Raw genomic sequence first — 57,671 nt, 5'->3', positions numbered from 1 at the left:
GGACGGCTGGCGCTGTCTTTTAACCATATGATGGATAAGGTCAGCGCCTCGTTTGAACGGCAGAAACGTTTTTCGGCCAGCGCGGCCCATGAGCTGAAGACGCCGCTTGCAACGATTCTGGTGAATCTGGAGGTAATGGAGATGGACGGGCAGACGCCTCCGGCACGGACGGAGAAGGTTCTGTCCGTGGTCAGGACGAATACGGAGCGGATGATACGGCTGACGGATGATCTGTTCCGGCTGACATCCGATAAGGACAGTGAGATGGGGGAGGAAGTGCTTTTGGAAGAAGCGGTTGCGATTGCGGTGGATGAACTGTCGCCTCTGCTGAAGGAAAAGCATCTCACGGTAACGGTCCAGGACCTGTCAGGGATTAAAATGACAGGAAACCGCGTAATGATTTACCGGGCGATGAGCAATCTGATAGAAAATGCGGCGAAGTATAACCGTGATGGCGGCATGATCCGTGTCACGGCGGAGGCTGCGGAACACGATATTAAGATAAAAATAAAAGATACGGGGATCGGAATTCCCGCGGAGGATCTGCCCCATATTTTTGAGCCGTTTTACCGCGTTGACCGTTCGCGTTCCCGTGTGGTGGGCGGGGCCGGCCTGGGACTTTCCCTGGTGCGGGACATTGTTGAAAAACATGGAGGAAAGATAGAGATAAAAAGCATACCCGGCGAATGGACGGAGATTACGGTTGTATTTCCGGTTTGATTTCCGGTTTTCATTCCGGAGGAGAGAGTCCAGGGGGAACCGGATGGGAAAGATTTCCCATTTTCTGAAGCAATATCCATGACCAGCTCGTTTTAAAAGCAGGAATAACACAATTCAGAAAGACAGATTCGGTTTGATTCAGGAGGGATTATGAAAAACAGAAAGATGAATAAGGCCTTATACAGTGCCGTTGTGTTCTATATTTTTATGGTGGGGGACATCCTGCTCAATTCTTACGTGGCAAACAAATGGTTTCAGGGGGTTCCGCAGATATGGCCTTCCATCCGGCTTGGGTTCCTTGTTGTCAATCCATTTTCCGTTCCGGCTGCTTTTATGCTGGGAACTATTTTCCTGCTGACCGGGCTGAAAATCAACAAAAGAAAGAAAGCAAACGTCACGGCAAAACGGTAATCAGCGCGCCAGGGAACGCAGAGACTCCATATCCAGGATGAGATATCCCTGTTTTGTTTTTTGCAGGATTCCTTTTTTGACAAAACCGGCCAGTACATAGAGCAGATGGCGGTAGGTTACGCCGAGAAATTCGGAAACTTCCGTGTGCCGCTCCCGGTACAGGCCGTTATGGGCCGTCATCAGAATAAAATCAGCCAGTCTGTTTTCCAGGGGAAAAGACTGGTTTTTTGAATAATTGCCTGTATTGTCCAGTGCCTTCCGGCTCAGGTAAAGACAGAGATGGCGGAGAAACTTCCTGTCGTTTAAAAGCAGATCCCTGCATTCGCATATCCGTATCGCATAGCAGGTGCAGGGGGTGATGGCCGACACGCCGTTTGAAAAGGTCTGGGCTCCGAACAGTTCCATTTCTCCGATAAAACAGGGGGCATTGATAAAATTAATCAGGGAAATCCTGCCGTTTTCCTGGGTCAGATAAAGTTTGGCCCTGCCGTCTATCAGATAATAAAGGCAGGAAGGGATGGAGCCTTCCTCAAGGAGCATTTCCCCGCTTTTAAAGGTTTTGACCGTGGTAAAGGGCCGCACGTCAAATTCAAAAAAGCCGGTTAAAGGGAAATGGTTATAATACGCTTCGGTCTGTCCGCCGTCTGCTTTTAAATTCATCTGAAACTTCCTCCCGTATACAGTGTGAGATTTCTCATATCACTGTACCATTTTTGCTGATATAATGCAAAGAAAAAAGCGGAGGAGAGCAGGGGCATGGAACAGGAAGCTTACTGGAATGAGGTATCGGAGACAAAGACATTTACCACACCGTTCCACGCGGAGGAATTTATACGGTATGTGGATAAGGAGAAAACTATTCTGGATGTGGGGTGCGGGTATGGACGCACCCTGGAGGAAATGTACCGGCTGGGTTACCGCCGTCTGATTGGGATGGATTTTTCGGAGGGAATGATAAACCGCGGGCGGGCACAGTACCCCTGGCTTGACTTGAGAGTAATGCAGACGGAGGAGATTGGGCTGCCGGACGGAAGCGTGGACGCGGTGATTCTGTTTGCCGTATTGACCTGCATCCGGGAGGATGAAAAACAGAGGAAACTGATCGGGGAAATACGGAGGGTTTTAAGGCCCGGCGGTATTTTGTATGTCAATGATTTTCTGTTGAATACGGATGAGAGAAATACGGCCAGATACGAAAAATACAGGGAACGCTATCACACATACGGGGTATTTGAACTGCCGGAAGGCGCGGTGTGCAGGCATCATGAGGAGAGCTGGATTCAACGTCTTTTATCCGGGTTTACCGGCTTACGGTATGAACCTCTTGTATTTACGACAATGAACGGGAACCGGTCGAACGGATTTTATTATATCGGGAGGAAATAATGAAGAATTGGTTACTGTTCGCGGAACTGCGTTTTTTAGCTGGGCCGTGAATAGTAACAAGACCTGTTACGTTCACCATCCCTTCCTGCCTTTTTTTTCTTGTATATTTGGGCGGTCTGGGGTATGATAGTTTTATAAGACAAATAGTGGAAAAATCCGGGTAAACTGCGAAGAGAGGGGTTCGCCCGGCTTTTATACGTGAGAGGAGAGGTCTATGAGAGCAGGGAAAAAGTGGTATGCAGCGGCGATGACACTGATGCTGGCTGCCGGGGTATTTACGGTAACATCCTTTGGCGCCAGTAAAAACAAAATCACTTCGATCAAGCTGGAGCTGAAGGATAACCTGCAGCTTGGGAGCGCGCTGGATGAGGATGAAGAATTGGAGATCGATACGACGGCGGATAATTACAGCGTTACGGAGTGGGAGATTGACAACGAGGGATTTACCTGGGGACCTGAGCATAAGCCGCGGGTGAATGTGACGATTTCTGCGGAGGATGACTATTATTTTTCAGTATCCAAAGACAAGGTGAAGATTAAGGGCGATGAGGCAACCGTATATAAAACGAAGAAGGAAAATTCCCAGACTTTAATCGTTACGCTGGATCTGAAGCCGATGTCCGAGAGGGTCGGTCCCATCGAATACGCGTATTTAAACGGCACGGTTGCAACATGGGCTCCGGCACAGGGGGCAGTGGCATACGAAGTTTACCTTTACCGCGACAGCAGGGCGGTGGGCAGCAAGAAAATTACAACGGAAACGACATATGATTTTGGCACGGCTATACGAAAAGACGGCGAGTACTATTACAAAGTCCGCGCCACAGGCGGTGAGGGGATGAAGGAAGGGAAGTTTACGGAGTCCGAGAGCAAATACGTCAGCCCTTCCGATGCGGCGGCCCTGGCCGGTTCGGGTAACGGCGCGGCGCAGAATAATTCGGAAGTTACGCCGGGCCAGTGGGTACAGGATCAGAACGGCTGGCGTTTCGTCAATCCGGACGGATCCCAGACCACCAATAACTGGGCATTTATCAACAACAAATGGTATTTCTTCGGAGAGAACAGCTATATGGTTACCGGCTGGGTTCAATGGAAGGAACTGTGGTATTACATGGGGCCGGACGGCGATATGCAGACGAATTACCAGACCCCGGACGGCCATATGGTGAACGGTGACGGAGTCAGAATCTGGTAACCGGATGGAAAATCATAGGATATGAAACAGAATCAATGCGGCAAAATGGAGGACAGAGAGATGGCGAAAATAGGATTTATCGGAATGGGAAATATGGGATATGCCATTCTGAAGGGACTTTTAAAGGGATACGGTAAAGAGGAGATCATTTTTACGGATGTCAACCGGGATAGATGCAGGCAGGTCTCGGAGGAGACGGGGGTTACTTCGGCGGCGGATAACGCGCAGTGCGCCGCTTCGGCCAAATACATTGTGCTGGCGGTCAAACCCCAGTTCTTTGCACCGGTTCTCTCCGATATTGCGGGAATCCTGACAACGGATCACATAATTATTTCCATCGCTCCGGGCATCACGGTGGACAGTCTGAAGGAAAAGCTCGGGGAGGATAAGAGAATCGTCCGCGCAATGCCGAATACACCGGCTCTTCTCGGAGAGGGGATGACGGGAGTCTGCTATGAGCCGTCTCTTTTCAATGCGGAGGAGCAGGACACAATTAAAGCCTTCTTTGAGTCCTTCGGCAAGATGCAGATCGTGGAGGAGCGTTTAATGAACGCCGTGGTCTGTGTGAGCGGAAGTTCACCTGCCTACGTTTACATGTTCATCGAGGCCCTGGCCGACAGCGCCGTTAAATACGGCCTTCCGAGGGATGCAGCATATAAGATGGCCGCCCAGGCCGTAGCAGGAAGCGCCAGGATGGTGCTGGAGACGGGAGAACATCCAGGAGCGCTGAAGGATAAGGTATGTTCTCCGGGCGGTACGACGATTGCCGCCGTATCCGCTCTGGAAGAGTGCGGGTTCAGAAATGCCGTTATCAAGGCATCGGATGCCTGCTATGACAAATGTACAAATTTAAAATAAGAATTACCAGGCTAAAATAAGAATTACCAAGCCCGCCATGGAACCGCAAATACGGCCTCATGGCGGGCTTTTTCTTGATTCATAGGAAATTACGTCCTATGAATCAAAAACGCTCCGCGAGGATGCACATGCCGCGCAGAGGTAAATGGTTGCAGAAGCAACCGCGCGGCAGCGCAAGAGTTCCGCTCGCGGAACTCTTTGTTCAGTGGCAATGAAAAGTTCGCGAATCGTGCTTTTCGTTGTCTGCCGGCGGACTTCGGAGGAATACTAGCCGTTCCAGTGTTTTTTGATGCTGATGGGCAGGTTCTACACGTCCATCCCCGGCATCTGAATTTGGTAGAAGCGTAGGTAATCCGGCAATAAACGGAAAAGCTGACAAAAGGTGCGCCGGAGTATCCTGTGCCATTGTTCATTGGTAGCTATCCTGCTGCGCTCTATTGTAAAAAAGCCAACGTACTTGAAAAACAGCGGGGACTGGGGTATTATTGTTTAAGACCCTCAGATCCCGGCAGCAGCCATGTATCAACAAACAGAGTAAAGGTAAGGCTGTTTACGGAGCAGAGTTTTGGGTAAGCCACCAATAGAATCCAGTGCAGAGAGCGTCTACATTAGTCCGCCCGGTATAGAGCAGGGACGGATATATTGGCCACCGGATGGCTCAAATAGGAAGATAACCAGTACTTTGATAATATAAATGGATGAAAAGGAGCAGCAGAAGAAAATGGTTGAAAAAGCAGATAAGAATTTCATTGGAGAAACAAAAAACGGAAAGCATGAAACCGTTCCGGTCGAGAGACTGAAAAGAGAGCTTAAATACGAGGGCACTGTCCTTAAAATGTATGAAGATACGGTCAAAGTGAACGGTCATGAAGCAAAATGGGATTTTATCCATCACGACGGGGCAGCGGCCGTGGTAGCCGTGAATAAGGAGGGAAAACTTCTTATGGTACGCCAGTACCGCAATGCCCTTGACCGCTATACGCTTGAAATCCCTGCGGGCAAACTGGATTTTCCCGGAGAACCCAAAATAGAATGTGCTTTCCGGGAACTGGAAGAGGAGACTGGGTTTAAGACGGATCATCTGGAATTTCTGCTGAGCGTCAACACCACCATTGCATTCTGCGATGAGGCCATCGACATTTTCCTGGCAAGAAATCTGATCCCATCGAGCCAGCATCTCGATCCGGACGAGGAAATTGATGTGGAGGAGTGGGAGCTGAAGGATCTGCTGGAACTGATTTACTCCGGTAAGATGACGGATGGGAAGACAATTGCCGCCATTCTGGCTTACGCATGTAAATTTGGCGGCGGAAGCCAAAAGTAAGGGATGTATAGAATAGAGAGACAGAACGCAGCATAGATTGGAAGAAATGGGGTAACTACGGAGCCGTTCCGTGGTTACGAAGCGGGAAAGGGGAGCGTGTATGGGAAAAAATCATGCACCATTTCGTTTTCAACCGTCTATGCTGACGGCGTTCTGTTTTTTTGTGGGGATATTAGCCGGAACGGTGTGGGTTAACCGGATGGGGGACGGTTTAAAGGAGCAGCTCGGCGTATTCGGACAGGCATTTTTGTCGGGCAGCGCGCCTCCTCCCTCCATGGAACAGCTGGTGGAGCTGATATTAAAACGGGGACTCCTGATGGGGATTCTGTGGCTTCTCGGAATGTCCTTATTTGCCATTCCCGGGTTCTGCCTGGCTGCTGTCTATGCCGGATTTTCTCTGTCATTCCTGATATCCTCCATGACGGTCCAGGCAGGGGTGATGGGAGTCTTCCTTTTTCTTCTCTCAGTGTTTCCGCAGATGGTATTTTACCTGCCGGTATTTGCCGTGCTCTACATATGGGGGATGGCTCCGGGCAGCAAAATCCACGGCGGAGGCTTTGCCGTGCTTCTTCTCCTGACAGCGGCCGGCGCGGTGTCGGAACTGTGGCTGAACCCCTGGTTTATGCATTTCACGTCCGTATTCTGAAAAAAACTTAAAAAATATTTAAAATATTTTTAACAACATGTAGGGGAGGCCAAACCTGCCTTCCAACATGTTGTATTTTTTATGTTAATCAGTTGGAAAATACCATAAAAGTGGGAAAAATGTGTTTGATTTTATCAAAAAATGTATATATAATGTTACGTACAGGCTGTTTTTTGCCTTGTTTTGGAGGAAAGATGGATAGGGGAAACAGTAGTATGGTAGCAGAAATAGAAATTTTTATAAAATACCTGCAGGAGGTCAAAAAGATGTCCCGGAACACCGTTTTATCATATCACCGGGATCTTTTACAGATGGCAGCCTATATGGCGGAGAGAGGAATTACCGAGGCTGGGAAAGTTACAAAGACCAGTCTTACGTCCTACATCCTTTTTATGGAAAAGGAAGGAAAGGCGACCACCACCATATCCCGTATGCTGGCATCCATGAAAGCATTTTTCCACTATGAATTTTCGGAGGGAAAGATAAGGCGCAATCCGGCCGAACTGGTACATGCCCCGAAGATCGAAAAGAAGGCGCCGGTCATCCTCACGGTAGAGGAAGTCACGGCCTTACTCAGACAGCCGTCCGGCCGTTCCCCGAAAGAAATCAGGGACAAGGCCATGCTGGAGCTTCTCTATGCAACCGGGATCCGTGTATCGGAACTGATGAACCTGACGCTGTCGAATATCAACATGAGCATCGGATTCATCACCTGCCACGACGGCGGGAAAGACAGAACCATCCCGTTCAGCAGAGTAGCCAAGAGCGCAATGGAAGATTACATACAGAACGCCCGCCCGGAGCTGACAAAGAAGAAAGAATCGGACTGGCTTTTCGTAAACTGCAACGGCGGCCAGATGAGCCGTCAGGGTTTCTGGAAGATCATCAAATACTATGGTGACAAAGCCGGAATTGATTCCGACATCACCCCCCATACCCTGCGCCACTCATTCGCAGCCCACCTGATAGGCGGCGGCGCCGACATGAAAGCCGTCCAGGTCATCCTTGGCCACTCGGATGTTGCAACCACGCAGATGTATGCCGCATATGTCGGCAAACGTTAAGGAGAGCAAATAACAATATAAAATATCTAAAATGAACATGCATAATAAAATATGTATTAGAAAATATATATCAAAAAATGCCCTGACTTCCGTATTCTCTTAAATATGAGACTATACAGAACGCAGGGCATTTTTATCATTCCAGATTCTTAAAGGTGGGGATTTAGTTGAGTTGCGAGGACGCCTCTGTAAGACGGCGGACGGGGGAGTGGGAGGGTGTGTATGAGTCTTCAGTCCCGGTTTATAGGGTGTGGTGAGGGGGAATCCAGGAGAAAAGATTCCTACGGGGACCCGCTCTCGCTTGTGGAATGCGCAACGGGTGCTAGATTCGAAAAAACCTCATCAAGCACCGGCGGATTCCAATGTCCCCTTCGGAATCTTTTCTCCTTCCTTCCCCGGACAGGTTGTCGACGGGACTGAAGACTCAGCGAAGTGTATTGCCCCGTCCGCCGGCTTCAGGGGCTGACTGTCTCTTTCGTCAAGTGTGGAGGGAGGTATTGTTGCGTCCACTATGTCGTCGTGAATCTATTACTTTAAGAAGGTATTTCGGGATGGATTCAGAGAAAAATCCAAAGCTAAATTTAATGATGAATTGAAAAATTCAATAGTTATTTAAGGATAGGTCAGGCGCCAAAGCTCAGATTCATCAATTGAATACCATACAGAAAATCACTTGACAATATTGGGAGGCATTCGCCTGAAATACGAGGAAATGTAGTGGCAGCGACAATACCTCCCCCTTTGAAGGAATAAGAACAATTCAGCGGCCGCAGGCCGGGGTATGGGATGGCGACAACCTTCGCGTCTTCAGTCCCGGTGGTTATAAAGGGCAGAGGAAAGAGTCTGTTACCCTGAGCAGGTTGTATTCCGCGAGGTGTTTTGTGTGAGTGCAGTGCAGCGTAAGTCACACAAAACCCGAGGGCTGCGGCGCGAAACGGTGTTTTTTACCGTTTCTGTGCATCGCGAAGCGTGTTGCTGGGCACGGAGTGGACAGTAACCAAAAAGATTCCGGAGGGAACCTGGAAGTCCATCAGTACTTAGGTGGCGTATTTTGGCACCTTAGTACTGTTATGCACTTCGAAGAGCGCAAGCGTTTCCCGAAGGAACTTTTTCTGCCCGTATTCCCCACCCGCGACAACCTCCAAACCGGGACTGATGACTCACAACCTCCCCCTCACCATCCCGCCCCCCCGACCGTCCGGCGGCGTTCTCATTCCTCAATTCAACACCCGCGGCAGAATCACCTTAAAACAGCTCCCTTCATCCACCCTGCTCTCCACCGAGATTGTCCCGCCGGACAGCTCCACAATCCGCTTCGTAATCGACAGTCCCAGCCCGTTTCCGCTGCGTCCCAGCTCCTTATTGGCGCTGTAGAATTTCTCAAATACGCGCCGCATGGTATTTTCGTCCATTCCAATCCCGGTATCTGAAATCGTGATCTCCACAGATTCCGGCAGAACCTGCATGGAAGCGGCGATGCTGCCGCCCGCGGGCGTGAATTTGACTGCGTTTTGGAACAGGTTCAGCCATACCTGCATCAGAAGATCTGCATTGCCGAAATAGCGGACGGGAGGCAGGTCAATGTCCAGATCCAGATGCTTTTTTTCCCAGAGAGGTTCCAGCATAAGCAGGGCTTGGCGTATCTGCTCGTCCAGCTTAAAGTTTGACTGTCCGGTTATAATTTCCTGCTTTTCCAGACGGGAGAGCATGAGGATATTGCCGGCCATGGAGGAGAGCTGCTTCGTGCTGTCCATTATAATGCGGATATATTCGTTTTTATCCTCCTCCGAGAGGGAAGGTTCCTGAAGCAGGGTGGCATAGCCCTCAATAGCCGCAAGGGGAGTTTTAAATTCATGGGAAATATTCGTCACAAAGTCGTTCCGGAAAGACTCGATGCTTCCCAGCTCCTGTACCATCCGGTTGAAATTGTCGGTCAGTTCCCGCAGTTCCCCGAGCGATTTCCCGGCCTCCACCTGTATCGTGAAATCGCCTTTCGCAACCTGCTTTGCGGCCTGGCTGATATTGCCCAGAGGAACCAGCACCTTGAACCATAACCACAGAGAGATGCCGAAACTGATAAAGACGCTGCTCAGTAAGAAAATCAGGCTGGGGAAAAAGGGGTTGAACTGCAGGAAACGGATTTTCCGTTCCTCCCCATTTGCTATGATATTAACCAGAAAACCTGCCATCAGCGGCATTACAGACAAAGTGATAAATATCAGAATCAGCATAAAAAACCAATACTGTGGAAGATGAAAGCGTTTCTTTTTCATAGTTCGGATTTCACCACCTTATATCCCAGACCTCTCACGGTCATGATCAGAAAATCGTCGCAGTCACGGAAACGTTCCCGCAGCCGGTTAACGTGGACATCCACGGTTCTTTCATCCGAGGTGGAGTCCATTCCCCAAATTTCATCCATAAGCTGCTGTCTGGTAAAAATCTTGTTGGGGTAGGACAACAGTTTATAGAGCAGATAGAACTCCTTTTGCGGGAGCAGTGTCTCTTCCCCGTTTATGGTCACGGTCAGGGCATCGTAATTGAGCGTGGTATCGCCGCATGTGATCCGGCGGTCCGTGGCGATTCTGGCGCGCTTTAACAGGGCGCCGACCCTTAGGACCATCTCGTTTACATCAATGGGTTTTACCATGTAATCATCGGTTCCGGCGAGGAACCCTTCCTGTTTGTCTTCAAACCGTTCTTTGGCTGTAATAATAAGAATCGGGAGCGTGTACCCGTTTCCCCTCAGCGTCCGGATTAACTCATAGCCATCCATCCCCGGCATCATGACATCGGAAATAATCAAATCAATATATTCGGTGTCCAAAAGTTCAAGTGCCTCTTTTCCGTCCGCCGCCGGAACGGCCAGATACCCGCTGCGGTTTAAGACGGTGCAGAACAGGGAACGCAGTTTAACGTCGTCTTCTACGACCAGAACATGAAACATATATTTATCCTCCGTTCAATCAAACATATCATGTAACGATTCAGTCGTACCTCCCTCATAGTCACGAAGATGCACAGAGCCTGCCCCGCCTTATCGGGTATACATCCGACTGAATCGTTACCATATCATTTCTAAAATTCATATCACATCTTTATGAACTAATTATAAACCGGAAGCCCAATTACAGGAATATTTTTAAAAAACGGAAGAGAACACAAAAAAATCACGGTTAGTTTATATTCAGTTCATGTTCAGTTGATTTTCCATTTAAACAGGAGTGATATACTACGCTCAATTTAAAACCTGAGGTGGGGAATGCCATTGTGTGCAGAATCGCTTTTTTACAGGGGTTGCAGTACTGCGGGCAGTAGGCCGGGATTCCCACACCGGTCAGTGAGGAGGACCAGATAATGATAAAGGAGAAAGTAAACTCGTTTATAAAAGCAGCTAAGAAGAGGAAGAAACTAACAGCGGCAGCCGTTATTCTGATTGTTCTGGTTGCGGCGGCAGCGGCCAGGGGCGGAAAAGAAAAATCCATGCCGGCCGGGATGATGGGCGGCCAGGAGATGAACAATGTCGCAACGGTAAAAGCGGAGGTTCCGGGGATCGGCAGTCTTGAGAAGACGACCAGCCTGGTGGGGACGGTGGAACCGGCGGATGTGGTTTATGTTTACGCAAAAGCGGGAGGAGATGTAACTTCCGTTCTCGTCAAAGCAGGAGATACGGTGGAAGCGGGGCAGCTTTTGTGCACCATTGACACGGAACAGGTGGACACCGCCAAAAATTCCATGGATTCGGCGGCGATTTCCCTGTCGGAGGCCCAGAGCACCCTGAACAGGATGCAGCTTCTATATCAGGGAGGCGACATATCCGACCAGGAATGGGAACAGTACCAGAACAATGTAAAGAGCGCCAGACTGCAGTATGAATCGGCAAAGCTGGCCTACGAAAAGCAGGTGGAATACAGTTCCATAACAGCCCCCATCGGAGGAAAGATAGAGAGCTGCGATCTTGAGGTGTATGACCGCGTAAACCAGTCTGCCCAGCTCTGTGTCATTTCAGGCCAGGGCAACAAGAGAGTTTCCTTTTATGTAACGGAAAATGTGGTCCAGAATCTGAGCCAGGGCGATAAGATGACAATCGAGAGAGATGGAAATTCCTATGAGGGTGTAATCAGCGATATCAGCACCATGGTGGATGATTCAAACGGCCTTTTCAAGATAAAAGCAGATCTGACGGAAGTCAATTCCGTGGCCACGGGCAGCGTGGTCAAGGTGAAGGTGGTTTCCGAAAGGGCCGACAACGTGATGACAGTGCCCGTGGATGCCATTTATTATGACGGAGGCGTAGGAAATGTTTACGTATATGAAGATGGGGTTATCCATAAAAAAGAGGTGGAAGTCGGCCTTTACGATTCGGAGAAAGCGGAGATACGCTCCGGCCTGACGGCGGAAGAAATGGTGGTCAGCACATGGAGTTCCCAGCTCTACGAGGGTTCTACGGTCAATTTAAAGACGGAGGAAGATACCACGCAGGCGCTTGCAGATGCAGGCGATCCAGCGGGAGAAAAACCGGCGGGAGGGGATAATTAATGGGAAGAGGAATTACAAAGTACGTCCTGAAACATCCGGTTACTACGGTTATGGCGCTTCTCTGCCTCATCGTTTTCGGCATCTCATCTATTTTCTCGGCAAAGCTGGAACAGATGCCGGATATGGAGACGCCGATGCTGATCGTCAGGGCCAGTTATTCCGGCGCAGGCCCGGAAGATATCTGCGAGCTGGTGACGGAGCCGATCGAGGATGCCATCAGCACGCTGGAAGGCGTAAAGAGCATGAGTTCCTCATCAAACGACGGCAGCGCCACGGTAATGCTGGAATACGATTACGGAACCGATATGGATGAAGCTTACGACAATCTGAAAAAACAGCTTGAGAATGCGGAGAGGAATCTTCCCGACGATGTGGACACCTCCATCATGGAGATGAGCATGAATGCGGGAACGACGATGATGCTCTCCATCAGCCATTCACAACAGGATAATCTCTACGATTACGTCGATCAGAATGTTGTGCCGGAGTTTGAACGTATTTCTTCGGTAGCGGAAGTGAGCGCCATGGGCGGTTCCTCCGAATATGTAAAGATTGAGCTTCTTTCTGAAAAACTTACACAATATGGCCTGACCATGAACGACGTCACTTCGGCCATCAGCTCGGCAAACCTGGCCTATCCTTCCGGCGAGGCCGTGGCCGGAAACCTGGAACTGTCGGTGACGACATCCCTGGAGACGGAAAAGGTGGATGAACTGAAAGATATCCCGATTGCCACCGCCACAGGCGATCTGGTTATGCTCTCCGATGTGGCTAATATCTACGAAGCCAAAGAGGAGAGGGGAGGGGTTTCCCGCTACAACGGAGAGGAGACGATTTCCCTTTCTATTACAAAGCAGCAAAGCAGTACGGCTATGGAAGTTTCCAGTGCGGTAAAAAATGCCATAACGGCGCTTGAGGCAGCCGATGAGAACCTGCATATCAATGTGGCAAACGACACTTCGGAGAGCATTATGGATTCGCTGATGGATGTGGCGGAGACCATGGTGCTGGCCGTTATTATTTCCATGATTGTCATTTTCCTGTTTTTCGGAGATTATAAGGCATCCCTGATTGTAGGAAGTTCCATCCCCACGTCGATTCTGATGGCGTTAATTGCAATCACGGCAGCCGGTTTCTCTCTGAACGTCATCACGATGAGCGCCCTGGTGCTCGGCGTCGGAATGATGGTGGATAACTCCATCGTTGTGCTGGAAAGCTGTTTCAGGGCGACGGCGGAGGGAGATGATAAGGGAATTCTCGGATACGGTAAGGCGGCTCTGGAAGGAACATCGATTGTCGGAAACTCCATTATCGGATCCACCATCACAACCTGTGTTGTGTTTATTCCTCTGGCGGCAATCCAGGGAATGACGGGCCAGATGTTTAAGCCGCTGGGCTTCACCGTTGTATTCTGTATGCTGGCTTCTCTTTTGTCGGCCATGACGATTGTTCCGCTCTGCTATCTCTTCTATAAACCGATTGAGACACAGAAGGCCCTGATGTCACGTCCGATAGACCGGTTCCAGCAGTTTTACCGCAGAGTAATGGAAAAACTGCTGAGAAGGAAGGGAATTGTAATGCTGGCCTCCATCGCCATTATGGCCGCCACCATTTACATGGCGACCGGGATGGAGGCGGAACTTATGACCTCCGACGATACCGGAACGGTCAGCGTCAGCATTGAGACGAGGCCGGGGCTTTTACAGGAGAAAGTAAGCGATGCCCTGGAACAGGCCGAGGCTGTCGTAGCGGCTGATGATAACGTAGATTCCTATATGCTGCGTTACAACGGGGACAGCGGCAGCATTACCGCCTACCTGAAAGATAAAAGGAGTATGGACACGGTGGATGTTGCCGATCTGTGGCAGAAGGAGATGGATCACATTGAAAACTGCACCATCGACGTCTCGGCGTCCACGTCCATGAGCTTTATGGGAGGCCAGAGAGGCTACGAGGTACTCCTGCACGGCACCCAGTATGATGAACTAAAGGAAGTCAGTGACAAGATAGTAAAGGAGCTGACGGCGAGGGATGACATCATCAATGTCCATTCCAGTATTGAAAATAATGCCCCTGTCGTTACGCTGAAGGTAGACCCGGTAATGGCAAAAGCCCACGGCCTGACCGCTTCCTCCATTGGTTCCACGGTCAACCAGATGCTCAGCGGCGTCGAGGCCACGACACTGAAAGTGGACGGCGAGGAGATTTCCGTCCAGGTGGAATACCCGGAGGAGGAATACAGAACCGTGGATCAGGTGAAAGACATTATTCTCACCGACTCAAAAGGCGGCAAAGTGGCCCTGACCCAGGTTGCAGACGTCATTTTCAGAGACAGCCCGTCCTCTATTTCAAAGACCGATAAAGCATATGAAATTACGATCAGCGGAGATTACACGGGTGGAAACACCAAAGCAGCCATCGACAGTGAAGTGATTTCACCAAATCTGGCGGGAACCATTACGCTGGGTACCAACAGCAGGGACAGGATGATGCAGGAGGAGTTCAGTTCTCTCTACTCAGCCATTGCCATTGCCGTATTCCTGGTATTCGTCGTAATGTCGAGCCAGTTTGAGTCGGTGAAATTCTCCATCATGGTTATGACAACAATTCCGTTCAGCCTGGTGGGTTCCTTCGGATTCCTGAAAATGACCGGAGTCACCATCAGTATGACGACGCTGCTTGGTTTTCTGATCCTCATCGGAACCGTTGTAAATAACGGTATCCTGTACGTGGATACGGTGAACCAGTACAGGCAGGAGATGGATTTACATACGGCCCTGATTGAGGCGGGGGCAACCCGAATCCGCCCAATCCTGATGACAAGTTTAACAACGATTCTTTCCATGATCCCGATGGCTATGGCAATCGGAAGCAGCGGTTCCACGACACAGGGGATTGCGATTGTAGATATTGGCGGACTGGCGGTCGGCGTCGTTGTAGCGTTGTTTATGCTGCCTGTTTATTACGGACTGCTGAGCAGGAGGCCGAAAGAAAATTATCAGGATATCGATTAGAAGAGACGGATTTTTTCAGGATAATTTTGCAGGAAAAAAGCTGCGGAGACAGAAAAGGGATTTCAGAAACAGAAGAAAATAGTTACCCCGGAAGAATTTGCAGTAAGCGGATAAAAGAGTTACAGGAAATCAGGAAGGAAGAGAGGAATGCAAAAAAATAACAGAAAAAGGGCGCGGTTCTGCGCCCTGGCAGCCGGAACCGCCATATTTTCTTTCACGGTTCCCCAGGCAGCCCTGGCGGCCAGCCCGCCGTTTGCCTATACCGAGGAAAAATGGGCGTCCCTGAGGGATAATAAGCTGGAATTTGATGAGATAGGAGATTTGATTCACGAGTACAACAGCACGGTTCTGAGCAATCAGATTGCCTATGAGGATTATAAAGGAAAAGACAGCGATGAGGTGGCCCAGACTTACTACGATACGGCCGACGAGATATATGGAAGTATCGAATACCCGGATTCGGATGACGTGAGTTACGGTTCCAGCCTGGCGGCGGCCCAGAGCAGTGAACTTCAGGCCGACCAGATGATGGAACGGGGGGATGAAAACGTGTCGGACGGCGACGTGGTGAAGTGGGGATATGACAAGACGGAAAAATCCCTTGTCCAGTCCGCCCAGAACCTGATGATTACGTACTGGAACTCCGTCCTGTCCCTGGAAAACAGCAAAAACACCAGGGAGACGGCCGAAAAGGCGTGTCAGACGGCCGAACTTCAGGCCGCGGTGGGCACGGCAACCCAGACGGCCGTCCTGAACGCGAAAGATACGCTGCTTCAGGCGGAAGCCGCCATCACATCGGCGGAGAGCACGATAACGTCTACAAAAGAAAACCTGTGCCTGATGATGGGATGGAAATACGGGGATGAGGTGGAAATCGGCGCCCTACCGGAGCCGGATCCGTCAAAGAGTAGCACAATCAATCTGGAAGAAGATCTGGTTAAAGCGGTGGAAAATAACTATGAACTTAAAATTCTGTCCAGACAGGTTAAAAACGCCAAGGTGGGCGCTACACAGAGGCAGTACGAGGAGACGCTGAAAAGCAGCGGGGAGGCGGTGAAAGCCAATGTCAAATCGGCATGGCAGAGTCTTCTGCTGGCGGAGAACCAGTATGCCCAGACCCTGAAGAGCTTTGAGCTGGAAGAAAAAACCATGCAGTCGGCCGAGCGCAGGAAGGCGGCCGGAACCATGAGCCAGAACGCATATGAGAGCCAGCAGACCGCCTATACAAAGGCAAAGACGGAAAAAGAAACGGCCGCACTGTCGCTTTTAAAGGCTCAGTACGCCTATCAGTGGGCGGTGGACGGCCTGGCATCCACGACGTAAAGAATCTGCGGCGGATGCGCCAAAAGGAGAGTCATCCGCCGCGTAATGCGTCCGTAACGTAATGCACAGCATAAAGGAGGAAGCAGATTGAATAGAAGAATAGCGGGATGGGCGGCAGCAGCCGGAACGGCCATAAGCCTGCTGTACCAGCTTCCGGTGCAGGCCGCGTCCGGTCCCCTGATATCAGGCCTGGAGGAGGCGGGGGAAGCGGAGGGGCCGGCCCTTTCCGAGAATTGGGAAGAAGCGGAGGATTCCAAAGAAACGGCGGCAGTCAGCGACGAGGCCCTGAACGACAACCTGATCGAGTACATAGAACTGGAACAGCTCATCCGCACCGGGAACAGCAGCGCAGTCAACACACAGAAGAGCTATGAGAACAGCCTGGAAATCTATCAGGCAGCCTATGATTCCCTGATAAGCGCAAAACGTGATATGATCAACAAGGCGGATGAACTGGAGGACGAAGGGGCAGCCGAGGAACTGATTGCAAACTATGATCAGAATGCAAAGATTCTCTCCTCTTCGGCCGGCCAGATGAAGAGAAGCATCAATTCCCTGAACTCCGCCACCAGCCAGGCTTCTATCAACAGGACCATTAACAGCCTTGTCAAATCGGCCCAGACCCTGATGTATTCCTGTAAGCAGATGGAATATCAGGCCGGCGCAGCCGAAAAGAGAGTGGAAGCCCAGAACGCAGCATACGAACTGGCATCATCCAGGAGGCAGGCCGGATTGATAACAGAGACAGAGCTTCTGGAGGCGGAAAAGAGCCTTTTAAACGCCCAGGCCTCATTACAGTCCACGAAAGACAGCGCGGATAAGCTGAAACGCCAGCTGGCCGTTATGATAGGGAAAAACGCAGATGAAATACAGATAGGCGAAATCCCGGCCGTCACACAGGAAGAACTTGCCGGGATGAATCTCCCGGAGGATAAACAAAAAGCGGTAATCGCCGACTCAAACGTCAAATCGGTCAAGAAAAGCACCGCAACCGGCGACACGGCCCGGAAACTGCGAAGACAGCAGCTTTCAGAGGCCGAGGGAACCGCCAGTCTGACCATGGATGAACTCTATCAGGCCGTGACAGAGGCAAAACAGCTTTATGAAGGGGCGGCAGCATCCTATGCGGCCGCAGAAAAAGATTACGGCGCCCTACAGACAAAATACAGGGCAGGCATGATTAACAAAAGCACCTATCTGTCCGGGGAGGCAACATGGTATACGGCCATCGCTTCCTACAGGAGTGCGGAAATTACGTTTAAGCAGGCAGTGGAGTCTTATCAGTGGGCCATTAAAGGGATTAGTTGATAAGATAAATCAGCCACCGCAGACCGGGGCGGAATGGAGAAAACCTTCGCGTCTTCAGTCCCGGGCCATAACCTTCCTGTGGGGAAGAAGGGAGAAAAAGATTCCGGAGGGAACCTGGGAGTTCATCGGCACTTACCGAGGTATTTTCGAGGTTAGTGTCCGTTATGTACTCCAAAGAGCGGGGGCGTTTCCCGCAGGAACTTTTTCTGCCCGGATTCCCCACCCGCGACAACCTGCAAACCGGGACTGAAGACTCATAATCCCCCTCTCACCATCCCGCCCCCCGGCCGTCCCGGCGGCGTTCTCATTTCTCAAACCACAACATAAAAAAGAACCGGCGGATTACTCCGTCGGTTCTTTCACGATCGCAACAAAACTTTTCTTTAAAACCTTTGTAGCTTCCTGACATGACTTATATTCTTTGGAAGTCGTATCTTCCAGATAATCTTTGTATTCCGGTTCCAGTATGTAGGTCTTGTTGTCATAAAAACCGAGGATGGAACATCCCTGCAGATCTTTATAATCGACGTCCTCATAGCAGATAATAGAGAAGAGCAGACCTGACCCGTCCTCCTCGTATGCAGCTTTATTGTAAATTTCATAGATGGATTCACCGGGAACTATGACACAGTTGCCGGACCATCCGCTTGGCATTTTAAAAGAAAAATCGTCTGTAATGACCTTTGAACCTGTAAGTTCAATGGCAGCATCGGAATCAACGTTCTGACCGAAGCTTACAACCTGGGCAGTATGTTCAGCACCAAAAGCAGTGACGGAAAATGTCAACGCCATCAGTGCAGTACAGATTAAAGTTCTGAACCGCATCCTTAAACCCTCCGTATTAGTCTCGGGCGAAAAAGAGACTTATTTTTATATAGTACACTATGAGTACCTGAATTGAAAAACCTCATCAAGTATTCATAGTACGCCGTAAATGCTAAGCTCGGAAAAACCTCGCTAAGTATTTAGGTGTGACTCATACTAGATTCGAAAAAACCTCATCAAGTATTCATAGTACACCGTAAATGTTAAGCTCGGAAAAACCTCGCTAAGTATTTAGGTGTGACTCATACTAGATTCGGAAAAACCTCATCAAGTATTCATAGTATACCATGTTGGAAGAAAATTGTCAGCAAAAAATTGGAAGAAACTCAGTAAAAAATTTCCAGTTTAGGGAAACTAGGAAACTTCTCCCGGTTTGCCGATGTTTTTCTGTGCTGTTGCCAGCATGAGTTTGATACGGTTTAACTGGTTGACTTCACTTGCGCCCGGGTCGTAATCGATGGCGATGATGTTGGCCTCCGGATGGCTGCGGCGCAGTTCCTTGATGACTCCCTTGCCTACGATATGGTTCGGCAGACAGCCAAACGGCTGGGTGCAGATAATATTTTTCGTTCCGCTCTTGATCAGCTCCAGCATCTCTCCAGTGAGGAACCAGCCTTCTCCGGTCTGGTTGCCGATAGAGACATAGTGTTCAGCCATGGAGGCCAGATCGTCAATCCTGGCCGGAGGAATGAAGTGTACGCTCCGTTCCAGCGCCTTTCTGGACGTCCGGCGGAAATACTCAAGCAGTGAGATTCCCATATTGCAGAGATAAGCGCTGGAGCGTTTGCCGCCCAGGTTATCCGCCTTAAAGTTACTGTTGTAGAAACAATACAGCAGGAAGTCCATAAGATCCGGCATAACGGCTTCCGCCCCTTCGGCTTCCAGCAGCTCCACCACATGGTTATTGGCGAGAGGAGAGAACTTTACAAGGATCTCCCCAACAATGCCTACCTTCGGCTTCACGACGTTTCTGCGGGGAAGGTCATCAAAGTCCTTAATGATACCGCGGAGGTTTTTGTTAAACTCCATCATGTTCGGAGCGCGTTTGGAGAGAGACTTCTGGCAGATATCCCGCCATTTTTCATGGAGTGCGTTGGCCGAACCGGGCTTTGCTTCGTAAGGCCTGGTGGCATAGAGCACACGCATGAACAAATCTCCATATACAACCGCCTGCATTGCCTTTGTAATCAGGGGCAGTGTGATCTTGAATCCCGGGTTGGTCTCCATGCCGTTGGCATTTAAGGAGATAACGGGAATCTGCGGCATACCGGCACGCTCTAAGGCGCGCCTGATAAAACCGATATAGTTGGATGCACGGCAGCCGCCGCCTGTCTGGCTCATAATCACGGCCGTGCGGTTTAAATCATATTTGCCGGATAGCAGGGCGTCCATAATCTGGCCCACTACAATCAGGGAAGGATAGCAGGCGTCGTTATTGACATATTTCAGTCCCGTGTCGACGGCTCTGCGGTCCGCATTCTGCAGAACCTCCAGCTTATAACCAAAGCTCCTGACCGCTTTCTCGATCAGTTCAAAGTGGATCGGGGACATCTGCGGGCAGAGGATGGTGTAATTCTTCTTCATCTCTTTGGTGAAGAAGACACGGCTGTATGCGCTTGATACGGCCGCTTTGTGGTAATGCTTCATCTCCCTGACACGGATTGCGGAGATCAGGGAACGCACGCGGATTCTGGCCGCTCCCAGGTTGTTGACCTCGTCAATTTTGAGCAGGGTGTAAATTTTGCCGGAACGCGTCAGGATATCATTCACCTGGTCGGTGGTGACGGCGTCCAGGCCGCATCCGAATGAGTTGAGCTGAATTAAATCCAGGTTCGGCTGAGTCTTGACAAAGCACGCTGCTTCGTAGAGGCGGGAGTGGTACATCCACTGGTCTGTGACGATCAGCGGCCGGTCCACACGGCCCATATGGGAAACGGCATCCTCCGTCAATACAGCAAAACCGTAGGAGGTGATAAGCTCCGGGATTCCGTGGTTGATTTCCGGATCCACATGGTAAGGCCGGCCGGCCAGGACAATACCGTGATGGCCCGTTTCCTTCATCCACTTAAGAACTTCCTCACCCTTTTTCTCCATGTCTTTTCTGGAATCAATCAGTTCTTTCCAGCCCTTCTTAGCCGCATCGCGGATTTCCTGTTCCGGAATGGAGAAATCTTCACGGAAGACTTCAACCAGGCGCTTGGTCAGAATCTCTTCATCGGTAAAAGCCATGAACGGATTGGAGAATTTCACCCTGTGTTCGGTCAGCTCCTCGACGTTATTCTTGATGTTCTCCGCATAGGAGGTGACCATCGGGCAGTTAAAATGGTTGCCTGCATCGGGAGTCTCGTTGCGCTCGTAAGGGATGCAGGGGTAGAATATGTACTCAATTCCCTGTTTAATCAGCCACTGTATGTGACCGTGCACCAGCTTGGCGGGATAACATTCCGACTCGCTCGGTATCGTCTCGATTCCCAGCTCGTAGATTTTTCTCGTGGACTGGGGGGAGAGGACGGTGCGGAACCCCAATGCTTTAAAGAAGACGGCCCAGAACGGGTAATTCTCGTACATGTTAAGGACTCTCGGGATTCCTACGGTGCCGCGGGGCGCCATATCGGCGGTCAGAGGCTCGAAGTCAAACATTCTGTGATATTTATAGTCAAAAAGGTTGGGGACGTCACGTTTGGCCCTTGTTCCGCCAAGACCGCGTTCACAGCGGTTTCCGCTTACGAACTGGCGGCCGCCGTCGAAACGGTTGATCGTCAGGACGCAGTGGTTGGTGCAGCCCTGGCATCTGGCCATCTTGGTCTCATAGGAAAGATTTAGTATCTTATCTATCGGGAGCATCGTGGTGCTCTTTGATTCATCGTAGCGTTCCCTGGCGATGAGAGCGGCTCCGAAGGCGCCCATGATTCCGGCGATATCGGGGCGCACGGCCTCACAGCCGGCGATTTTTTCAAAGCTCCGGAGGACGGCGTCATTGTAAAACGTGCCTCCCTGTACAACGACGTGGTGTCCGAGATCCTCGGCGCTGGTGATTTTTATTACTTTGAACAGAGCATTCTTGATGACGGAGTAGGCAAGACCTGCAGAAATATCGGCGACAGTTGCGCCCTCCTTCTGAGCCTGCTTTACATTGGAGTTCATAAAAACGGTGCAACGCGTTCCGAGGTCGGTCGGATTCTTTGCGAACAGGGCTTCTTTGGCAAAATCAATGACACTGTAGTTTAAAGACTTTGCAAAGGTCTCAATGAAGGAGCCGCAGCCGGAGGAGCAGGCTTCGTTGAGCTGTACGCTGTCCACGGTGCCGTCCTTGATCTTGATGCACTTCATATCCTGTCCGCCGATGTCCAGAATGCAGTCCACATTCGGTTCGAAAGCCGCGGCCGCATAGTAGTGGGAGATGGTCTCGACCTCGCCCTCATCCAGCATCAGCGCAGCTTTTAACAACGCCTCGCCGTAGCCGGTGGAACAGGAATATACGATGTTTGCCTTTTCGGGAAGAATCCCATGGATCTCCTTCATGGCGCGGATTGCGGTCGCCAGCGGGCTTCCGTTATTGTTGCTGTAGAAATGATACAGGAGGGCTCCGTCCTCGCTGACCAGTGCCACCTTGGTGGTGGTGGAACCGGCGTCGATGCCGAGATAGCAGTTGCCTTCATAGGATGATAAATCAGCTTTTCTCACATTGTGGCTTTCGTGGCGCTTTGTAAACTCTTCGTATGCCTCATGGTTTTCAAAGAGAGGCTCCATACGGTTGACCTCAAAGTCCATCTTGATGCCGTGTGAGAGACGTTTAATCATGTCTTCCAGTGTTACTGAAGCTTTACCTTCCGAGTTCATGGCAGCTCCCACAGCAGCGAAAAGATGCGAGTGGGATGGGGCAATGATCTGGTCTTCGCCCAGATTCAGTGTCCTGATAAAAGCCGCGCGCAGCTCGGACAGGAAGTGGAGCGGTCCGCCGAGGAATGCCACGTTGCCGCGGATTGGTTTGCCGCAGGCCAGGCCGCTGATTGTCTGGTTTACAACCGCCTGGAAAATAGAGGCGGAGAGATCTTCCTTCGTGGCGCCCTCGTTAATGAGCGGCTGGATGTCGGATTTTGCAAAGACACCGCAGCGGGCGGCAATCGGGTAGATGGATTTATAGTTTTTGGCGTAATCGTTCAGTCCGGATGCGTCTGTCTGAAGCAGAGAGGCCATCTGGTCAATAAAAGAGCCGGTACCCCCGGCGCAGATTCCGTTCATCCGCTGATCGATACCACCGGTGAAATAAATTATTTTGGCGTCTTCTCCGCCCAGCTCGATGGCAACATCGGTCTGGGGAGCAAAGTCTTTTAAGGATGTGGCTACGGCTACGACTTCCTGGACAAATGGAACACCCAGATGTTTGGAAAGTGTCAGACCGCCCGAACCTGTAATCATTGGTTCTACACTCAGATTGCCCAGAGCATCGGCGCCCTTTTTCAGAAGACCCGAAAGAGTTTCCTGGATATTGGCAAAGTGACGCTCGTAATCGGCAAAGAGAATTTCGCCCGCATCGTCAATGATGGAGATTTTTACTGTGGTGGAACCTATGTCGATTCCTAATCTTTTATCAGAATTCATGATCAGTCGGGGATTACCCCTTCCCTCCTTTGTATTACACATGTATTCGGCCTAAGTTTAACATAGAATAGGAAAGAAAACAATTGATCCTATGCGTTAAAAAGCCGCTAAAAAACGCGCTTATTTGTTAATTCTGCCTATTGCGGACGACATTTGGAAGAAAGGCAGAAATGTTGTTAAAACGGTGTTACAAAGCAGTTAATGCCGGTCGGAAAAGGGAGTAAAAAGACGCTTTTTGTCCGCTGCCGCCGGTCGGAATACGGGAGGCATTCAATCTGCATTCCGGGTCTGCTTATTGTATACATTTAAATACATTTGACAAAGACGGCACCGATATCTATAATTAGAATTCAAAAGGCTTTTTACGGCCTTTTAATGAAGAAAAGGATGTGAACTATGAATTTTTTTAGGAAAATGGAATATAAGTACGGGAAGTATGCAATCCGCAATCTGATGTACTATATTATCATCATGTATCTGGCAGGGATTCTGCTGAATCTGATCAACCCGATGTTCTATTACATGTACCTGTCCCTGGATGCAGGAGCTATTCTTCGCGGCCAGGTGTGGCGAATCGTGACATTTTTAATCTGTCCGCCCGCATCGGGAATGTTGTTTAACCTGATTGCGATGTATCTTTACTATTCGCTGGGAACGACGCTGGAGCGCACTTGGGGAGCGTTCCGGTTTAACGTCTATTTCTTTATGGGTGTTCTCGGCCATGTTCTGGCGGCGTTTATCATTTATTTTGTGACGGGGGTTTCCTATCCGCTGACCACGTATTACCTGAACGAGTCTCTTTTGCTGGCATTTGCGGCCACATTTCCGGAGATGCAGTTCTGGCTCATGGGTATCCTGCCGATCAAGGCAAAATGGCTCGGTATTTTTATCGGAGCCCAGTTTCTCTACGACTTCTTCTTCGGCGGAATCGTTTCCAGGATTGGAATCGGCCTGTCCATGCTGAACTTTGTAATTTTCTTCCTGATGACGAGAAACTACAGGCAGATTAACCCAAAAGAAGTGAAGAGAAAGCAGGAATTTAAATCCCAGATGAAGAAGGCTGAGGTGCAGAAGATTATTCTGTCCCATCATAAATGCGCCGTATGCGGAAGAACGGAGAAGGACAATCCGGGCCTGGAGTTCAGGTACTGTTCAAAATGCGCGGGCGGCCTTGAATATTGCATGGATCATTTATATACTCATAAACATGTAAGCGAAGAAGAGCTGAAAGAAATGCAGTAACATAGGTTATATTATAGTTAGAAAAGATAAAAGACCTGAAAAAGATGCAAAACGGTGACAGGAGGAATATTGACCGATGAAGAAAACAAAAATTATCTGTACCATGGGGCCGAATACCAACGACAGGGAAGTGATGAAACAGCTTGCCTTAAACGGTATGGATGTAGCCAGATTCAACTTCTCGCATGGGGACTACGAGGAGCATATGGGGCGTCTCAGAATCCTTGAAAGCGTCAGGGAAGAGTTGGATCTTCCGATTGCAGCCCTGCTTGATACAAAGGGGCCGGAGATCCGTACCGGAAAGCTGAAAGACGGCCGGAAGGTTATGCTGAAAGAAGGGGAAACATACATCCTCACAACAGAAGAAATCATTGGGGATGATAAGAAAGGATATATCAACTATTCAGGTCTTGTGGAAGACGTGAAGAAAGGCGACAAGATTCTGATTGACGACGGACTGATTGAACTGGACGTCGAAGCGGTAAACGGCCGGGAGATTGTCTGTACGATCATCAACGGAGGGGAGCTGGGAGAACAGAAGGGCGTCAATGTCCCGAATGTAAAAATCAAGCTTCCGGCCCTGACGGATAAAGATAAGGATGACATCCGCTTTGGCATTGAGGCGCGTTTTGATTTTGTCGCAGCCTCCTTTGTAAGGAACGCGGACGCCATCAGGGAGATTCGCCGGATTATTGAGGACGGCGGCTCCACGATGAAGATTATTGCAAAAATTGAGAATGCCGAGGGAATTGAGAATATTGATGAGATTATCGAGGCGAGCGACGGCGTTATGGTTGCCCGCGGGGACATGGGCGTGGAGATTCCGGCCGAGAAGGTTCCCTATATCCAGAAGATGCTGATTCGAAAATGTAATGAGGCCTGCAAGGTGGTTATCACGGCCACCCAGATGCTGGATTCCATGATCCGAAACCCGAGGCCAACGCGTGCGGAGGTGACTGACGTTGCCAATGCCGTATACGACGGCACGGATGCCGTGATGCTGTCCGGAGAGACGGCCATGGGACATTATCCGGTGGAAGCAGTCAGAATGATGAGCCAGATTGTGGAAGATTCCGAGAAACATCTCGATTACCTTTCCTATCAGAAGAGGAAAGTCAGCGCAGAGAATGTAAAGAACATCTCCAACGCCGTCTGCTATTCCTCCGTATCCACCGCCCATGATCTGGGAGCTCGCGTCATTGTGGCGCCTAGTATCAGCGGATTCACGACCAGGATGCTTTCCAAATGGCGCCCGAATGCAATTATCGCAGGACTTTCCCCGAGCATGTCGGCCGTAAGGCAGATGCAGCTCTACTGGGGAGTAAAACCATTCCATGCAAAACGCGCTGAGTCAACCGACGTTCTGATCTATTCTTCAATTGAGCTTCTGAAGGAGAAGAAAATTGTGGAAACGGGAGATATTGTCGTAGCGACGGCAGGCGTTGTGACTTACGCCAACCGCCATTCACCGGCAGCCGATACAAATATTATGCGTGTGGTGGAGGTCGATTAAGAGTTTAGTTGAGATGCGAGGACGCCTCTATGAGACGGCGGACGGGGGAGTGGGGTGGATGGATGAGTCTTCAGTCCCGGTTTGTAGGGTGTGGTGAGGGGGAATCCAGGAGAAAAGATTCCTACGGGGACCCGCTTTCGCTTGTGGAGCGCACAGCGGATGCTAAGCTCGAAAGGACCTCGCTAAGCACCGGCGGGCTCCAATGTCCCCTTCGGATTCTTTTCTCCTTTCTTCCCCGGCAGTTTGTCGACGGGACTGAAGACTCAGCGAAGTGTATTGCCCCGTCCGCTGGCTTCAGGGCTGATTGTCTCTTTCGTCAAGTAAGGGGGAGGTATTGTCGCGGCCACTATGTAGTCGTGAATCTTTTACCGTAAGAAGGTAATTCGGGTTGAATTCAGAGAAAAATCCAAAGCTAAATTTAATGATGAATTAAAAAATTCAATGGTTATTCAAGGATAGGCCAGGCGCTAAAGCTCAGACTCATCAATTAGAACAATTCAGCGGCCGCAGGCCGGGTTTCGGGATGGCGACAACCTTCGCGTCTTCAGTCCCGGGTCATAACCTTCCCGTGGGGAATCCGGGAGAAAAAGATTCCGGAGGGAACCTGGGAGTTCATCAGCACTTAGGCGGCGTTTTTCAGACGCCTTAGTACTGTTATGTACTCCAAAGAGCGCAAGCGTTTCCCGAAGGAACTTTTTCTGCCCGGATTCCCCACCCGCGACAACCGACCTCCCGGGACTGAAGACTCACAACCTCCCCTCACCATCCCGCCCCCCGACCTAACGGCGGCGTTCTCATTCCTCAACAAAATCCCCTATTTTCCAGGAATACAGGTTGATCAATCCAGAAAAATGGTGTATAAATAATATCAGGACAATGGAGTCTGCCCCGAATTCAGGAAAATCAGTTTCCGGAACCGGTTCAGGCTCTTTTTACGTATCAGCAGAAACGTACATGCAGGCAGAAAAATATATTTTGACAGATACAAGGGAGGATACCGCAATGGAAAAGAAACCATTTGTCACACTGGAGCAGCTTCAGGAGATTATAAAGACATATCCCACTCCGTTCCATCTCTATGATGAGAAAGGGATCCGGGAGAATTCAGAGCGTTTAAACAAGGCATTTGCATGGAATAAGGGATTCAGGGAGTATTTCGCGGTGAAGGCGACTCCAAACCCGTTTATCATCGACATTCTTAAAAAAACCGGAAGCGGAGTGGACTGTTCCTCCCTGACCGAGCTTATGATGGCCCAGGCCATGAATTTTGAAGGGGAGAAAATCATGTTTTCTTCCAATGACACTCCTCCGGAAGAATTTAAACTGGCCAGTGAGCTGGGAGCCGTCATTAACCTGGATGATTTTACCCATATCGATTTTCTGGAGAAGACCATCGGATCGATTCCGGAGACGATCAGCTGCCGTTATAATCCGGGAGGACTGTTCAAGATCAGCAACGATATTATGGATAACCCGGGGGACTCCAAATACGGCATGACCACGGAACAGCTTTTTGAGGCGTTTAAGGTATTAAAGGCAAAAGGGGCAAAGCATTTTGGAATCCATGCATTTCTCGCCAGCAATACGGTGACCAATGAATACTATCCGATGCTTGCAAAAATTCTGTTTGAGGTAGCGGTAAAGCTGAAGGAGGAGACGGGAGCCGATATCCGTTTCATCAACCTGTCGGGAGGCGTGGGAATTCCTTATCGTCCCGGCCAGGAGGCGAATGACATTTTTGCCATCGGCGAGGGTGTGAGAAAGGTGTACGAGGAAGTTCTCGTCCCGGCCGGGTTGGGCGATGTGGCCCTTTATACAGAGCTGGGACGTTTCATGCTGGCGCCTTATGGCTGTCTTGTCACAACCGCCATTCATGAAAAACATACACATAAAGAATATATCGGAGTGGACGCCTGCGCCGTGAACCTGATGCGTCCGGCCATGTATGGCGCTTACCATCATATTACCGTGATGGGAAAAGAAGAGCAGCCGTGCGATCATAAATATGATGTGGTTGGCTCCCTCTGCGAAAATAACGACAAGTTTGCAATCGACAGGATGCTTCCTGAGATTCAGCCGGGAGATTTACTGGTTATCCACGACACGGGAGCACACGGATTTTCTATGGGATATAATTACAATGGAAAGCTGAGATCGGCAGAACTTCTTCTCAAAGAGGACGGTTCCGTACAGATGATCAGACGGGAAGAGACACCGGAAGATTATTTTGCAACCTTTGATTTCTGTGATATGTTCAAAAAGGGCTGAACCCGAAAATAAATTTATTTTCTGCTATAATGCAGAAAGAGGCATTTTTATTGCAGTCGAAAGTGCAATATTAAGAAAGTCTTCATAATTTATTCAAAGAGAATACAAACATTTTCCTGAGAAGGGTGCTATACTATAAACATAATAAATGCACGATACAAACGAATTAAATCCTTTAACCTTTTTGAAATCCGAATTCCTAATTGATTTAGCCCTGTGCCAAACGGCACAGGGCTTTTTCGTCGGGTGGAAATGAAAAAATTGCGAAGCGTGTTTTGCGTTGTTTTATCGGGTCAGGAGTTCAAACAACTGCCGGTAATCGATTGGTTTTGCCACATGATCGTTCATTCCGGCGGTCAGGGCCTTGGTGATATCTTCGGCAAAGGCGTTGGCCGTCAGTGCAATGATGAGAATTTCGGAGGCCTGCGGGTGTGAGCTGGCCCTGATTTTACGGGTGGCCGTATAGCCGTCCATGACGGGCATCTGAAGATCCATAAGGATTGCATCATAGGTACCCGGCTCTGAATCCAGAAAAAGCTGGAGCGCCTCCTCGCCGTTAAAGGCGCCGTCTACCGTGAAACCGGCGTCCGAAAGGATGGTCTGGGCAATCTCCATGTTTAACAGATTATCCTCGGCCAGCAGCAGACGCTTTCCGTCGGCTTTTTTTCTGATTTCCGGAAGTTCGGAATAGGAGGAAAGGGCGGGAGTGAATTCGGGGCCCGCCTGCTTTTCGGAGAGAGGTTCGGCAATTTTTAAGTTAAGCGTAACAATAAAACGGCTTCCCTTTCCCGGCATGCTTTCCACCTGAATATTGCCCTGCATGGCCGTAACAATCCCGAGGGCGATGGGCATTCCCAGCCCGGTCCCCTGGATATGGCAGGATTTGGCCTCCTCCGCCCTGGAAAATGGGACGAATATGTAATTTAAGAAGTCTCTGGACATGCCGATGCCGTTGTCCTCCACAGTGAAAACAAACGAGCCGTATCCCGGAAGGCGCGGTGAAACTTCCTGTGCAGTGACGGTAATCTTTCCCTCATCCGGTGTGTACTTAACCGAGTTTGTGAGCAGGTTAATCAGCACCTGTCGGATTCTGCCGGCATCTCCCAGCAGATTGTCGTGGCTCAATTCGGATGTATGGAAAATAATCTCCTGGTTTTTCGTGGAGGCCTGGGAGGAAAGGATGGAGTTCACATTCTCCATCAGTTCCCGCAGGGAAAAGGGTTCTTCCGACAGTTCCAGCTTCCCTTTTTCGATCTTGGACATATCCAGCACGTCGTTAATCAGTTCCAGCAGGTGATAGCTGGAAAGGGAAATTTTCTGAAGGCAGTCTCTTGTTTTTTCCGGATTTCCGGCCTGGGACATGGCGATGGACGTCATTCCCGTGATGGCATTTAACGGTGTCCTGATATCGTGGGACATCTGGGCGAGGAAATTGCTTTTGGCCTCGTTGGCCTGTTTGGCTGTCTCATAGGCGGCAATCAGAGCCCTGCGGTTCTGCTCTTCCAGTTCCTTTTCCTCATCTACGCTGTGGGAGGCCAGAACGGCTTTAATCGGCACGCCTGCGCGGCTTTCAGCCAGGATAACATGCATGCGCATCCAGCCGCAGGAGTCACCGTATTTTCTGCGGTATTCAAAGGAATAGATAGTTTCTCCGCCCGATATTCTCCGGCGTATCTCATCGAGCGACAGGTTTTGTGAAAAAAGTTCCCGGTCTTCCTCATGGACGAAATCACATAAAACGGTTTTAAGACTGTCAAACCTGGTATGGCCGTTAAGATGGGATGCTATATCATCCATGATATTGTAGTGCTGAAAGGTTTCCGCCGACAGATCGATATAAAACACGGACTGATAGAATGCGGAAAGTCCCTGGATGATATTCTGCAGTTCAAAATACAGCTTTTTCTGCTGTTCCTCCTCCAGTTCCTTGAGCTTCTGATCCTGTATCTGCATATTCGCAAAGATCACCTTGCTCACCCGTCCGTCCGTCATCTCCGCAATACTGAAACGGGAGCGGACCCAGAAGAGGCCTTCCGGGTAAATACGCCTGAAGTCCACATCGTAGACAGGCTGCTGCGGGGACAGAGTCGTCCGGAGAAATTCAGGGCTGCCGGCGCGGAGCATTTTTTCCTGATCCTCTTCACATACAAAGTTCCGGACAAATTTTTCATAATAGACGCTGAGGCTGCCCTTTGGAAAAGCGTTGCTTTCACGGATGAAATCTTCCTGCCAGATGGCCTCCTCAATGTTATTGTCAAGATCAAACAGATAGATGGAGTAGTAACACTGGCAGAGCGTGGAGAGCACATCCTCCCGCACCCGGGCCTCCTGTTTATCATCCTGCTCGTCAAAAGCGGCGATTACCCACGGATGCTGTTCGGAAAAATCCGATACCGGAAGAATCTTAATGCGCCTCCAGCCTCCGGCCACATTCCTGAAAAGCAGTTCAAACTGTTTTTCACCGTGGGAGAGCCTGCGGGCAATATAGTCGGGATTGGCCAGATCCGTAATCAGCGGACGGTATGAGACGGCGACGTCTTCCAGGGCGTACAGACGGAACAGCTTTCCGTAATTTGTAACATCCCGGGCCATTTCTTTCAGATGGTCGGAAATTTTGATTGTTTTGAAGGTCTGATCATTTAAATTGCACAGGAAAATGCCGGTATAACTCTCGCCGAGAGTCTGTACGATAATATCGTATTCCTTTTTCAACATAACCGTGTTGGTGATGTTCTGATGGTAACCGCGCAGGCAGACGCCGTCCGTATAGCTCCAGTCCCGCATACCGCCGCAGCGTATGAAAATCTCTCCCCATTCCGGATGCATCCAGGGATACTGCACCTCGGCCCGCTCATCGGAAATTATTTTCTCCACGGCTGCCTGGACATAGCCGTAATAACTGTCATCAATGTTATCATACCAGGCGCGGTAGCATTCCTCGGGAGACGGCGTCTCATGAAAGCCCAGAAGGTAAAGCATGGCGTTGTCGGCGTACATTCTCGGCTCTTTGCCCTCATCCAGTTCGATTGCCCAGAGTCCGGTCTGGGCCGCATGAAGAAGTTCCTGTATTTTCTGTATCTCTTTAAAATGCTCCAACATAGAGTCGCATCCTTTCTTTGGCAGGAGTGGCTTGTGACAAATAACAGAACATGTTTGTACTGATTTGTTATAAATTTTACCATATTAGTTCTATTTTATGGCATAAGTACCTTCTGTGCAAGAATAAAATCAGCCGCTGCATATATAAAATAGAGGCAGCGGCCGGGATAGACGTTTTTATTGATGGCTGAGTCGGAGAATTGTTATTTTTTAACCGTGAATTTATATCCGAGGCCCCAAACCGTTTTCAGATATCTGGGGTTTTTCGGATCCTCCTCTATCTTGTTCCGGAGATGGCTTATGTAGACCATGATGGTATTTTTATCTACGACGGAACTGTTCCATACCTGTTCGTAGAGCTGCTCTTTTGTAAAGACGCGGCCGGCATTGCAGAGGAACAGTTTCATCAGGACGTTTTCCCTGGAGGAGAGCGGAATACGGCGCTCTTCCTTAAAAAGTTCCATTGTCATGCTGTTATACCGGAATGGTCCGGCGGTGATAAAATCCGGGACAGAGCGGGAGGCTTTCTGATCCCTCCGGATCAGGGCTTTCATCTTCGCACCCAGCACGACCGGGTTAAACGGCTTACCGATATAATCGTCGGCGCCGATATCCAGGCCGTACAGCGTATCGAAGTCTTCCGTGCGTCCGCTCAGGACGATAATGGGAATCTCATTGCCGGCAGCCCTGAGGCGGCGGATTACCTCAAAACCCTCATCATTTCCATTCATCATAATATCCAGAAGGATCAGGTTTACTTTACTGTCCCGGCTCATGATGATTGCCTCATGGCCGTTTGAGGCGGTGACAGCGTCATAGCCGCAGTTTGAAGCCACTCTGGAAAGCAGTTTGCGTATCGCAGGTTCGTCATCTACAATCAATACGGTTCCGTCCGACATAAATTTCCACCTTTCCTTTTCATTCCTTATCCTTATTATAAGAAAAATAGCAGAAACGTCCCGTTAATTTTCCGCTAAGAGTGGCCAATCCGACTAAAATGTGAATGTTTTTTAAGACTTTTTCACGAGATATTAAGAAGCACGGAATAGAATGGCAGTAATGAAAACAAAAGAAGCAAATGAATAAAAGGAGGAGTATGTTATGTCTTTAGCTTTTCTGGGGTTAGCCATGATCGTTGTCTTTATGGCGTTAATCATGGCCAAAAAATTGAGTCCGTTCACATCTTTAATACTGGTGCCGATTGTCTTCGGCCTGCTGGCCGGGTATGGATGGGATACACTTAAGTATGCCATGGACGGAATCAAGAGCGTTGCATCTACATTCGCAATGATGACATTCGCTATTCTGTATTTTGGGGTCATGCTTACTGCCGGCATGTTTGATCCGATGGTTGACCGAGTTGTCGCCTGGTGTAAGGGAGACCCGCTTAAGGTTCTTGTCGGAACGGCCGTTCTCGCCGCTTTTGTGTCTCTTGACGGCGACGGAACGACAACGGTAATGATTTGCTGTACCGCGATGATTCCAATCTACAACAGGCTGAAAATCAAAAAGATTTATCTCGCCAACCTGATTATTCTCCAGAACTGTATCATGAACCTGATTCCGTGGGGAGGCCCGACCGCCCGCGTTATGTCGGTTATGAACCTGGATGCAGGCGAGATTCTCGCCCCGCTTGTGCCGGGAATGGCCCTGTCAGCAATCTATGTAATCGGAGTGTCATATTATCTGGGATTAAAAGAACGAAAAAGACTGGGCATTGCAAATATCACCAACTCGGTAAATACGGTGGAGATTTCCGGTGAAGAGCGCGAATGGAAACGCCCGAAACTGATCCTGTTTAACGTAATTTTGACGGCCGCCATTATTGCATCCCTGATTATGGGCCTTGCATCTTCGGCAATTCTCTTTGGCGTGGGCACCGCGATTGCGCTGGTGGTTAACTACCCTGTCCAGAAAACGCAGAGGAATGTCATCAGTTCTCTGGCGCCCGACATGATCAGCGTTGTTATGATGGTTCTGGGGGCAGGCGTCCTGATGGGAGTTTTAAACGGACCGGAAGATGCAGGCATGTCCAACGCCATTGCACAGCTCCTTGTATCGGTAATTCCGGAATCACTGGGACGTTATTTTGCAGTTATCATTGCCGTTGTCAGCGCACCCGGTACCTATCTTCTTAACAATGACGCATTTTATTACGGCGTATTACCGCCTCTGGCCGCTACGGCACAGGCATACGGCTTCACCGATCTCCAGATTGGCTTTGCAGCCCTGATGGGGCAGGCGTTCCATTTCCTGAGCCCGCTGGTGCCGTTTATATATCTGCTGATGGATATGACGGAAATCTCACTGGCCGAGTACCAGGGATATATTTTTAAATGGTGTATCGGAATCTTTGTGATTTTTATGGGGGCAGGACTTCTGCTTGGATATCTGCCGATTTTATAAACGGTTATATCTATTTTAATGTAAATGCCATATTGCAGCCTGGCGGCAGAACTGCAATATGGCATATTTTATTGGTTGGCAATGAAACGTCCGCGGGGCGTGTTTTCCATTGTCTGATTGCGGTGGTGAAAGGACTTTTGTGTCTGCTTTCTATATTTTAACGGGATAAAATGTGTGGCGTACATTTTACCCGATCAGTGCCTGGTAATAAAAATTTCGGAGAGTGTTTTACATGATTGATTACGGTGAGCTGTGCGCGAAGCGTGCAGGTTATAATCCATGATTACTGCACATCTGCATAACACAGATTTCCAAGTCTGATGACCGTAAGTGCAGTATCGGAGAAAGTAAAGCCGGCATTATCAACGATAACTTCCAGGTTGGCAATCGGATTGTGGACCGGGAATGCTACATCGAAAGATATGGTGGCAACTTCATTTGTGGAGGTGATGGTGCGCCGTGCTGAGGCACCGGGTATCGGATAACCGTTGAGATAGAGCCGTACCAGGGCGGAGGATGGAATTGGAGTGCAGGGGTCAACCGCAATGGTGCTGTGGAAGAAGGCCTGATAGATGCCGGATTCCGTGATTTCCACTACAGAGCTGCCTGGCTGATGGTAGATTCCGTTTCCCGAAACAATAGGCGTGTCGGTAAAGATAAGAGCACCCTGATCTGCCGGGGACTGGGTGCTGGTATCGACTGCAGCCAGCATACTTGGGCAACAGCAGCAGCATCCCGTTGCGCCGCGTGGGATAACAAAATTGAAGATGGCATCCTGCTTCGTGCCGGAGTTGGTGACCTGTGCGTCTGTACCGGGTTCGCCCGTGGTTACGGTTCCGATGGTGATGGTGGCAGCGGCGCCGGTAGCGCCCGTGACACCGGTAGCACCTCTGGCTCCCGTCGGTCCTGCCGCGCCGTTGGCACCGTTTGCGCCGGTAGCGCCCGTCGGTCCCGTAGGTCCTGCCGCGCCGTTGGCACCGTTTGCGCCCGTGGCACCGGTAGGTCCTGTTGGCCCGGTAGCACCGTTTGCGCCGGTAGGTCCTGTTGGTCCAGTAACGCCGGTAGCGCCGGTCGGTCCCGTAGCGCCCATAGCGCCGTTGGCACCCGTGGCACCGGTAGGTCCTGTTGGCCCTGCCGCACCGTTGGCACCTGTAGCACCCGTGGCACCTGTAGCACCGTTGGCACCATTTGCACCGGCAGCGCCCGTAGCACCTGTAGCGCCGGTAGCGCCTGTAGCGCCGTTGGCACCGGTAGTGCCCGTAGCACCGGCAGGTCCTGCGGGTCCCTGGGCACCGTTGGCACCTGTAGCGCCGGTTGCACCTGTAGCGCCGGTAGCGCCTGTGGCTCCGGTAGCACCTGTACGTCCTGCAGGTCCCTGAGCGCCGGTGGCGCCCGTAGCACCTGTAGCGCCATTGGCGCCGTTGGCACCGGCAGCACCAGTTGGTCCGGTCGGTCCCATAGCGCCGTTCATACCGGCAGCACCAGTAGGTCCAGCAAAATACGCCAAACCATTGAAACACAATGCACAATACAATAAAAAGACGGTTTAAACCGTCTTTTTATTTGATTCATTATTCTTCAAAAAATTTTTCGATTGATGTTTCTAAAACAATAGATATTTTATATAGAGTATATAATGACACCCCTCTTTTTCCATTTTCGCTCTCTATTCGTCTGATAAAATCGTTCGATAAATCAGTATAAAAGGCTAATTCTTCTTGTGTTAAATTTCTATATCTTCTATATTTTCTAATATTATTTACTATTATAGTCATTATATTTTGATTAAATATAAATTCTTTCTTTTTTATAATCATTAATGAATCACCCTTATACTCTTATATCATATAAAAACACAAAAAAATATGGTCAGGGAATCCCGTTTAATGATATAATAAATAAGAAAGTATGGAAGTAAGGAGTGATGGAGAATGACGTAATAAAAGAAGTAGTAGGTCACTTGCTTTTATATTCTAATAGAGCAATAATTTTAATTTTGGTTTATCATAGTTTTTGATTTCAAAAAATCCCATGCTTTCACCACTTTTCCATTATAAATCTGTACTAATTTTGTTTATGAATAAACAAATAAAAAAACCTATTGGCGTAAGTTCTTCCATTTGTTATCACTATTTTCGTGTTCAGCGATAAAGTTAATTTTAAATTCTTTATAAATCATTTCTAAGGTTTCACTATTATAATTACTTTTACCATTTTCATAAGCGATTATACTTCTTTTTGTTTTCCCAATACGTTTTCCAAATTCTGCTTGATTAAGTCCAGTGCTTTCTCTAATAATTTTTATCCAATCGGCCTTACCAAAATTGCTTAATTTAACTCTCATATAATAAATTTCCCATAATAGTACACCTCATATGTTATTATATTTTATTCTTAGTTAAAATACTTAAAAAGGTGAAAGAATATTCACCTCTAAAATTATAATACGCTTTAACTTACTAAATATACAATGAAAGGAGAAATTAAAAAGCATGTTTTTTGCTTATATTAAATTATCGTTCAAAAAGTTAATAGATTTTTTTAGATATGAAAAACTTTTGTGGTTATCTTGTATCTTAGTTTCTATTTTGTTTGTAAAATGTTTGAAACTGTCTTATATAGTTTGTGATTATTTGAAGATCGACTTTGCAATGTGCCTTAATTATTGTCCAATAGGTATTTCTTTAGCACTTATTTTTACTACATTTTTTGCTATTTCATTTTATTGTTTTTTAGAGTTTATAGCTAAAAAATTCATTCAATAATCTCCATCTTTTTTGATAATATCAGAAATATCACAGTTTAAAGCACAACAAATTCTTGATATAACGTCTAAATCAACCCGTTTAATTTCCGATTTACAATATCTTTGCAAAGCATTGTAAGCTATACCGGTCATGCGACATAGTGAATTTTTAGAAATATTATTTTTCTCCATCATGCTCATAATGTCCACATAGTATAATGGATAATCTTCCAGCTCTGTTATATCTTTCTTCTTAGACATCAGCAAACCCCACAAATAAATATTTTAGATACTTATTATATAGGCATTATCACTATTGACATACTTACCATATAATATCTATCATATATAGTAAGTATGTGTAACTATGTTGTTTATTAATCGAATGAAAGAAGGAAAAAGTATGGATAACGATTTTCTTGATATGATTCTAACAGAATACCTTGATACACTATTAAAGCAACTGAATACTACATCTAGTGAAGAGGAGCAAGAACGAATGGCAGAGGCTGAACGGTTAATAAATTCTCTACCACCAAAAGATAGAGATTTAATTGAAGATTATTGCAATAGTTCAATAGAATTACTAAGGCGTGAAGAACATTTTTTATATAAAAGTGGATTTATGGACGGGGTAAGAGTTATGAAAAAGATAATGAAATTGTAATGAAAAATCAGGAGTTTTTCAGAGCTCCTTTTTTTGTGGTCTATTTGTTTTTTTGAGTGCATATTTATAGTGTAACCAAAGTGTAACTTATGAATAAAATATTATGGTTAGATTACAGCTTTGTTACACCGATTAAAACCTTATTTTATCAGCAAAGAAACAATAATTTTAAATTACTAGATAATGACATAATATAATATTTATATTATATTATGTCAGCGATTTTGTAGAGGTGGGTTTGAATGAAATATGATTTAGTAGATGGATTTAGGGAGTATCTTAAAAAATCCTTGCAACCGTCCACGGCTCGCACATACGCCAATCGAATGGAATTACTCTTAGCCGATCAAAGTTTATTAAGCAATCAAATTGATATTGAAAATATAATAAATAATTTATCAACGATTAAATATGAAAATTATTTTTCACAATCTAAGAATGCCTTGTTCTATTTTTTAAAGTACAAAAACATCTCATTACCGAACGAAAAGTTAGAGGAAATTGAAAAATTAAAATACAATACAAGTAAAAAATATAGAAAACAAAAGCTAATTGATTTTCCGAAAATTAATAAAAAAATAAAATATTTACGCAATAACAAAATGAAACTTTCATTTGAAACAATGTTAAATACTGGTTTAAGAGTTTCAGAACTATCACAAATTAAAAAGAAGGATTGCACAATAAACAATGATTCAATCATTTTTTTATTTGAAGGAAAAGGGGGTGATATGGAAAATATAACGTTATATAAAAAAGATAATAAGAAATTATTTAATGTATTGAAATCACATATAGAGAAAAAAGCAGTAAATGATAAGCTGTTTTATTCAGCACCTTACTTGCAAAAACAGGCAGAAAAATTAGATTTTTCCTGTCATGATTTACGCAGAATTTTTGCAAAACAAGAATATCAAAAAACAAAATCTAAGATTGAAGTCATGAAAAAGTTGCGACACGAAAATATTGAAACTATAGAAATTTACCTTAATAGTAAAGTGAAATTTTAAAAGAAGGGGGTGAAGTTATTAATCTATTAGATTTATTGATAAAGGAATATATTTCTATTGTTGAAAAGCTAGAAGAAAACTATCCTATTACGAATGACAGAATAATTATTGAAAGAGAATATTTTAAAATCTTGTTAGAAAAATATAAATTTATGAAGTTTCGAGATAAAACCAATGTCTATAAGACATTAAATTTAATCATACATGATAAAAACAATTATACGATGCCTTGCAAAGATACAAATTTAAATAAAACAATAAGAAAAGTAGTCATTAATTATAATTCATATACGCTTATAAAGCATTTATATAACTATGAAGTAGAGTAAGGGGTAAATATGAGTAAAAATGAAAATAATGATATGGTTTATAATTTAAGTATTCTTTTTGGAACTGGGCTAGGGCTAGCTTTTCGCGCCTTTTTCAGTTTAATGTTTGCAGGTATTATAACAGCCTCACAACAGAATGTGGTTTATTTTACATCATATGGAATACTGTTTTTTCTTTTAATCATTCCTAGTTGCCGTCAAATTTCAATTACTATGATCGTGATAATCGCGCTTTATGCTGGTATTAAAGTTAAATGGAAGGAATTTCCCTATAAGAAACGTATAAAAGCCTTTAACTCAATTTTTTCTATTATAGGTCTTCAAACAAGCGATAATTGTTTACCCACCTTTTTGTATGAAGAAGAACTAAGCGAATATTGTTTAGTGCTTGCGTTTCAATCACTTATACCATTAAGTGTTTGGAAGGCAAAACAAGAACAACTAGAAGTATATCTTAATCAAAAAATTGTTGATATAAAGCAAGATCCAGAAAATAATAGAAATGTGTTTATTATGCTACAGTCACAACAATTACCAGAGTATATGGAATGGGATGACAGCTTTAATAATATAAACGACGATACTTTATTATTAGGTATTGGAAATTATGGAAAAGTTGGGCTGAATTTAACTAAATATGCACATGCATTTATTGCTGGGGAAACTGGAAGTGGGAAATCAAATTTAATGAAGTGCTTGATTGAACAATCATTAAAAAAAGATTATGATGTCGAACTGATTGACTTTAAAAGGGGCGTTTCATTCATGAATTTTAGTGATATGGTAACAATTCACTATGAATATTCAACGGCACAGGTGCTACTAGAACGAATGGTAAGAGAAACAGAACGACGACTTGATTTATTTAGAAAAGCTAAGGTTGATAATATTCGCGAATATAATAATGTATGTTCAAGACCTTTAGCAAGAAAAGTTATTTTCATAGATGAACTAGCCGAATTGTTAAAGGTTAGAGATCGGGATATATCACATAGTCTTTATGACAGTTTAGAAACGCTTACAAGGCTTTCACGCGCTGTTGGCATACATCTTATTATGGGAATACAAAGACCTGATAGCACCGTTGTAAACGGTCAAATAAAAAGTAATGTGGCTTTTCGTATTTGTGGCAGGTTTGTTGACAAAGAACCTAGTAGGATAATGTTAGGGACTGATGTAGCAAGTTCATTAGACGATGTAAAGGGGCGTTTTATCGTAAAGGCTAGTACAATGCAAGAAATACAAAGTTTTTATTATGCTGATAATCATACCTATGCGAGAGTACATGAAACACAACAGGTTGAAGTTATAGAAGAAAATATCAAAAATGATATGCTAGAAAGAGAGCTAAAAGAACCGCATAATAGAAAAATAACATTTGATTTTAACGATATTTAAAATTAATAAAAGCCAGAAAGTTGAACCTTATCCGAGTTCTCTTTCTGACTTTATTTTCATAGATTATTGTAGTTGGTTAAAAAATGACCAGCTATGATAGGAGGTGTTTTTATAATAACAAAAAATGAATTGGAAAAATTAAGTAAACAAAATTTAGACGAAATCGACAAATCACAATTGAAAGAAATAAACGAAATGGTGATCGATCCAACAGCATCATATTATGAAAGAATGAAGTATTTTTTTGAAGAAATTAAAAACCCGTATTGTTTTAAAGTTAATGGTACAATTGTCCAAATTAAATACAACAATAACTCAAAAAAGACTATAAATGATTGTTTATATAATTATTTGTTAAAGAAAAAAGAATCAGATCACTTAGATCTATGATACAATATTTTTGTATTGTGGTTGTGTAAATTATTGAGGAGGAATATTTTTGAGACACAACTTACAACAATTTATGCAATGGTTACCAGTACACGAAAAAGGATTGCCCAAATGGGTGATAGGAATTTATCTTAGATTATCAAAAGAAGATATGAAAAAATTGCAGAAAAGAAAAAAAAATTATACTGGAGAAGATTTATTTAGTGAAAGCATACTTTTTCAAATTAAGTATATTGGACTATTCCTACAACAAATTGACGATTTTATGATATATGATATTTATATAGACGACGGATTAACAGGAACTGATTTTGAACGTGGCGAATATCAGAGATTACAACAAGATATAGATAATAACATTGTAAATTGTTTTATTGTAAAAGATATAACTAGGTTTGTAAGAAATTTAGCCGATGGTATAAAGGAGCTTGATTCATACGTTTTAGAAAAAAACGTAAGGTTTATATGCTGTGGAGAACCTGCGATTGATACATTTAAAGATCCACACGCGATCACTAGCCCCGAAGTATATCAGGCATTTCAAAATGCTGAAGATGTTGCAAGAATTACATCGGTGAAAATCCGTATCACACAAGAAACAAAACGCGCATATGGGGAGCCACTTGGGGGATTTCCAACATACGGATATATGAGTGATCCAAACCCATTTAACAAGAATTGGATTATTGATCCAGTTGCTTCTAAAATAGTGCGTCAAATATTTGAATGGAGCAGTTCAGGGATTTCTGACAAACAAATTGCAAGAAAATTAAATGAGCAGGGAATACCGAACCCCACCAAATATAAGCAGGAAGTATTAAAATTAAATTATCATAATCCTAATTCGGATGAGAACAGTGGTTTATGGAGTCCTAGCACAGTCAGTCGAATTTTATCAAACAAATCAAATTTAGGGTTTATGGTACAAAAGAAGAGCTCTTCTTTTGATCATAAGCGTCATAAACAAATCCCAACACCTAAAGAAAAGTATCAGTTAAAAGAAAATTGTCACGAGAGTATAATTAACAATGACATGTTTGAAGATGTTGAAGTTATAAGGAAACGAAGAACAAGAATATCCGAAAAGACGGGGGAAGTGCATCTTTTTGCAGGGCTAGTATATTGTTCTGATTGTAAAAAAGCAATGCGAAAAACGAACGCGAAAAATAATAATTATTTAGTTTGTCGAACTTATCGTGAACATGGTAAAAAATATTGTAATGATAAGCATAGTATTAATTTTAAAACATTAGAGGAAATAATACTTAAACTAATTCAAGTTCAAATTAACTATATTGAAAATTTACAAGGAATTGTAAATGAGATTAATCAATGTTCTAATGTAAAAAATGAATCAACCCGATTGAATCTCTTGATCGAAAGTACAAAAATAAATATAGAAAAAAATAATCACTTGTTAGATAACTTTTATTACGATTGGAAAAAAGACGATATTTCAAAAGAACAATATCAGCGTTTGAGAGTTGAAACAGAGGAAAAAATAAGTCGTTTAACAAAGTCATTGCAGGTTTATTTGCTTGAACAAAGTAAAATAATGCAAGGAATAAAATCTAAAGATAAATATTTTGAAACTTTTTTAAAATATAAAAGTATCAAGGAGCTAGATAGAGAAGTTTTAGTTGAACTTATAGATAGAATCGAAATAACAGCAGAAAAAGGCGCTATTGTTACTTTTAGATATAGGGATTCTCTTTCTTTAATTTTAGATTTTATTGAAGAAAACAAACCAGAAAATATCGTTGAAAAACAAAAAAAATATATTAAAAAAAAGTGATTTTTTTTACATAGCAGTTTGGTATATTGTGCTGTAGAGGTCGGCCCGGTTGGTCCCATAGCGCCGTTCATACCGTTAGCACCAGTAGCGCCAGTGGCTCCCGTTACTCCGGCTGGTCCCATAGGTCCCCGTGGTCCGGTCGGTCCGACATAGCCCTGAGGTCCCATGGCGCCTGTCGGCCCTACCATACCCTGAGGTCCCTGGAATCCCCTTGGCCCCTGAGGCCCCTGAGGTCCCTGAGGCCCTCTCGGTCCCTGAGGTCCTCTTGGCCCCTGAGGTCCCTGAGGTCCGGGGCAACCACGCGGTCCCCTTGGTCCGGTCGGCCCACGGCCGCAACAATTGCATCCGCAGCCGCCACAGCCGCATCTATAGTCAGCCGTGTCCGGTTCCGGACAGCGGCGTCCTCCAAATGAATCTCCGTCCGAATTATAATCGGAGTAGTTGGAATGATTCATTCCGTTTGAATTATTTAAATACATAGTGTTATCTCCTTACTTTAAATTTTAGTCAGGAATAAGAAGCTCTCACTTGGATGGCTTTTTTTCTGTTCAATATACTATATGAAAATTGAACAAGTTTTGTGAGCGGCGGAATAGAAATGTCCGGCAGTTTGAAGATTAGGGTTGACAGGCACCGGTTAGACGGATAAAATTAAACTATAAGTTTAATTAATGGAGGCGCTATGGGACGAAGAAAAAAAGAACCGGGAAGCGTGCACCGCGAGGCAATTGCATCAGCAGCCGAAGCGCTGTTTTCACGGAAAGGCATTGACGCGACGTCAATGGATGAGATAGCTGAGAAATCTGGGTACAGTAAGGCAACACTGTATGTGTATTTTAAAAATAAGGAAGAGATTGCGGATATTCTTGCACTGGAGAGCATGAAAAAACTGCACGGCTGCATCAGCTCTGCGCTCAGGAAAGAGAGAAGCACGCGGCGCAGATACGATTTAATATGCCGGGCGCTGCAGGAGTATCAGGAAGAATTTCCGCTCTATTTTAAGATGGTTTCAGATACGATCAATATCGATTTTGACGGCCGGGACTTCATGCCGGAAGAACTCGAGACTTACCGCATCGGAGAAGTGCTGAATGAACAGCTGAAAGAATTTATAAACGATGGAATCCGGGAGGGAGAGCTGAGAGAGGAATTGGAGGTTATGGCTACCATATTTTCTTTCTGGGGAATGCTCTCCGGCCTGATACAGACAGCGGCAAGTAAAGAGGCTTACATCAGCCGGAATCTTCAACTTTCTAAACAGGAGTTTCTGGACTACGGCTTTGATACGCTTTACCGGTCCATTTTAAAAACAGGATGATGAGAAGAGGGGGGATCAGATGAACGACAGGAGAGTACTGGCCATAGCAGGAAGTCCACGCAGAAATGGGGTTACATCGAAGATGCTGGAGTGCGCGGTAAATGCCGCCGAACGTAATGGCTGGAAAGTGGATAAGATAAATTTGTATGAGAAACATATTGAATTTTGCAGCGGCTGCCGTTCCTGCCTTACTTCGGGAATGTGTGTCAGGAACGATGATATCCAGGAGATAGCAGCGCTTCTGCAGGAATGTGATACGGTTATTCTTGCAGCTCCCGTTTACTGGGCGAATGTCCCTGCCGCGGTAAAAAATATGTTTGACCGCCTTCTGGGCGTTGCAATGGAGGAGACCGGTACCTTTCCGAAGCCCCGCCTGTCAGAACGGCAGAAATATGTCCTCCTGACTGCATGCAATACCCCATTCCCATTTTCCGGGCTGTGCGGCCAGAGCAGCGGGGCGCTGCGTACGATGAGGGAGTTTTTCAAAACATCAGGAATGAAATGCGGCGGAAAATTTGTCTGTACGAATACTTCGGTGAGAAAAGAACCTTCGGACAGGATTCTACGGAAGATTGAGAAGTATTGGGAGCGCTGATAGGGTACTCCGGCTGTCTTATGCGATAGGAACCCAGTATTGGATTTCATTTTCATCGTGTTCGCCGATTTCCTCTCCATACAGGACAAAATCATAGGGATTATTTTCACTGAACCGGCAGGTTGAATGGGGAAACCATTCCTGATAGACATACTCCGCAACCGGCTGCAGACTATCTTCATTTTTGCCTCTCCAGTGGAATACGGCATATCTGCCGGATGGCAGCCGAAAGACTTCCATGCCTTTGGGAAGGTATTCGGTGGAGGATACCTGCGCTCCCGCAATATATCTGAAGACCGGATTTTCGCCGCCGCTTTCAAATCCTGCGTAATCGTTGACACCGATTAAAAAGGAAAAGTCCACCCTGTTTTTAATTCTGGATTTATTTTTGTGTAGCCTGTGCCAGCATTTTCCTATGTCCTTAAATCCCTTTCCGGTGCTGGTGCTGTAACCGATGAGCGTCAGTGCGTCCAATTCTGTGATTTTGATTTCCCGTATCTTGTCACCGTTGATTTTCTTTCGGCTGGTAATATCATATTTCAATTGAAGGGGGAGAAAATCGCCGTGTTTTCTATAATATTGAGGACTGCATCGATACATGGCTCTGAAGCTCCTGGAAAAAGAGCGTTGTGCATCATAGCCGGCGCACAGTGCAATTTCCTGGATGGATAAATCGGTAGACAGAAGCATCCGTGCGCACTCCGTCATTCTGCGTCTTTTAATATAATTATGGAGTGTGAGGCCGACGACAGAGGAAAACATTCTGTGTAAATGATACTTCGAATAGCCGATTTCCTTTGCAACAGATTCTAAATCCAGGGTTTCTTCCAGTAAATGCGCTTCAATATATTCAATCACCCGTGATGTTCCCAGTAAATTGTTATCCATATCTGAATTCCTCCTGATTTCAGAATAGCAGATTATGTAGGAAAATACTTCACATATCTTGCTGAAAAGTAGGAAATGAATCGAGCAGCGGAAAGCTGGTCTGTGAATTTGCCGCTGCCGCCAATTTTCCATGGCATGAATAAAGTCCGCTCCGGTTACAGGCCGGGGCGGACTTTATTCATTGTCTGTAATAGACAGTGAAAGAAAACGCGGGGGAGCAGATAAGTTTACTGCTTTCTAACTTTCTAAACAACGAAAAGCACGCTTCGCGAACTTTTCATTGTCACTCAATAAGGGCGCTCACCGCATTTGAACCCGAAGCAGGCCGGTTGAGCTTGACAATGGCTATCGTTGCGGTGCCCTCACTGCTGGAGACGTTACTGTTATAGGTCAGTGTAAAGAACGTTTCCTGCAAAACTTCAATGATGATTGAGTTGGAGCCATAGGCGCTTGTATAGTCGGTGCCTGTCTTAAAATAGATTCCGTATTCAATGTGCGGACTTCCATTATAGGAAGGTGTAATCTGCATGTATCCGGGAGTTGCAAGAATCGCCGATACATGGTACGAAATCAGGTAATATCCCGGCGCAAGTGCAATTCTGGTAAGATCTGTTAATACAATCTGGCCGGTCGGATCTGCGGTAGAAGTTCCCATCTGGATTTGGGTGGCATTTACAAATTGCAGAGCAAAAGTTGCAAAAGATGCGAAAACATCTTCGGGAGCTGCGCCGGTAGCGCCAGTCGGCCCGGTAGCGCCGTTGCTTCCGGTGGCCCCAGTAGCGCCAGCCGGCCCGGTAGCGCCGTTGCTTCCGGCCGCGCCAGTTGGCCCGGTTGCCCCGGTGCTGCCCCTTGGAATTTCAAAATTGAGAACTGCTTTACAGGGTGTCCCCGAATTGGTGACTCTGGCGTTTGTTCCGGGCGCTCCTGTCAAAGTCGTGCCTACGGTGACGGTGGAACAGCACTTTTGACAGGGCTGGCAAAGAGGGCGGTCGGAACAGGTGGGCCGTTTTGAACATTGAGATGAACCCCCTTGATTTTCATAATCTTTATTGTAATAGTCATTAATATGCATAAAAGATACCTGGTATAAATTAAAGTCTTAATGTAGAATATGAAAATATGGACAAAAAGTACCCCGAGTCCGATATTTTAGGAAATAACCATATAAAACCACAAAAAAATTGAAACTTTTCTTCAATATGGGCCGTCTAACGGTCAAGAAAGGAGAATAGAGAAGTGAGAAAAGAGACAATGCGGGATAAACTTGAAGAAGTAATTCTGGCTTCCTATGAATCTATGTACCGTATGGCGTTTGTATATATGAAAAATGAAGCAGATGCACTGGATGTGGTACAGGACAGCGTAGTTAAAGCCATCAAAAATTCAGGACAGCTGAAAGAAGTATCTTATATGAAGACCTGGCTGTTCAGAATCGTAATTAATACGGCTATCGACGAGCTTGAGAAGAGGAAAAAAGTACTTCCTCTGTTCTCGGAAAATGAAGATGCAAAAGAAGATAAATACTGTGATTTTGATACGATAAATTCTCTGGCACAGCTGGATCAGACAGAAAAAACAATTATTTTACTCCGATACTGTGAGGAGTGGAAGTTAGAGGAGATAGCCGTGTATATGGAGCTTAATTTGAACACCGTTAAGAGCATCCTGTACAGGAGTCTGAAGAAATTGAAAACAGAGTTGATGAAAGGAGAGGCAGTTTCATGAAAAAAACGGGGAAAAACCAAAGAGAAATCACGGAAAATGAAAACCAGGAACTGGAATCCCTGATGGTGGATCCACAATTAAATTACAGAATGGAGCGGATGGAACAGGAATATAAGGAAATCAAAGTTCCAACGGAACTGAAAGGTAGAGTATTGCAGGCAATGCAGGAAGGAAAAGACGCCCTGAATGCAGAACAGGAAAAGGAGACTGATCGAGTGACGGAAAAGAAAGAAGTTTCAAAACAGGTCCAGGATAACGGGAAACAGGGCAGAAAGAGAACAGCCTCCCATTATCTCCTCAGAACAGCACAGACCGCTGCAGCTGCCCTTATGGTGGTCACGGTTCTGGCAAATACCAGCGCCGAAACGGCATATGCAATGAGCCGTATCCCGGTGCTCGGCGCCATCACAAAAGTAGTTACATTCCGTACCTATGAGCAGCAGAATGAGAATTCGGAAGCCAAGGTTGAGGTTCCGAAGATTGAGGCCGGTGAAGGCTCCGGTATTACCGGTGCTGCCGAGCAGGTCAATAAGTCGGTGGAAGACTACACCAACCAGATTATCGCCCGGTTTGAAGAAGATGTAAAGAGGGACGGGGAAGAGGCACACATAGGACTTTATACCGAATATAAGGTGCTGGCGGACAACAACCGGTTCTTCACCCTGAAAATTCAGACCGACGAGGTTATGGCCAGTGGATACCAGAGTGCGCTCATCTATAACATAGACAAGAAAACAGATAAAATCCTGGAACTGAAAGATATGTTCCCGGCGGGGACGGACTACGTAACCCTGCTGTCCGACGCAGCTAAAAAAGTGATGCAAAAGAACATGCAGGAAGATGAAAACAAATCCTACTTCCTGGACGACGGTATGGGAAGTGATTTTGAGAAAATCAACGAGAACCAGACTTTCTATATCAATGATGCGGGACGTATGGTGCTTGTTTTTAACGAATACGACGTGGCTCCCGGTTATATGGGACTTGTAGAAATCGAACTTCCAGATTCGGTATTTCACGCGGACGGCTTATAAACAAATGGGAAAGAAAGAAGAATAATCAGAACAGGAAGAAAGAAAGCCTGCCGCGCAGAAACGGCTGGCTTTCTTTTCTAGTGCGCCCGGCGGCGCACGTTTCTAACCGGTGAAAGTCCGGAATCCGCCCGGTAGTGGGAAGGATATAGCCAAAGGCAAGGGTGTCCATCGTGAGGTGGAATCTGAAGGAAGCCGGATACGGGGAACATACTAACCCGCGGGCAAATCTCTGGTCTGACGGACAGAAATCACATCAGGCTATGCATGAGGGTAAGACTGCTATACAAGTTAAAGCCCAATAACTACACGGAATCATGCATGGTAAATGTGGCAGATGGATGGAGAGAAAGAAACGTGTGGTACCCGGGGAGGTCTGTACGATACGTCCTGAAAGGGATAACCATTATCGTGAGATAATGCTGAACGGACAGAAGTCAGCCGAGGCCGTAGTAGTCGAGAGATGAAGGGCCGGATTAACAGGAGTCTTAAGTACAACCGGGAAAGGAGGAGAGAGCCTTGGGTACAGAAAACAAAGATAGCTGCCCGCAAAGAGATAGCGCGGAATGCGAAGGGTATGTGGGAGCGCACCGCTCTTTCCGCCGGATATGGAAGGAAAGGGACAGTGCACAGCCGGAACTCTTGGAGGAGATACTGGATAAGGGCAACCTCAACAGAGCTTTTAAGAGAGTAAAGGCAAACAAGGGAGCGCCAGGAATCGACGGGATTACCGTGGAGGAAATAGGCGCATACCTGAGGGAAAACCAGAAAGAACTTATCAAGACCGCATTTTCCAACAAGCCATAACACAGCGCCTTACACCGGTCTACGGGCCGTTGTTCTCAGAGGACAGTTACGGTTATCGCCCGGGAAGAAGTGCGAAGGACGCCATTCAGAAGGTGAAAAAGTATGCGGAGCAGGGATACACCCATGCGGTAGCACTGGACTTGTCGAAATACTTTGACACCTTGAACCATGAGATACTCCTGAATATCCTGCGCAGAAATGTAAAGGACGAAAGGGGAATCCAGTGGATTAAGAGGTACTTAATTTCATGGGAGATTTTTTCTAAATAAGTTCTTCCTGAACAACGAAAAGTACGCTTCGCGAACTTTTCATTGACACTCAATAAGATAAAATCCCACCGGATAGGGCGGAATTTTAAGAATATCGGCGGATATCTGTTAATAAATATTCATATTCTCATGTTTTTAATATGGTATAATAAAACAAGTAAAAAATAACCCAGACGTTAAACTACATCTGCGGGATTACAGAACAGGAACCGGGGAGGTTTTTAACATGAGAGAGGCCATAATCAGCATTATTACCTTTTGCGTATTTTACTTTTCCAACTTTGTCATTTTATCGGGACTGGGAGCGTTGATGAAACCGGAAGGAGATCCGTTTATTAATTCCTACCTAAACCCTGTTTACAGCGGCATGGCAGCCCTGGCAGCCATTATTATCGTTTGTACCTGCATTATTGTCAGGAAACTGGATGAGGTGCTGAAAGAGCTCAAAAAAGATGAGTATAAGTCAGGGAAGAATAAAGCAAATGCGAATGAAGCAGATGTGAATAAAGCAGATTAGATTTAAACAGATGTGAATTAAAAAGATGCAAAAAAACAGGAAGCCCTGACGGTATTGTACCGGCAGGGCTTTTGCAAATTCTTCGTTTTCGTTTCAAATATCGACGGATTCTTCATCTTACGGGCTATAAGCCATCTTCTTACAGGCTGTCGGCCATCTCATAAAGAAGACGCTCGGAATCATCCCAGCCCAGACATGGATCGGTGATGGATTTGCCGTAACAGTGCTCGCCGACCTTCTGGCAGCCAGGTTCGATGTAGCTCTCAATCATAACGCCTTTGACGAAATTGCGGATATCATCCGAATGGCGGCGGCTGTGGAGCACCTCTTTTACAATGCGGATCTGCTCCTGATAGAGCTTATTGGAGTTGGAATGGTTGGCGTCCACAATGCAGGCCGGATATTGTAAATCGCGTTCCATGTATAGCTCAAGAAGCAGTTTTAAGTCCTCATAATGATAGTTCGGCTGGCACTGGCCGTGTTTGTTGACAGAGCCTCTGAGGATAGTATGGGTCAGAGGATTGCCCTGTGTCATGACCTCCCAGCTCCGATAGATAAATTCATGGCCGTGCTGGGCGGCGTGAACCGCGTTGAGCATGACGGACAGTCCGCCGCTGGTTGGGTTCTTCATGCCGACAGGCACGTCGATGCCGCTGGATACGAGGCGGTGCTGCTGGTTTTCAACAGAACGGGCGCCGACGGCTATGTAGGACATTACATCATTTAAATAAGTAAGGTTTTCCGGGTAGAGCATCTCATCCGCCGTTGAGAATTCCGTTTCCCTGATAACGCGCATATGAAGCTTCCTGATGGCCAGCAGGCCCTCAAAAAGATCGGGCTTCTTCTCCGGGTTCGGCTGGTGAAGCAGACCCTTGTAACCGTCGCCGGTGGTTCTCGGCTTATTGGTGTAAATCCGGGGAACCAATATCAGTTTGTCTTTTACTTTATCCTGTACCTTGGCAAGGCGGTTTACGTAATCACATACGGAATCCTCCCTGTCGGCCGAGCAGGGACCGATAATAACTAGAAATTTATCGCTCTTCCCTGTAAAAACGTCACGGATCTCCGCGTCCTTTACAGCCTTGACTGCGGCCAGTTCGGGCGCCAGCGGAAACTGTTCCTTAATTTCATCCGGTGTCGGCAGTTTGCTGACATATTCAAATCCCATGGGTATCGTCCTCCTGTAAATCGTAAACTATTCGTAACTAAAATTCAATTGATATTTATATGTGCGTCCATTATAATATAGAAATTCCGATTCGGCAATAGCCCGGAGGCCATTAACAGGCCCGGAATGCATAAAAATGCCGTCGTCCGGCCAGGATACCCCTCAGGGCGTGTTATCTATCTTACATAAAGCAGACGGCAGCACAAAAAACTAGACAAGGGAGACTTATTATGAAAAAAAGAACGATGATTTTTGCAGCGGCGGCGCTGGCGGCAGGCCTTACAGCCTGTGCACCGAAAACGGAGACAACTGCACCGGAAACTACGATAGAGGAAACGCAGGAAACAACACAGGAGTCTGTTCCGGCGGAGAGCGAAGGGAATGATGAGACGGCATCCGAAGAAACCGGGGCAGAGACAAACGCAGAGATTTCAGATGAGCTTCTGAGCAAAGTCTATGCGGCGGTAAAGGAAGCCTATGGCGAGAAGTACGTACCCAGCATGATGTTTGACGAGACGATGATGGAAGGCACTTTCGGTATTACGAAGGACCAGTATGATTCCTACGTGGCGGAAGGCCCGATGATTTCCGCACATGTGGAGATGTTTGTCGGCGTCAAAGCCAAAGAAGGAAAGGCGGCCGATGTGGCAAAGGCGCTTGAGGACTACAGGAAGAGCCAGCTTGACGGAGCGCTTCAGTATCCGATGAATATGCCTAAGATCGAGGCGTCTGAAGTAGTTACACACGGCGACTATGTATTCTTCATTATGCTTGGTTCACCTGAAATGGAAGCGGAAGAGCAGGGTGAGGAAGCGGCGCTTGAGTCGGCAAAGGAGAATAATCAGATCGCCGTTGACACGATTGCCGGATTTTTTAAATCATAGTACCTAAATCAAATGTAAGGAGAGCTGGAAATGGTATTTTCAAGTCTTTTGTTTCTGTTCCGCTTCCTTCCTGTGGCGCTGCTTGCCTACTATGCAGCGCCCCGCAGGTACAGGAACGGGATACTGTTTGTAGCAAGCCTGATTTTTTATGGATGGGGGGAGCCGGTTTATATTCTGCTCCTCCTTTTTTCCACGGTTGTTGACTTTATTCACGGGAAACTTGTACACCGGTTAAAAGGCGAGGGGAATATCGGAGGAGCAAAGCTTGCCGTGGCATCCTCGGTGCTGATTAATCTTTCGCTTCTCTGTATCTTTAAATATACGGATTTTCTGATTGGCGCATGGAACGCCGCGACGGGGGGAGGAGTACCGCCTCTTAACCTGGCGCTGCCCATCGGAATCTCTTTTTACACCTTCCAGACCATGTCCTACACGATAGACGTGTACAGGGGGAAAGCCGGAGTCCAGACGAGTATTGTGGCGTTCGGCGCCTACGTGGCGATGTTTCCGCAGTTAATTGCCGGCCCGATCGTGCGCTACAGCACAATCGCTAAGGAACTGACGGAGAGGAAGGAGACGCTTGCCTGCTTTTCGGAGGGGATTGTCCTGTTTACCGCGGGGCTGGGGAAGAAAGTGCTGTTCGCAAACCAGCTGGGGCAGATCTGGGATGAGATTATTCATATTGCTCCCGATGAGAGAAGTATTCTGATGGTGTGGATTGGCGTTTTTGCATTTGGAATGCAGATTTACTTTGATTTTTCCGGTTACTCCGATATGGCTATGGGACTGGGCCGGATGTTCGGATTCCATTTTCCCGAGAATTTCCACTATCCGTATGAATCGAAGAGCATTACGGAGTTCTGGCGCCGCTGGCATATCTCGCTGGGGACCTGGTTTAAGGAGTATGTCTACTTTCCGCTCGACGGAAGCCGGTGCGGCCGGGCTCTTCAGTTCCGGAATATTATGATTGTCTGGCTGCTCACGGGAATCTGGCATGGGGCCGGCTGGAACTTTCTGCTGTGGGGGCTTTATTTTGCCGTTCTTTTGCTGGCGGAGAAATTTTTCCTGCACAGCCTGCTGGTAAAATGCCCGTCCTTCATCAGGTGGTTTTATGCGATGTTTGCAGTCTATATGGGCTGGGTGCTTTTTGCCTTCGATGATATGGGGCAGGGGATTTTATACTTCAGACAGCTTTTTGGAGCGGCCGGAATCAGCGCGGTCAATACGAGGACCTTTTATCTCTTTTTTACAAACATTCTTCTGATGGCTGCTGCGGCAATCGGAGCCACCTCCCTGCCCGCGTCCTTCTGCAGGGAACATGTGCAGGAAAAAACGCTTTTTATCCTGGAGCCGCTCTTTGTCTGCGCCGTGCTTCTGCTGTCGACGGCTTATCTGGTGAACGCGGGATATAACCCGTTTTTGTATTTCAGATTTTAGAAGCAGTGGAAATCAAACAGTAAAAAGAAGATCGGTAACATGGGTAAAGAGGACACAGACGGGAGGCGGTGGGGCATTTTGAAAAGAAAAGTAATTACAACAGCGGCATTTTTAATCCCGCTCACATGTTTGTCGGTTCTGAGCGCGGTGCTGCCCGCAAAGACCTTTTCGGAGGAGGAAAACCGGTATCTGGCGGGAAAACCGTCATTTACGCCCGAATCCTTTATGGACGGAAGTTTTGGAAAAGATTATGAGACATGGCTGTCCGACCAGTTCCCGTTCAGGGGAACGTTTGTGGCAGCTAAAACCAACGCGGACCGGCTGATTCTAAGGGAAGACGTGAATGGAGTTTATTTTGGAAAAGATCATTATTATATAGAAAAAATGGATACCGAGGATTTAATGACGGAACAGCTGTCAAAGAATCTGGATTATCTGGCAGCCGCGGCGGCTGGTTTTACAGCCATGGCCGGGAAGGAACATGTGAAGATCATGCTGGTTCCATCCGCATCCCAGGTTCTGACCGGGAAACTTCCGCCCTTTGCGGCTCCTGCCGATCAGGCCGCGGTGACAAAGCTGGCCCGGGAAAAGCTTAGGAAAACGATGGGGGAGGATACCATTCTCCTGGATGTTGAAGGGACACTTAAGAAAGTAGCGGACGAACCGGTTTATTACAGGACGGATCATCACTGGACGACACTCGGCGCCTATTATGCCTACCGGCTGTACGGGCAGTCGGCCGGGTTTAAACCGTGGGAGCCGGAAGATTTTGTGGAAACGGTGGTGTCCTCTGACTTCCTGGGAACCATCCAGTCAAAGTTAGGCATTGATCTGGTTCCGGACGAAATCACATTGTTCCTCCCGGCAGCCCCTGTAAAATATAAAGTATTCTATGACGGGCTGCCGGAGGCGCATGATTCGCTTTATAACGAAAAGGCGCTGGAGAAAAAAGATCAGTATTCTGTTTTTCTGGACGGAAACCACGGATGGACAAAAATTGTAAATGAAAAAGCAGGGGAGGAGGCAAAGGGAAAGAAACTTTTGATGATAAAGGATTCCTATGCCCACTCATTTGCTCCCTTTGTCATCAATCATTTTGAGGAAGTTCATATGATAGATCTCAGATATTTTAATATGAAACCGTCGGATTTTGCGAAGAGTCAGGAAATTACCGACATTCTTGTGCTTTATCAGATACCAGGATTTGCAAAAGACGGGAATCTCTTCAAGATAGTGCGCTAAAACTTGACGGATCGCCATTTTCATACTAAAATAGACTATATCAAAAAAAAATAATTTTTTTTGGTATACGTGCAATAAAATGCGCATGTGGTGCATTAACTTATTGAACGGATGAAAATCATTTCTGTTCGGGAGACCAAAACGGATGAAGAACAAACCAAATATCAAGTTACTCGAAATTCCTTGATGCATTACACTCCGTTACGATTCCGCGAAGGCAGTACCCCACAGAAAATCATTTCAGCAGCAGGTTGACGACAACCAGAGCCTGCAGCTGAGTAAAAAAGAACCGGACTGAAAATTTCAGTACCGGTCTTTTTTATATCATAGGAAAGTGCCCGTATAAAAACCTCTTGACTTTCCCGTTAAAACACGGTATAAACGAGTGGCGCCCATAGAGTGCGGAATTTGGAAAGCACACTTTGCGGATTTTTTATTGCCAATCAATAAGGGAGAATTAAGAGAAATATGAAGATAGAAAATGACCTTGGAAAAGACGACATAAAGAAACTTGTAATCAGAATTGCGCTTCCGTCCATGCTGGCACAGTTTGTAAATGTACTTTACAGCGTGGTGGACAGAATGTACATAGGAAATATTGCGGGGATAGGAGAAATTGCGCTCGCCGGAGTGGGTATCTGCGGACCGATCGTGACGATGATATCGGCGTTTGCCTCCCTGGTAGGGATCGGCGGTTCGCCGCTTATGAGTATCAGAATGGGTGAGGGTAATGAGAAAGAGGCGAAAAAGATACTGGCCAACAGTTTTCTGATGCTGGCCGTTATCTCGGTCATCACAACGGCGGCGGCGCTGCTTCTGAAAAACAGGCTGCTCATGTGGTTTGGCGCCAGTGAAACGATTTTTCCCTATGCCAACGAATACATAACGATTTACCTGATGGGAACCATCTTTGCCCTGATGGCGGTGGGAATGAACCAGTTTATCATCTGTCAGGGATTTGCCAAGGTGGGAATGAAATCAGTGACCCTGGGAGCCGTTATCAATATTATCCTGGATCCCATTTTTATTTTCGGACTTCACATGGGGGTTGCGGGAGCCGCCCTGGCAACGGTTCTGTCGCAGATGGCTTCCTGCATTTTTGTACTTTTGTTCCTGTTTGGGAAGAAGGTGCCGATCCGGATTGGTTTCGGCGGCTACGAATGGAGAATTGTCAGGAAGATTACCGTGCTGGGAATGACGCCGTTTCTGATCATTGCTTTCGACAATGTGCTGATTATTGCCCTTAACGCGGCCCTGCAGCATTACGGCGGGGCGGAGGGAGACAAACTCTTAACCTGTGCTACGATTGTCCAGAGTTTTATGCTGATGGTGACGATGCCCCTTGGAGGCATCACAGGCGGCACAGAGCCGATTCTCGGATATAATTTCGGAGCGAGGCGTTCCGACAGGGTGTTAAGCGCACAAAAATATATTGTAAGCCTGGCACTCGCTTTTACAACGGTTATGTTTGTGGTTTCACAGACTATGCCCTACTATTTTGCCAGGATTTTTACACAGAACGAAGAATACATTTCCCTGACCGTGTGGGCCATCCGAATCTATACGCTGGGAATCATTCCTCTGGCTCTTCAGTATACGGTGGTCGACGGCTTTACCGGAATGGGAGTCGCCTCCGTGGCCATCTTCCTGTCCATGTTCCGGAAGGTGCTGTATCTGGGCGGAGTGTTCATACTTCCCATCCTTTTCGGCGTAACCTCCATCTTCTATACGGAGATGATCTCCGATTTCGGAGGGACGGTGATGAGCGTTGCCGTCTATCTGCTTGTGATACGCAAGATACTCAAAAGGCGCGAGGAAGGTACATTTTAAAAATAAAATAAATAAGACAGAAGCATTACAGGCTATAGTCTGCGGCGGCTCCCTGAGGGGATCCCCGCAGACTATATTTTAGTTAGTTTCTGTTTTGTCTTAAAGGAATGATACGGTTTGCCGTTTTCAGCGCATATCTTCCACAAGGAGGATTTGGATTGTGTCCGGAGACGGGTTCCAGTTCAGGACATATAAGGTGTATACCCTGTTTGGATTGAGGTTGATGAAGGTAGAGAGCAGGTTAACTGCCGGACGTGCGGATCTTGCCACGGAGACAGGATAGCTTCCCGGACGGAGTCTGCTGAAGCTTCCGGCTGTGCCTGGGCGGGTGTTGGTAAAGCTCATTAATCCGTTTGACAGAATTACGTTGACGGCTCCGCTTGCGTAAGCCAGGTTACAGACACGGAAACAGGAGTTGTTAAAGTTGGCGCTGCATCCGCCGTCCGTAATGGTGGTCAGGTTCATTCTGTTATTGGAGCTGACAATTGCGATGGTTGAATTATTGCCGATGAAAACATTTCGCTGCAGGAAGACAAAGCCATTGGCCGCCATAATCGTTACCCTGTGGAATCCTCTCGAGTACCTTCTGTAGCGGCTGACTTCCGCAAAGTCCATGCCGGTCAGGATAACCCGGTTGTCAACTTCCACCGTAAGGCCGGAGAATTCCGGGGAAGCGTTTATAAATCTGGCATTGACGTTCTGTGTCGGGAAGGGGAAGCAGTTTGGGCAGGGAATGACGGGGCCGGGCCCGATTGGGAACCAGTTCGGGTTAACGGAGAAATCGGGATCAATCACGTCGTAATCAGGCATAACGGAGAAATCGGGATCGATTACGTCGTCCTCCGGCATAACAGAAAAGTCCGGATCAATCATGCGGTTATCCTGCATAGCGGAAAGTCCGGAGTCAAAGTTTCCGTTATCAGCCGGGGTGGCAATACCGGAAACATCAGAGTCGTTCATTTCAAAGATATCTGAGTCCGGTGATAAATTCATTTCATGTAACATACCATACCTCGTTTTTTAGTGTTTATATTAAAAGTGTATTCATATAACTGTAAAATGAGCATGGACCGCCAAAAACTAAAAGAGACAAAATGCAATAAAATTCAACCTGATTTACCTGTAAATTACATAAAATTTACATATTTTACAAAAAGCTTGAAATAGTTATTTTCTCTGTGATATGATAGAAAAGATCGGCTTTTACCCGGCAGTGCCCCTGCCAAAAAAGCGGACACAGGAGGAGAATTTTTATGTCGATAAATGACGTAAGCAATCTGTTTACATTTGCCGGAGGCCTGGGCATGTTCCTATATGGTATGCGCATCATGGGTGACGGCATGCAGAAGACGGCCGGAAGCAAGATGAACCACTTTCTCGGCATGGTAACAAATAACAGGCTTCTGGGAGTAGTCCTGGGAGCATTAATTACGGCAATTCTTCACAGCAGTGCGGCGACGACGGTTATGGTAGTCGGTTTCGTCAACGCTGGGATTCTGAATCTGACACAGGCGGTGGGCGTTATTATGGGTGCCAATATCGGTACGACAATTACAGCCTGGATGGTATCTTTAAATCAGTTGGGGGACGCATTTACCGTACTTCAGCCGGCCTTTTTCGCACCGCTGTGCATCGGTATCGGTACGTTCCTGATCGTATTTTCCAAAAAGCAGAGAAATAACCTGATCGGTGAGATCGTAATCGGCGTCGGCCTTCTCTTTGTGGGCCTGGAATTTATGAGCGGAGCGATCAATCCCTATACGGATGCCCCTATCTTTGCAAAGGCGTTTGCCGTTATGGGGCGCAACCCGATTCTCGGCATCGTAACAGGAGCCCTGGTGACCGCGCTTCTGCAAAGCTCCACGGCTTCCGTCGGAATTCT

General features: G+C 46.9%; 46 protein-coding genes and 1 pseudogene (2 of these 47 running past the window's edge). 32 read left to right on the top strand and 15 right to left on the bottom strand.

What is annotated here, in order from left to right:
• Nucleotides 1–720, top strand: the 3' portion of a protein-coding gene (locus tag V3C10_16725) for a HAMP domain-containing sensor histidine kinase (protein ID WVP60946.1). 426 nt of this gene lie to the left of the window's left edge; 720 of the gene's 1,146 nt are visible here — the last part of the coding sequence; the start codon falls outside the window, past its left edge; its stop codon occupies nt 718–720.
• Between the two features lie 150 nt (nt 721–870).
• On the top strand, nt 871–1,131 hold the full coding sequence (locus V3C10_16720) for a hypothetical protein (protein WVP60945.1): 261 nt from the start codon (nt 871–873) through the stop codon (nt 1,129–1,131).
• On the opposite strand, the gene yeiL is transcribed toward V3C10_16720, so the two are convergent.
• Complete coding sequence (yeiL, locus tag V3C10_16715; protein WVP60944.1) at nt 1,132–1,791, bottom strand: transcriptional regulator YeiL; 660 nt, start codon at nt 1,789–1,791, stop codon at nt 1,132–1,134. It lies immediately after the preceding gene.
• 96 nt (nt 1,792–1,887) lie between these two features.
• Between yeiL and V3C10_16710 the strand changes: the two genes are divergently transcribed.
• The 6 genes from V3C10_16710 (at nt 1,888) to V3C10_16685 (ending at nt 7,604) form a co-directional block, all read left to right on the top strand.
• On the top strand, nt 1,888–2,517 hold the full coding sequence (locus V3C10_16710) for a class I SAM-dependent methyltransferase (GenBank protein WVP60943.1): 630 nt from the start codon (nt 1,888–1,890) through the stop codon (nt 2,515–2,517).
• A gap of 214 nt (nt 2,518–2,731) precedes the next feature.
• Nucleotides 2,732–3,712, top strand: a complete 981-nt coding sequence (locus tag V3C10_16705) for a hypothetical protein (GenBank protein WVP60942.1) — start codon at nt 2,732–2,734, stop codon at nt 3,710–3,712.
• A gap of 60 nt (nt 3,713–3,772) precedes the next feature.
• Entirely contained in the window at nt 3,773–4,570 is a 798-nt protein-coding gene (gene proC, locus V3C10_16700; protein ID WVP64645.1) for a pyrroline-5-carboxylate reductase, read from the top strand.
• A 721-nt stretch (nt 4,571–5,291) separates the two neighbouring features.
• The gene (locus tag V3C10_16695; protein ID WVP60941.1) at nt 5,292–5,894 is read left to right on the top strand and encodes an NUDIX hydrolase; all 603 of its coding nucleotides are present in this window, start codon (nt 5,292–5,294) and stop codon (nt 5,892–5,894) included.
• 100 nt (nt 5,895–5,994) lie between these two features.
• The gene (locus tag V3C10_16690; GenBank protein WVP60940.1) at nt 5,995–6,540 is read left to right on the top strand and encodes a stage II sporulation protein M; all 546 of its coding nucleotides are present in this window, start codon (nt 5,995–5,997) and stop codon (nt 6,538–6,540) included.
• 215 nt (nt 6,541–6,755) lie between these two features.
• A complete protein-coding gene (locus V3C10_16685) occupies nt 6,756–7,604 on the top strand; it encodes a site-specific tyrosine recombinase (GenBank protein ID WVP60939.1) in 849 nt (282 codons plus the stop codon).
• A 1,217-nt stretch (nt 7,605–8,821) separates the two neighbouring features.
• Here V3C10_16685 and V3C10_16680 read toward each other — a convergent pair.
• Both V3C10_16680 and V3C10_16675 read right to left on the bottom strand, forming a co-directional pair.
• Nucleotides 8,822–9,877, bottom strand: a complete 1,056-nt coding sequence (locus tag V3C10_16680; GenBank protein ID WVP60938.1) for a HAMP domain-containing sensor histidine kinase — start codon at nt 9,875–9,877, stop codon at nt 8,822–8,824.
• Nucleotides 9,874–10,551: a response regulator transcription factor gene (locus V3C10_16675; GenBank protein WVP60937.1), complete on the bottom strand. Its 678-nt coding sequence runs from the start codon at nt 10,549–10,551 to the stop codon at nt 9,874–9,876. Before V3C10_16675 ends, V3C10_16680 begins: the two co-directional genes overlap by 4 nt.
• Before the next feature lie 410 nt (nt 10,552–10,961).
• On the opposite strand from V3C10_16675, the gene V3C10_16670 reads away from it, so the two are divergent.
• From V3C10_16670 to V3C10_16655, 4 genes are all read left to right on the top strand, one after another.
• The gene (locus V3C10_16670) at nt 10,962–12,143 is read left to right on the top strand and encodes an efflux RND transporter periplasmic adaptor subunit (GenBank protein WVP60936.1); all 1,182 of its coding nucleotides are present in this window, start codon (nt 10,962–10,964) and stop codon (nt 12,141–12,143) included.
• Nucleotides 12,143–15,157, top strand: coding sequence for an efflux RND transporter permease subunit (locus tag V3C10_16665; protein WVP60935.1), 3,015 nt, complete (start codon nt 12,143–12,145; stop codon nt 15,155–15,157). Before V3C10_16670 ends, V3C10_16665 begins: the two co-directional genes overlap by 1 nt.
• Nucleotides 15,158–15,304: 147 nt before the next feature.
• Nucleotides 15,305–16,480 carry a TolC family protein gene (locus tag V3C10_16660; protein WVP60934.1) on the top strand — a complete coding sequence of 392 codons (1,176 nt, stop codon included), beginning with the start codon at nt 15,305–15,307 and terminating at the stop codon, nt 16,478–16,480.
• An 87-nt stretch (nt 16,481–16,567) separates the two neighbouring features.
• Entirely contained in the window at nt 16,568–17,788 is a 1,221-nt protein-coding gene (locus V3C10_16655) for a TolC family protein (GenBank protein ID WVP60933.1), read from the top strand.
• Nucleotides 17,789–18,130: 342 nt separating this feature from the next.
• On the opposite strand, the gene V3C10_16650 is transcribed toward V3C10_16655, so the two are convergent.
• Together V3C10_16650 and V3C10_16645 are read right to left on the bottom strand one after the other, a co-directional pair.
• Nucleotides 18,131–18,613: a hypothetical protein gene (locus tag V3C10_16650; GenBank protein ID WVP60932.1), complete on the bottom strand. Its 483-nt coding sequence runs from the start codon at nt 18,611–18,613 to the stop codon at nt 18,131–18,133.
• 354 nt (nt 18,614–18,967) lie between these two features.
• Nucleotides 18,968–23,215 carry an acyl-CoA dehydratase activase-related protein gene (locus V3C10_16645; GenBank protein ID WVP60931.1) on the bottom strand — a complete coding sequence of 1,416 codons (4,248 nt, stop codon included), beginning with the start codon at nt 23,213–23,215 and terminating at the stop codon, nt 18,968–18,970.
• A gap of 396 nt (nt 23,216–23,611) precedes the next feature.
• On the opposite strand from V3C10_16645, the gene V3C10_16640 reads away from it, so the two are divergent.
• The 3 genes from V3C10_16640 to V3C10_16630 all read left to right on the top strand — a co-directional run bounded on the left by V3C10_16640 (nt 23,612) and on the right by V3C10_16630 (nt 28,238).
• Nucleotides 23,612–24,457 carry a rhomboid family intramembrane serine protease gene (locus V3C10_16640; GenBank protein ID WVP60930.1) on the top strand — a complete coding sequence of 282 codons (846 nt, stop codon included), beginning with the start codon at nt 23,612–23,614 and terminating at the stop codon, nt 24,455–24,457.
• Nucleotides 24,458–24,533: 76 nt separating this feature from the next.
• Nucleotides 24,534–25,970: a pyruvate kinase gene (gene pyk, locus V3C10_16635; protein ID WVP60929.1), complete on the top strand. Its 1,437-nt coding sequence runs from the start codon at nt 24,534–24,536 to the stop codon at nt 25,968–25,970.
• Nucleotides 25,971–26,972: 1,002 nt separating this feature from the next.
• Nucleotides 26,973–28,238, top strand: coding sequence for a diaminopimelate decarboxylase (locus tag V3C10_16630; protein ID WVP60928.1), 1,266 nt, complete (start codon nt 26,973–26,975; stop codon nt 28,236–28,238).
• A 285-nt stretch (nt 28,239–28,523) separates the two neighbouring features.
• Here the strand turns inward: V3C10_16630 and V3C10_16625 are convergent, their stop codons facing one another.
• Both V3C10_16625 and V3C10_16620 read right to left on the bottom strand, forming a co-directional pair.
• Nucleotides 28,524–31,337: an ATP-binding protein gene (locus V3C10_16625; GenBank protein ID WVP60927.1), complete on the bottom strand. Its 2,814-nt coding sequence runs from the start codon at nt 31,335–31,337 to the stop codon at nt 28,524–28,526.
• Between the two features lie 203 nt (nt 31,338–31,540).
• Nucleotides 31,541–32,236 carry a response regulator transcription factor gene (locus V3C10_16620; GenBank protein WVP60926.1) on the bottom strand — a complete coding sequence of 232 codons (696 nt, stop codon included), beginning with the start codon at nt 32,234–32,236 and terminating at the stop codon, nt 31,541–31,543.
• 202 nt (nt 32,237–32,438) lie between these two features.
• On the opposite strand from V3C10_16620, the gene V3C10_16615 reads away from it, so the two are divergent.
• Nucleotides 32,439–33,743: a citrate:proton symporter gene (locus V3C10_16615; protein ID WVP60925.1), complete on the top strand. Its 1,305-nt coding sequence runs from the start codon at nt 32,439–32,441 to the stop codon at nt 33,741–33,743.
• Between the two features lie 283 nt (nt 33,744–34,026).
• Here the strand turns inward: V3C10_16615 and V3C10_16610 are convergent, their stop codons facing one another.
• The 4 genes from V3C10_16610 to V3C10_16595 all read right to left on the bottom strand — a co-directional run bounded on the left by V3C10_16610 (nt 34,027) and on the right by V3C10_16595 (nt 36,750).
• Nucleotides 34,027–35,214, bottom strand: a complete 1,188-nt coding sequence (locus tag V3C10_16610) for a collagen-like protein (GenBank protein WVP60924.1) — start codon at nt 35,212–35,214, stop codon at nt 34,027–34,029.
• Nucleotides 35,215–35,314: 100 nt separating this feature from the next.
• Nucleotides 35,315–35,560, bottom strand: a complete 246-nt coding sequence (locus tag V3C10_16605) for a helix-turn-helix transcriptional regulator (GenBank protein ID WVP60923.1) — start codon at nt 35,558–35,560, stop codon at nt 35,315–35,317.
• A 281-nt stretch (nt 35,561–35,841) separates the two neighbouring features.
• The gene (locus V3C10_16600) at nt 35,842–36,087 is read right to left on the bottom strand and encodes a helix-turn-helix transcriptional regulator (protein ID WVP60922.1); all 246 of its coding nucleotides are present in this window, start codon (nt 36,085–36,087) and stop codon (nt 35,842–35,844) included.
• A 414-nt stretch (nt 36,088–36,501) separates the two neighbouring features.
• Nucleotides 36,502–36,750: a helix-turn-helix transcriptional regulator gene (locus tag V3C10_16595; GenBank protein ID WVP60921.1), complete on the bottom strand. Its 249-nt coding sequence runs from the start codon at nt 36,748–36,750 to the stop codon at nt 36,502–36,504.
• Nucleotides 36,751–36,892: 142 nt separating this feature from the next.
• Here V3C10_16595 and V3C10_16590 point away from each other — a divergent pair, with 142 nt between their 5' ends.
• From V3C10_16590 to V3C10_16560, 7 genes are all read left to right on the top strand, one after another.
• Entirely contained in the window at nt 36,893–37,156 is a 264-nt protein-coding gene (locus V3C10_16590) for a hypothetical protein (GenBank protein WVP60920.1), read from the top strand.
• Nucleotides 37,157–37,398: 242 nt separating this feature from the next.
• On the top strand, nt 37,399–38,166 hold the full coding sequence (locus V3C10_16585; protein WVP60919.1) for a site-specific integrase: 768 nt from the start codon (nt 37,399–37,401) through the stop codon (nt 38,164–38,166).
• 338 nt (nt 38,167–38,504) lie between these two features.
• The gene (locus V3C10_16580; protein WVP60918.1) at nt 38,505–39,893 is read left to right on the top strand and encodes an FtsK/SpoIIIE domain-containing protein; all 1,389 of its coding nucleotides are present in this window, start codon (nt 38,505–38,507) and stop codon (nt 39,891–39,893) included.
• Nucleotides 39,894–39,986: 93 nt separating this feature from the next.
• Entirely contained in the window at nt 39,987–40,283 is a 297-nt protein-coding gene (locus V3C10_16575; GenBank protein WVP60917.1) for a hypothetical protein, read from the top strand.
• A gap of 49 nt (nt 40,284–40,332) precedes the next feature.
• Nucleotides 40,333–42,078 (top strand): recombinase family protein, encoded by a 1,746-nt coding sequence (locus tag V3C10_16570; protein WVP60916.1) that lies wholly within the window; start codon nt 40,333–40,335, stop codon nt 42,076–42,078.
• 682 nt (nt 42,079–42,760) lie between these two features.
• The gene (locus tag V3C10_16565) at nt 42,761–43,396 is read left to right on the top strand and encodes a TetR/AcrR family transcriptional regulator (protein ID WVP60915.1); all 636 of its coding nucleotides are present in this window, start codon (nt 42,761–42,763) and stop codon (nt 43,394–43,396) included.
• A 19-nt stretch (nt 43,397–43,415) separates the two neighbouring features.
• On the top strand, nt 43,416–43,991 hold the full coding sequence (locus V3C10_16560) for a flavodoxin family protein (protein WVP60914.1): 576 nt from the start codon (nt 43,416–43,418) through the stop codon (nt 43,989–43,991).
• Nucleotides 43,992–44,009: 18 nt separating this feature from the next.
• On the opposite strand, the gene V3C10_16555 is transcribed toward V3C10_16560, so the two are convergent.
• Nucleotides 44,010–44,879 carry an AraC family transcriptional regulator gene (locus V3C10_16555; GenBank protein ID WVP60913.1) on the bottom strand — a complete coding sequence of 290 codons (870 nt, stop codon included), beginning with the start codon at nt 44,877–44,879 and terminating at the stop codon, nt 44,010–44,012.
• Nucleotides 44,880–45,162: 283 nt separating this feature from the next.
• Complete coding sequence (locus V3C10_16550) at nt 45,163–45,951, bottom strand: collagen-like protein (GenBank protein WVP60912.1); 789 nt, start codon at nt 45,949–45,951, stop codon at nt 45,163–45,165.
• Nucleotides 45,952–46,115: 164 nt separating this feature from the next.
• Here V3C10_16550 and V3C10_16545 point away from each other — a divergent pair, with 164 nt between their 5' ends.
• The 4 genes and pseudogenes from V3C10_16545 (at nt 46,116) to V3C10_16530 (ending at nt 49,228) form a co-directional block, all read left to right on the top strand.
• Nucleotides 46,116–46,604 (top strand): sigma-70 family RNA polymerase sigma factor, encoded by a 489-nt coding sequence (locus V3C10_16545; GenBank protein WVP60911.1) that lies wholly within the window; start codon nt 46,116–46,118, stop codon nt 46,602–46,604.
• Nucleotides 46,601–47,638: an RsiV family protein gene (locus V3C10_16540; protein ID WVP60910.1), complete on the top strand. Its 1,038-nt coding sequence runs from the start codon at nt 46,601–46,603 to the stop codon at nt 47,636–47,638. The genes V3C10_16545 and V3C10_16540 overlap by 4 nt, the downstream gene beginning before the upstream one ends.
• A 516-nt stretch (nt 47,639–48,154) precedes the next feature.
• Nucleotides 48,155–48,684, top strand: a pseudogene (locus V3C10_16535) (reverse transcriptase domain-containing protein).
• A gap of 253 nt (nt 48,685–48,937) precedes the next feature.
• Nucleotides 48,938–49,228 (top strand): hypothetical protein, encoded by a 291-nt coding sequence (locus tag V3C10_16530; protein WVP60909.1) that lies wholly within the window; start codon nt 48,938–48,940, stop codon nt 49,226–49,228.
• Between the two features lie 139 nt (nt 49,229–49,367).
• Here the strand turns inward: V3C10_16530 and V3C10_16525 are convergent, their stop codons facing one another.
• A complete protein-coding gene (locus V3C10_16525; GenBank protein ID WVP60908.1) occupies nt 49,368–50,396 on the bottom strand; it encodes a 3-deoxy-7-phosphoheptulonate synthase in 1,029 nt (342 codons plus the stop codon).
• Nucleotides 50,397–50,626: 230 nt separating this feature from the next.
• Here V3C10_16525 and V3C10_16520 point away from each other — a divergent pair, with 230 nt between their 5' ends.
• The 4 genes from V3C10_16520 (at nt 50,627) to V3C10_16505 (ending at nt 55,789) form a co-directional block, all read left to right on the top strand.
• Complete coding sequence (locus V3C10_16520; GenBank protein WVP60907.1) at nt 50,627–51,280, top strand: DUF4358 domain-containing protein; 654 nt, start codon at nt 50,627–50,629, stop codon at nt 51,278–51,280.
• A 30-nt stretch (nt 51,281–51,310) separates the two neighbouring features.
• The gene (locus tag V3C10_16515; protein ID WVP60906.1) at nt 51,311–52,717 is read left to right on the top strand and encodes an MBOAT family O-acyltransferase; all 1,407 of its coding nucleotides are present in this window, start codon (nt 51,311–51,313) and stop codon (nt 52,715–52,717) included.
• A 78-nt stretch (nt 52,718–52,795) separates the two neighbouring features.
• Nucleotides 52,796–53,959: a DHHW family protein gene (locus V3C10_16510; protein ID WVP60905.1), complete on the top strand. Its 1,164-nt coding sequence runs from the start codon at nt 52,796–52,798 to the stop codon at nt 53,957–53,959.
• 468 nt (nt 53,960–54,427) lie between these two features.
• On the top strand, nt 54,428–55,789 hold the full coding sequence (locus V3C10_16505) for an MATE family efflux transporter (GenBank protein ID WVP60904.1): 1,362 nt from the start codon (nt 54,428–54,430) through the stop codon (nt 55,787–55,789).
• Between the two features lie 126 nt (nt 55,790–55,915).
• Here the strand turns inward: V3C10_16505 and V3C10_16500 are convergent, their stop codons facing one another.
• Nucleotides 55,916–56,794 (bottom strand): DUF4397 domain-containing protein, encoded by an 879-nt coding sequence (locus V3C10_16500; protein WVP60903.1) that lies wholly within the window; start codon nt 56,792–56,794, stop codon nt 55,916–55,918.
• Nucleotides 56,795–57,042: 248 nt separating this feature from the next.
• Between V3C10_16500 and V3C10_16495 the strand changes: the two genes are divergently transcribed.
• Nucleotides 57,043–57,671: the beginning of a Na/Pi cotransporter family protein gene (locus tag V3C10_16495; GenBank protein ID WVP60902.1), read on the top strand. Its footprint extends 1,048 nt past the window's final position; the window shows 629 of its 1,677 coding nt (coding positions 1–629); it begins with the start codon at nt 57,043–57,045; its stop codon lies off the right edge, out of view.

The sequence above is a fragment of the [Clostridium] symbiosum genome (assembly GCA_036419695.1).
Lineage (GTDB): Bacteria > Bacillota > Clostridia > Lachnospirales > Lachnospiraceae > Otoolea > Otoolea symbiosa_A.
The sequence above is the reverse complement of the archived record's forward strand: the minus strand, read 5'-3'. Positions and strand labels throughout refer to the sequence as shown.

Excerpts from the sequence above, each read along its gene's own strand:
- V3C10_16720 (WVP60945.1), top strand. The coding sequence starts at position 871 with ATGAAAAACAGAAAGATGAATAAGGCCTTATACAGTGCCGTTGTGTTC.
- yeiL (WVP60944.1), bottom strand. The coding sequence starts at position 1,791 with ATGAATTTAAAAGCAGACGGCGGACAGACCGAAGCGTATTATAACCAT.
- V3C10_16710 (WVP60943.1), top strand. The coding sequence starts at position 1,888 with ATGGAACAGGAAGCTTACTGGAATGAGGTATCGGAGACAAAGACATTT.
- V3C10_16705 (WVP60942.1), top strand. The coding sequence starts at position 2,732 with ATGAGAGCAGGGAAAAAGTGGTATGCAGCGGCGATGACACTGATGCTG.
- proC (WVP64645.1), top strand. The coding sequence starts at position 3,773 with ATGGCGAAAATAGGATTTATCGGAATGGGAAATATGGGATATGCCATT.
- V3C10_16695 (WVP60941.1), top strand. The coding sequence starts at position 5,292 with ATGGTTGAAAAAGCAGATAAGAATTTCATTGGAGAAACAAAAAACGGA.
- V3C10_16690 (WVP60940.1), top strand. The coding sequence starts at position 5,995 with ATGGGAAAAAATCATGCACCATTTCGTTTTCAACCGTCTATGCTGACG.
- V3C10_16685 (WVP60939.1), top strand. The coding sequence starts at position 6,756 with ATGGTAGCAGAAATAGAAATTTTTATAAAATACCTGCAGGAGGTCAAA.
- V3C10_16680 (WVP60938.1), bottom strand. The coding sequence starts at position 9,877 with ATGAAAAAGAAACGCTTTCATCTTCCACAGTATTGGTTTTTTATGCTG.
- V3C10_16675 (WVP60937.1), bottom strand. The coding sequence starts at position 10,551 with ATGTTTCATGTTCTGGTCGTAGAAGACGACGTTAAACTGCGTTCCCTG.
- V3C10_16670 (WVP60936.1), top strand. The coding sequence starts at position 10,962 with ATGATAAAGGAGAAAGTAAACTCGTTTATAAAAGCAGCTAAGAAGAGG.
- V3C10_16665 (WVP60935.1), top strand. The coding sequence starts at position 12,143 with ATGGGAAGAGGAATTACAAAGTACGTCCTGAAACATCCGGTTACTACG.
- V3C10_16660 (WVP60934.1), top strand. The coding sequence starts at position 15,305 with ATGCAAAAAAATAACAGAAAAAGGGCGCGGTTCTGCGCCCTGGCAGCC.
- V3C10_16650 (WVP60932.1), bottom strand. The coding sequence starts at position 18,613 with ATGCGGTTCAGAACTTTAATCTGTACTGCACTGATGGCGTTGACATTT.
- V3C10_16645 (WVP60931.1), bottom strand. The coding sequence starts at position 23,215 with ATGAATTCTGATAAAAGATTAGGAATCGACATAGGTTCCACCACAGTA.
- V3C10_16640 (WVP60930.1), top strand. The coding sequence starts at position 23,612 with ATGAATTTTTTTAGGAAAATGGAATATAAGTACGGGAAGTATGCAATC.
- pyk (WVP60929.1), top strand. The coding sequence starts at position 24,534 with ATGAAGAAAACAAAAATTATCTGTACCATGGGGCCGAATACCAACGAC.
- V3C10_16630 (WVP60928.1), top strand. The coding sequence starts at position 26,973 with ATGGAAAAGAAACCATTTGTCACACTGGAGCAGCTTCAGGAGATTATA.
- V3C10_16625 (WVP60927.1), bottom strand. The coding sequence starts at position 31,337 with ATGTTGGAGCATTTTAAAGAGATACAGAAAATACAGGAACTTCTTCAT.
- V3C10_16620 (WVP60926.1), bottom strand. The coding sequence starts at position 32,236 with ATGTCGGACGGAACCGTATTGATTGTAGATGACGAACCTGCGATACGC.
- V3C10_16615 (WVP60925.1), top strand. The coding sequence starts at position 32,439 with ATGTCTTTAGCTTTTCTGGGGTTAGCCATGATCGTTGTCTTTATGGCG.
- V3C10_16610 (WVP60924.1), bottom strand. The coding sequence starts at position 35,214 with ATGAACGGCGCTATGGGACCGACCGGACCAACTGGTGCTGCCGGTGCC.
- V3C10_16605 (WVP60923.1), bottom strand. The coding sequence starts at position 35,560 with ATGATTATAAAAAAGAAAGAATTTATATTTAATCAAAATATAATGACT.
- V3C10_16600 (WVP60922.1), bottom strand. The coding sequence starts at position 36,087 with ATGAGAGTTAAATTAAGCAATTTTGGTAAGGCCGATTGGATAAAAATT.
- V3C10_16595 (WVP60921.1), bottom strand. The coding sequence starts at position 36,750 with ATGTCTAAGAAGAAAGATATAACAGAGCTGGAAGATTATCCATTATAC.
- V3C10_16590 (WVP60920.1), top strand. The coding sequence starts at position 36,893 with ATGGATAACGATTTTCTTGATATGATTCTAACAGAATACCTTGATACA.
- V3C10_16585 (WVP60919.1), top strand. The coding sequence starts at position 37,399 with ATGAAATATGATTTAGTAGATGGATTTAGGGAGTATCTTAAAAAATCC.
- V3C10_16580 (WVP60918.1), top strand. The coding sequence starts at position 38,505 with ATGAGTAAAAATGAAAATAATGATATGGTTTATAATTTAAGTATTCTT.
- V3C10_16575 (WVP60917.1), top strand. The coding sequence starts at position 39,987 with ATGATAGGAGGTGTTTTTATAATAACAAAAAATGAATTGGAAAAATTA.
- V3C10_16565 (WVP60915.1), top strand. The coding sequence starts at position 42,761 with ATGGGACGAAGAAAAAAAGAACCGGGAAGCGTGCACCGCGAGGCAATT.
- V3C10_16560 (WVP60914.1), top strand. The coding sequence starts at position 43,416 with ATGAACGACAGGAGAGTACTGGCCATAGCAGGAAGTCCACGCAGAAAT.
- V3C10_16555 (WVP60913.1), bottom strand. The coding sequence starts at position 44,879 with ATGGATAACAATTTACTGGGAACATCACGGGTGATTGAATATATTGAA.
- V3C10_16550 (WVP60912.1), bottom strand. The coding sequence starts at position 45,951 with ATGCATATTAATGACTATTACAATAAAGATTATGAAAATCAAGGGGGT.
- V3C10_16540 (WVP60910.1), top strand. The coding sequence starts at position 46,601 with ATGAAAAAAACGGGGAAAAACCAAAGAGAAATCACGGAAAATGAAAAC.
- V3C10_16530 (WVP60909.1), top strand. The coding sequence starts at position 48,938 with ATGAGAGAGGCCATAATCAGCATTATTACCTTTTGCGTATTTTACTTT.
- V3C10_16525 (WVP60908.1), bottom strand. The coding sequence starts at position 50,396 with ATGGGATTTGAATATGTCAGCAAACTGCCGACACCGGATGAAATTAAG.
- V3C10_16520 (WVP60907.1), top strand. The coding sequence starts at position 50,627 with ATGAAAAAAAGAACGATGATTTTTGCAGCGGCGGCGCTGGCGGCAGGC.
- V3C10_16515 (WVP60906.1), top strand. The coding sequence starts at position 51,311 with ATGGTATTTTCAAGTCTTTTGTTTCTGTTCCGCTTCCTTCCTGTGGCG.
- V3C10_16505 (WVP60904.1), top strand. The coding sequence starts at position 54,428 with ATGAAGATAGAAAATGACCTTGGAAAAGACGACATAAAGAAACTTGTA.
- V3C10_16500 (WVP60903.1), bottom strand. The coding sequence starts at position 56,794 with ATGTTACATGAAATGAATTTATCACCGGACTCAGATATCTTTGAAATG.